Raw genomic sequence first — 54239 nt, forward strand, 5'->3', positions numbered from 1 at the left:
GCGGGGCGTAGGACGCTCCCGCGACTCTAGACCGCAGCCGCCGCCTCGGCTATGACCGTTGCGCGGTCGCCCCGGGGCACTTCGGCAAATAGCCCGGAAGCCCGCCGCAGAGCGCCGCGCGCCTTTCGTCGGAGACCTCAGTCGAGGAACAGGTCAGGCACCAGCGCGCCACCCTCCGGGTCGTAGCGGTACTGCTCGAAATCGCTCTGGCCGCGCTCGCGCAGCAATTCCTCGTCGACCAGCAGGCGCCCGCTGAGGCTGCGCCCCTCGCTGGTGAGAATGGCGTGCGCGGCGTCGGCCATGATCGCCGGGGTGCGCGCGCGGCGGAAGGCGTCACGGCTGCCCAGCTCGAACTCGATGGCGGCGGTGGCGATCATGGTCTTCGGCCACAGCGCGTTGACGCTGATGGCGTATTTCCCGAACTCCTCGTGCATCCCCAGGGTAAGCATGCTCATGCCGTACTTGGTGACCGTGTAGGGGCCGTGCTGGGCGAACCACCTGCCGGCCAGGTTGATCGGCGGCGACAGGCTGAGGATGTGGCCGTTGGCGCTCCTGCGCAGGTAGGGCAGGGCGGCCTGGCTGCAGACCAGCACCGCGCGGGTGTTGATCTGGTACATCAGGTCGAAGCGCTTGGGCTCCAGCTTCTCCACCCCGACCAGGCGGATCGCCCCGGCGTTGTTGACCAGCGCGTCGATCCCGCCGAAACGTTCGGCGGCGCGGGCCATGGCCGCCGCCACGGCCTGCTCGTCGCGCACGTCGAGTTGCAGCGGCAGGGCCTGGCCGCCGGCGGCCTCGACCTCGGCGGCGACGCTGAAGATGGTGCCTTCCAGCTTCGGATGCGGCTCGGCGCTCTTCGCCGCGATCACCAGGTTGGCGCCATCGCGCGCGGCGCGCAGGGCTATCTCCCGGCCGATGCCGCGGCTGGCGCCGGTGATGAACAGGGTCTTGCCGTGCAGTGACATGGGCGTCTCCGTTTTCTTGTCGTTGTCGTTGCGGATGAGCGGCGGGGTGTCTCAGGCGTCGGCTTCCACCTCGACCAGCACCTGCCGGTTGCGCACCTGCTCGCCACGGCCGACCTGGACGCGGCGGACCACGCCGTCGACTCCGGCCTTCAGCGGGTGTTCCATCTTCATTGCCTCCAGCACCAGCAGCAGTTGGCCCTTGCCGACCCGTTCGCCCTCGCCGACCAGCACCTCGACGATGGCGCCGTCCATCGGCGCCTTGAGCGTGCCGGAACTGGCGCCGACCTGGGCGCTGGCGCCGGCGTGGGTGACGTCGAGCAGTTCGAGGTTGCCGCCGTGGCCGTATAGCCAGAGGCGCCCGCCGTCCAGGTGGTAGGCGTGGCGGCGGCGAATGCCGTCGAGTTCGGCGCTGGCCCAGCGTCCGTCGCAGTCGAGCAGGCGCACGGCGATCTCGCGTCGCTCCAGGCGCGCCAGCAGTCGCGGCCGGCGACCGCTTTCGAGGACGTCCAGGCCGATCTCCAGGCGCTGTTCGGCGTGCTTCAGGACGATCTTCCACGGTGCCCCGGCGGCGCTGCGCCAGCCGGCCAGGCCGGGCTGGTGCGCACTGGCCTCGGCGCCGGCCTGGTAGAGCAGGGCGGCGGCCAGGGCCAGTTCCTCGGCGCCCGGCTGGCGCGGTTGCAGGCTGGGGTCTTCGGCGAAGCGTTCGCCGATGAAGGCGGTGGTCGCCTCGCCGGCGGCGAAGTCCGGATGCGCCAGGAGGTTGGCGAGGAACCGCTGGTTGCCGTCGACCCCCAGCAGCACGCAGCGCTCCAGCGCGCGGATCAGCTTGCGCCGGGCTTCGTCGCGGGTCGCCCCGTAGGCGATCAGCTTGGCCAGCATCGGGTCGTAGAAGGGCGTCACCGCCTGCCCCTCGACCAGGCCATGGTCGATGCGTACGCCGGGCAGCAGTTCCGGGTCCCAGCGCAGCACCGTGCCGGTCTGCGGCAGGAAGCCGCGACCGGCGTCCTCGGCGTAGAGGCGGACCTCGATGGCATGCCCGCGCAGTTCCACCTGTTCCTGCCGCAGCGGCAGCGGATGGCCCTCGGCGACGCGGATCTGCCAGGCCACCAGGTCCTGGCCGGTGACCAGTTCGGTGACCGGGTGTTCGACCTGCAGGCGGGTATTCATCTCCAGGAAGTAGAAGCGGCCATCCTCGCCGAGAAGAAACTCGACGGTGCCGGCGCCCACGTAGTTGACCGAAGCCGCGGCCTTCACCGCCGCCTCGCCCATGGCGCGACGCAGGTCGGCATCGAGCACCGGGCAGGGAGCTTCCTCGATGACCTTCTGGTGGCGGCGCTGCACCGAGCAGTCGCGTTCGCCGAGGTAGAGCAGGTTGCCGTGGCGGTCGCCGAACACCTGGATCTCCACATGGCGCGGGCGCAGCACGGCCTTCTCCAGGATCAGTTCGGCGCTGCCGAAGGCGCCCAGCGCTTCCGAGCGTGCGGTGCGCAACTGCTCCAGCAGTCGGTCGGGTTCCTCCACCAGGCGCATGCCGCGGCCGCCGCCGCCGGCGCTGGCCTTGATCATCAGTGGGTAGCCGATGCGTTCGGCCTCGCGCCGCAGGGTCGCGTCGTCCTGTTCGGCGCCTTCGTAGCCGGGGATGCACGGCACCCCGGCGGCGAGCATGGCGATCTTCGACAGGCGCTTGCTGCCCATCAGGTGGATGGCTTCCGCATCCGGGCCGATGAAGACGATCCCGGCGGCTTCGCAGGCACGGGCGAATTCGGCGTTCTCGGAGAGGAAGCCGTAGCCGGGGTGGATCGCCTCGGCGCCGCTGCGACGGGCGGCGTCGAGGATCGCCTCGATATTCAGGTAGGACTGCGCCACCGCTGCCGGGCCGATGCACACGGCCTCGTCGGCCAGTTGCACATGGCGGGCCTCGGCGTCCGCCTCGCTGTACACGGCAACGCTGCGGTAGCCCAGTTCATGGGCGGTGCGCAGCACCCGGCAGGCGATTTCACCGCGGTTGGCGACGAGGATCTTGTTGAAGCTGGGCATGTCGTTCGGCTCCTGGAGGCTGTTGCCCTGTTTCGCGGTCGTGGCTCACTGGGCCCAGACCGGCTTGCGTTTCTGTACGAAGGCCAGGGTGCCTTCACTGCCTTCGGCGCCGCCCACCGCTTCGGCGAACTGTCGCGCCGCATCGTCCAGCAGGGCGCCGAGTTCGCCGCTTTCGCTGGCCAGCAGCAGGGCCTTGGTGGCGGCGTTGGCGTTCGGCGCGCAGCGGCGCAGTTGCTCGAGGGTTTCCTCCAGGCGCTGTTCGAGGGCATCGGCGTCGGCCTCGCAGAAATGCACCAGGCCCAGGCGCAGCGCCTCGCGGCCGTCGAAGCGGGCGGCGGTGAGGGCCAGGCGGCGGGCCTGGGTCAGGCCGATGCGGCGGACCACGAAAGGCGCGATCTGCGCCGGGAGAATGCCGAGGCTGGTTTCCGGCAGGCCGAACTGCGCATCGGCGGCGGCGATCGCTACGTCCGACACGCAGGCCAGGCCGAAACCGCCGCCGAGCACCGCGCCTTCCACCAGCGCCACCAGCAGTTGCGGGGCGGCCTGGGCTTCCTCCAGCAGGCTGCCGAAGGCGCGGTTCAGCGTGCGGTAGGCTTCCGCCCCGGCGGCGCGGGCACCGGCCATGTCCTTGATGTCGCCGCCGGCGCAGAAGTGCCCGCCGGCGCCGCGCAGCACCAGCGCCCGCACGCTACGGTCGTCGCGCACGGCGGCGAGCACCGCGCGCAGTTCGCCGACCATCGCCAGGCTCATGGCGTTGCGGCTTTGCGGGCGGTTCAGGGTGATCCGCAGGACGCCCTCGATGGGTTCCAGCAGCAGGGTCTCGCAATGCGGCAGGCTCATGCCGGTTTCCTCCTGGAACGTCAGCCTTTCTTCTTGCCCGGCAGGATGCCCATCAGCTTGCAGATGATGCCGAGCATGATCTCGTCGGCACCGCCGCCGATGGATACCAGGCGGGTGTCGCGGTAGGCGCGGGAGACCGGGTTGTCCCACATGAAGCCCATGCCGCCCCAGTACTGCAGGCAGGCGTCGCTGACCTCGCGGCCGAGGCGGCCGGCCTTGAGCTTGGCCATGGAAGCCAGGCGCGTCACGTCCCTGCCTTTCACGTACAGCTCGGTGGCCTGGTAGACCAGGGCGCGCAGCGCCTCGACCTCGGTCATCATCTCGGCCATGCGGAAGTGGATGACCTGGTTGTCGATCAGCGGCTGGCCGAAGGTCCTGCGCTCCTTGCAATACTCGATGGTGACGTCGATGCAGTGCTCCAGGCCCTTGATCATGTTGGCCGCGCCGAACAGCCGTTCTTCCTGGAACTGCAGCATCTGCATCATGAAGCCGGCGCCTTCCGCGCCGATGCGGTTGCGCTGCGGTACGCGGACGTTATCGAAGAACACCTGGGCGGTCTCCGAACTGCGCATGCCGAGCTTGTCCAGGTGCGGGCTGAGGGTAATGCCCGGGGTCTTCATCGGGACCACGATCAGCGACTTGTTGACGTGCGGCTTGTCGTCGGAGGTATTGGCGAGCAGGCACATGAAGTCGGCCGACGGCGAGTTGGTGATCCACATCTTGCTGCCGTTGATCACATAGTCGTCGCCGTCCTTGCGCGCGGTGGTCTTCAGGCCGGCGACGTCGGAGCCGGCGCCGACCTCGGAGACGCCGATGCAGCCGACCATCTCGCCGGCGATGGCCGGGCGGAGGAACTCCTCGCGCAACTCGTCGGAACCGAAGCGGGCCAGGGCCGGGGTGCACATGTCGGTCTGCACGCCGATGGCCATCGGGATGCCGCCGCAGGTGATGCTGCCGAATTCCTCGGCGGCGACGATCGAGTAGCTGTAGTCCAGGCCCATGCCGCCGAACTTCTCCGGCTTGGAGATGCCCAGCAGGCCGAGTTCGCCGGCCTTGCGGAATATCTCGTGGATCGGGAAGCGGCCGTCCTTTTCCCACTGGTCGACGTTGGGGTTGATTTCCCGCTCGACGAAGCTGCGAACGGTGCGGCGGAGTTCCTCGTGTTCCTGGGTGAAGATCATGGGTTGTCTTTCCTCCTGGGCATCATTGTTTTCCGGCAGGATCCGCTTGCTCTCTCCCAACCCTCTTCCTTCAGGGAGAGCGGGGAGAGGGGCTGTCGCCGGCTCGCCTGTTGCAGTCAGAACCTCGCGACCCCGAAGCTGTTGCCCTTCAGCGGCCGCGCCTCGGCTTCCGCGCAGATATCCAGCAGGTAGCCGAGCAGCCTGCGGCTGTCGCGCGGGTCGACCAGGCCGTCGTCCCACAGGCTGGCGGTGCCGTAGAGCGCGGTGGACTGGCTGTCGAGCTTCTGCGCGGTGACGGTTTCCAGCATCTCGAGCATCTTCGGATCGGCTTCCTTGCCTTCCTTGGCGTGTTTCTCCTCGGTGACGATGCGCAGCACCTTGCCGGCCTGGGCACCGCCCATCACCGCGGTGCGACTGTTCGGCCAGGCGAAGATGAAGCGCGGGTCGAGGCCGCGTCCGCACATCGCGTAGTTGCCGGCGCCGTAGGAGCCGCCGACCACCAGGGTCAGCTTGGGCACGCGGGCGTTGGCCACCGCCTGGATCATCTTCGAGCCGTGCTTGATCACGCCCTGGCGCTCCGACTCGGTGCCGACCATGAAGCCGGTGGTGTTGTGCAGGAACAGCAGCGGCGTGTTGCTCTGTTCGCAGAGCTGGATGAACTGCGCCGCCTTGGCCGCGCCCTGCGGGGTGATCGGTCCGTTGTTGCCGATCAGGCCGCAGGCGTGGCCCTCGATGCGCAGGTGGCCGCAGACGGTCTGGCCGTCGAACTCGTTCTTGAAGTCGAGGAACTCGGAGCCGTCGGCGATGCGCGCGACGATCTCGCGGACGTCGTAGGGCTTCTTCGGGTCGGCCGGAACCACCCCGAGCAGCTCCTCCACCGGGTACAGCGGTTCACGCCAGGAACGCGCCGGGCGCGCCGGCAGTTGTGCGTTCCACGGCAACATGCCGACGATCTCGCGGGCCAGGCGCACGCCGTCGGCGTCGTTTTCCGCCAGGTATTCCGCGGTGCCGGCGACCTGCGCGTGCAGTTCGGCTCCGCCGAGCTCCTCGTCGCTGGCGATCTCGCCGGTGGCGGCCTTGAGCAACGGCGGCCCGGCGAGGAACATCTTGGCCTTGCCGCGCACCACCACCACGTAGTCCGACAGCCCCGGCTGGTAGGCACCGCCGGCGGTGCTGGAACCATGCACCACGGTGACCTGGGGAATGCCCATGGCGGAGATCCGCGCCTGGTTGGCGAAGCCGCGCGCACCTTCGACGAAGATCTCCGCCGCGTAGTTGAGGTTGGCGCCACCGCTTTCGGTGAGGGTCACCACCGGCAGCTTGTTCTCCATGGCGATCTGCTGCAGGCGCAGGGTCTTCTTCAGCCCGGTCGGGGAGATGGTGCCGCCCTTGATCGCGCTGTTGCTGGCACTGACCAGGCAGCGCACCCCGGCGATGTAGCCGATCCCGGCGATGATCCCGCCGCCGGCCTGGGTGCCGTCCTTGTCGTCGTGCAGCTTGTAGCCGGCCAGCGAGGACAGTTCGAGGAACGGCGCGCCCGGGTCGAGCAGCAGCGCCAGGCGTTCGCGCGGCAGCAGCTGGCCGCGTTTCTCGAACTTCGGCCTGGCCTCGGCGGCCTTGTCCAGGACCTTCTGCTCCAACTCGCGGAAGCCGGCCACGGCGGCGAGCATGGCCTCGCGGTTGCGGGCGAAGTCCTCGCCGTTGACGTCGAGTTCCGACTGGATCGCGGGCATGTCAGTCCTCCTGGTCCTTCAGTACGTCGGGCAGGTAGGCGCGGTGGAAGCCGTTGTACGCGCGGCTCTGTTCCGGCTTGCCCTTGAATAGCGGGAAGGCGCGGCTGCCCTGGCTGGCGGCGCCGTCGATGCGGATCGTGTTGCCGCTGACGAAGGCGGCGCCGGGGGAGAGCAGGAAGACGATGGCGGCGGCGACTTCCGACTCGCTGCCGATGCGCTTGAGCGGCACGTGCTCGCGCAGGGTCGGGATCACCGCCTTGAACGCGCCTTCGTAGGTATCCATGCCGCTGGACGCGATCCAGCCCGGCGCCACCGCGTTGACCCGCACGCCGGCATGGCCCCACTCGACGGCGGCGGTCCTGGTGAAATTCTCCATGCCCGAGCGTGCGGCGCCGGAGTGACCCATGCCGGGCATGCCGCCCCACATGTCGGCGAGCATGTTGACGATGCTGCCGCCGGTCTTGCTCATCGACTGGTTGAACACTTCGCGGGCGACCAGGAAGCCGCCGACCAGGTTGGTGCGGAGCACGGTCTCGAAGCCCTTCTGGCTGATCGAGGCGAGGGGCGAGGGATACTGGCCGCCGGCGTTGTTGACGAGGTGATGGATGGTCCCGCGTTCGGCCAGGATATTCGCCACCAGCGTCTTCACCGCTTCCTCCTCGCGGATGTCGCAGGCGTGCCAGCTGACGCTGCCGCCGTCCTCGACGATCTCGCCGGCGGTCTTCTCCAGCTTTTCCGCCTTGCGTCCGACCAGCACCACGTGGGCGCCGAGGGCCGCCAGCTCGTGGGCGGTGCAGCGGCCGATGCCGCTGCCGCCGCCGGTGACGATGATGGTCTGGCCGTCGAACAGACCAAGTCGGAAGATCGAGTCGTAGCTCATTGTTCTGGTGACTCCGATGAATCCCGTAGAGGGGCAGCGGAACGCCGCATTCGCCGTTCCTGGTTGTGGTTATCTGCCTTGCGTTTCCAGCGCGTCGGCGAGCGCCTGCGGCACTGCCACCGGAAACTCCAGCAACTGCTGGGCAAAGGCCTTGCCCTGCGGGTCGATGCGCAGGCTGGCGACGCCGCCGCCGCCGAGGGCGTTCTCCAGCAGGAAGTTCAGGCTGTGGCTGCCCGGCAGGTACCAGCGGCCGACCCGGCCGGTCTGCGGGTCGAGCACATGCTGCATCCAGTCCACCACGGCGCCTTCCTCCAGCGCCTCGGCGATCCACGGCAGGTACTCCGGGCGCCGCGCCATGACCCCGATGTTGCTGTGGTTGCCTTTGTCGCCGGAGCGCGCCACCGCCAGCTTCACCAGCGGCACGCTGGCGCTGGCGGGCTGCTCCGGGCGTGGCGGCTGGTGCGCCTCGGCCAATCGTGCCGGGTCGAAGGCTTCGAGGACGGGCAGTTCCAGCGGATGGCGCTGGCCGTCGATCTCCACGCTCAACGCGCATTGCGCCTTGTCGATCAGGAAAGAGAACAGGCGGATCACCGGATACACCGTCGGCCGGCCGCCGACGATGCCGGTCAGGCCGGGCGCCATCCCGGTGGCGGCCTGGGCGATCTCGCGGGAGAACAGCACCAGGGCTTCCTTGCGCGGATGCCGGACGGCCAGCTTGACCACCACTTCGCGGCTGTCCTGCCGTCGCCCATGGGGACCATAGGTGGCTTCGCTGCCGAGCAGTTCGACATTGACCTCGCGGTAGGGCTCCCAGCCGCGCTCGGCGAAGATTTCCTCGGTCCTGGCGATGATCGCCTGGCTGACCCGCTCGGCCTTCTTCAGCGCATCGATGCCGGCGATCAGGCAACTGGCGGTGCAGCGGAAACCGTCCGGATAGGTGGCGCTGACCTTGTACCGGTCGGTGGGCGGCAGGCCGCGCGCGCCTTCCACCGCGACCCGGTCGGGACCGGCCTGGCGCAGGCGCACCTCGGTGAAGTCGCAGACCACGTCGGGCAGCAGGTAGGCGCGTGGGTCGCCGATCTCGTAGAGCATCTGTTCGCCGACGCTCAGTTCGCTGACCAGGCCACCGGTGCCGGGCGCCTTGGTCACCACGAAGCGCCCGTCGGCCTCGACCTCGACGATGGGGAAACCGATGTGCTCATAGTCCGGCACCTGCTCCCAGTCGGTGAAATTGCCGCCGGTGCATTGCGCGCCGCATTCGACGATGTGCCCGGCGAGGGCTGCCTGGGCCAGTCGGTCGTAGTCGTCCCAGGCCCAGCCGAACTCGTGCACCAGGGCGGCGCTGACCACCGCGCTGTCGACCACCCGGCCGGTGATCACGATATCCGCGCCCAGGCGCAGGGCCTCGACGATGCCCGGCGCGCCGAGGTAGGCGTTGAGCGAGACGCACATCGGCGGGAAAGGCGCGTCGCTGAACATCTCGCGGATGCCGGCCTTGGCCAGTTCGGCCTGGCGCGCTTGCAGGTTGTCGCCATGGAGCACGGCGATCTTCAGCTGCACCCCGGCCTTCTCGCAGGCCGCGGCGAGGGCGGCGGCACAGGCCTGCGGATTGATCCCGCCAGCGTTGCTGATGACGCGGATCTTCTTCTCGGCGATCTCGCCCAGCAGTGGTGCGAGGACCTCGACGAAGTCGGTGGCGTAGCCGGCGTCCGGCTGTTTCAGGCGGGCGCCGGCCATGATCGACATGGTGATCTCGGCCAGGTAGTCGAACACCAGGTAGTCCAGCGGCGCGCCGCGCACCAACTGGGCGGCCGCGGTGCAGGTGTCGCCCCAGAAGGCCGAGGCGCAGCCGATGCGTACGGTCTTTTGCATTGTTCTTGACCCGTGACGGCGGAAGTGTGGGGCGACATTACCAAGCAAGCGCTTGGTTGAGAAGGGGGCAGAAACAAATCCGTTCTCGGCTGTTACCCAAGCGCTTGCTCGGTCGTCTTCGCAGGCATACATTTCATGAATGCCGACAAGCACTTGCGGGGCAATCCCGAGGCCGGTCGGCAAATACGGAGCGGCCGGGCGCGCGGATGAGCGGCACCGAGCCGCCGACGATCCGGAAAAGGGGTACTCAGCGTTGGACGATCAGAAAGCCCGGGAAGTGATGCTGGAGCTGGTGGCTACCGGACAGCTCACCGATCCGGAAAGCGCCCGCGGCAAGCTGCTGCAGACCGCCGCCCACCTGTTCCGCAGCAAAGGCTACGAACGCACCACGGTGCGCGACCTGGCCAGCGCGGTGGGCATCCAGTCGGGCAGCATCTTCCATCACTTCAAGAGCAAGGATGAGATCCTGCGCTCGGTGATGGAAGAGACCATCCTCTACAACACCGCCCTGATGCGCGCCGCCCTGGCCGACGCCGAGGACCTGCGCGAGCGGGTGCTGGGACTGATCCGCTGCGAGCTGCAATCGATCATGGGCGGTACCGGCGAGGCGATGGCGGTGCTGGTCTACGAGTGGCGCTCGCTGTCCGCCGAAGGCCAGGCGTACATCCTCGGCCTGCGCGACATCTACGAGCAGATGTGGCTCGACGTGCTGGGGGAGGCGCGGCTGGCCGGCTACTGCCAGGGCGATCCGTTCATCCTGCGGCGCTTCCTCACCGGCGCGCTGTCCTGGACCACCACCTGGTTCCGTCCGGAAGGACCGATGAGTCTCGATCAGCTCGCCGAGGAGGCCCTGGCGCTGGTGATCAAGGACGCCTGATCACTCGGAGATCAGGCGGAACGGGTAGCTCAGCAGGAGGAAGTGCAGGGTGTTGATCGAGGCGTGCAGCAGCACCGCCAGGGACAGCCGCCCGCTGAAGTGCAGGACCATGCCGTAGCCCAGCCCGGCGATCCCGGCCAGCAGCGCGTACACCGGGTTCACCAGCAGGTGCAGCGCGGCGTAGGCGAGGGTCGCGACGATGATTCCCGGCCAGGCGCCGAACCAGCGGATCAACTGGCTTTGCAGCAGGCCGCGGAAGAACGCCTCCTCGGCCAGCGAGACCACCCCGACGTTCAGTACCAGCCACCACCAGAAGGCATCCGGCCACTTCGGCTGCCAGCTCGCGGCATTGGTCATGATCGACAGCAGCGGCACCACGAAGAAGGTCAGGCAGAAGGCCAGCGCGGTGATATCCAGCGACACCAGCGGCTGCTTCGGCCGGCGTAGCCACCAGGCGAGCAGGGTAAGGGCGACCAGGGCCTTGTCCCAGGGCAGCCAGATCATCTGGATCGGCGGGCTGGCGCTGGCAAGGTCCCAGGGGAACAGGCGCAGGGGAATGAAGCCGGGCAGGTAGTGGATGGCGATCAGGGCGCTGGCGGCGAGGCTCACCGGCCACCAGAGCAGGGTCGGCAGCCAGCGCTCGGCGTAGGTCACCCAGATGATGTAGAGCAGGACGATGACCGCCGTCAGCAGCGCGATGTGCCCGGTGAAGAAGCCCCCGAGCAGGAACAGAATGGGTAGAAGCGGTATCAGACGCCCGAGCATGCAGCCTCCCGTTTAAAGGAGGGATTCTAAAGGCATTTCGACCCGCGGATGGGAAAAGCGCAAGGAACGAACCTTCTGCCAGAGGGAAACATACGGGGAACGAACCCCAGGTTGCGCAGGAAAAACCACGCGCGGCCCGCATGACTCCGCCCGCGAGCCTTCGCCTCGCCGGTTTTTCGCCCGCCGGGGTTTTCCTACGAGACCTAGTGACCCGCCGGCAGGCCAATAGGTTCAGCGGTCCTTCGCCTCCTGCGCGTCCAGCTCGGCGTTGCGTTCATGGATGCGTTTGAGCTGTTCCTCGCTCAACGGCAGCTTCTTCGCCGAGTCGCGCAGCAGCAGGAGTCCGCCGACGATGGAGCCCAGGGCGAGGACGATGATCAACCAGGCGTACCAGGGCATGTTGTTCTCCCTCATCGATATGAATGTTCACCATACGCCGGGTTTGCCTTTCTGTCAGACAACGCTCCGGCGCGAGGCCCTGTGGTTGAGACTCCCGGCGGCGCTCGGAAGTTGCGGGCGGAGAAAACGCTGAGCCTGGCCGGCGTGATGCCTGTCACATGTTGGCAATCTGACATTGCTTAACTGGCGGGTATCCCTTCATTGCCCCGTCCGGGCCTGCCAGCGAGAGGTTGCCGATGTCTCCGAGCGCGTTGTCCCGTCTGTTGCGCCCGGTGGAACCCCTGACTCCGGCGATGAGCATCAGCGACGTCGCCGACCGCCTGCTGATGCCGGAGCACCGTGCCTTCCTCTCGCTGCCGGTGGTCGACGACGAGCGCCGGGTCCTCGGCCTGGTCAGCCGCTACACCCTCCAGGACATCTTCATGCAGCGTTTCGGCCGCGACCTCTGGGGCCGCCATCCGGTGCGCGACGTCATGAACCGGGCGCCCCTCAGCGTCTCCCTCGGCGCCAGCCTGGAAGAGGCGGCGCAGCAGGTCACCGGTCGCCTGCAGTATCCGATCACCGAGGACTTCGCCCTGGTCGACGAAGAGGGCCGCTACCGTGGCCTGGGCACCGTGCTCGACCTGCTGAAGGCCATGGAGGCGCGCATCGCCCAGCGCAACCGGGTGCTGCGCAAGGCGCTGGTGGACCTCAAGGAGTCCCAGGCGCAACTGGTGCAGTCGGAAAAGATGGCTTCGCTCGGGCAGATGGTGGCCGGGGTCGCACACGAGCTGAACACGCCGCTCGGCTACGTCGGCAACAACCTGGCGCTGCTGGAGGAGCTGAGCGATCCCTTGTTGCGCCTGGCCGATGCCCAGGCGGCGCTGGTCGACTGCCTGGGCGACCCGCAGTGCGACGAAGCGCGCCTGGCGCAGGCGCTGCAGGCGGCCGACGCGGTGCGCCGCGAAGCCGCCGTCGAACAGTTGCGCGAGGACCTGCGGCAATTGTTCGTCGATACCCGCTACGGCCTCGGCCAGATCGGCGAGCTGGTTTCCGGGCTCAAGGACTTCGCCCGCCTGGACCGCGCCTTCAGCGAGGAGGTCGACCTCAACGACTGCGTGCGCAACGCCGTGCTGATCGCCCGCACCGCCATCAAGGACAAGGCCGAGATCAGCAGCCAGCTCGGCGAGCTGCCGCTTATCGCCTGCGCGCCGTCGCAGATCAACCAGGTGCTGCTGAACCTGCTGACCAACGCCGCGCAGGCCATGGAGCGTTTCGGCCGCATCCTGCTGAAGAGCTGGGCCGACGAGCGCCAGGTGTTCCTCTCCGTGCAGGACAACGGCAAGGGCATGCCCGCCGAGGTCCTCGGCCGGATCTTCGACCCGTTCTTCACCACCAAGCCGGTGGGGCAGGGCACCGGGCTCGGCCTGTCGATCAGCTACAAGATCATCCAGCAACATGGCGGGACCATCCGCGTGGCCTCCGAACCGGGCCGCGGAACCCGCTTCCTCATCAGCCTGCCGCGAGAGCAGGCCCGCGAACTGAAACGGAGCGCCTGACATGAGCCCATCTCCCGTCCGCATTCTCTTCGTCGATGACGAGGAGCGCATCCTGCGCAGCCTGGCCATGCAGTTCCGCCGCCATTACGAGGTGCTCACCGAGAGCGACCCGCGGCGCGCCCTGGAGCGCCTGAAGACGGAACGGATACAGGTGCTGGTCAGCGACCAGCGCATGCCGCAGATGAGCGGCGCCGAACTGCTGGCGCAGGCTCGCGAGCGCTATCCGGAGACCCTGCGGATTCTCCTCACCGGCTATTCCGACCTCGATGCCGCCGTCGACGCGCTCAACGACGGTGGCATCTTCCGCTACCTGACCAAGCCCTGGAATCCCCAGGAAATGGCCTTCACCCTGCGCCAGGCGGCGGAGATCGCCAGCCGCCAGGGCCTGCCGGCGCCGCCCGCGGCCACGCTGGCGGCGCCGCTGAGCGTGCTGCTGCTCGACGACGACCCGGAAACCCTGGACTGCGTCGGGGCCTTCTGCCATGCCGGCGGGCATCGCCTGCTGCGCGCGCGCAACCTGGCCGAGGCGCTGGTGTGGCTGAACACCGAACCGGTGGAGGTGCTGGTCAGCGACCTGAAGCTGGCCGGGGAGCATACCGCGCCGCTGCTGAAATCCCTGGCCCAGGCCCATCCGCGCCTGCTCAGCCTGGTGGTTACGCCGTTCCGCGACACCCAGGCCCTGCTCGAACTGATCAACCAGGCGCAGATATTCCGCTACCTGCCCAAGCCGATCCGCAGGGGATTGTTCGAGAAAGGCCTGAAGGCGGCCGCCGAGCAGGCCTTGCTGTGGCGCGGGCGAAGCCTGCCGGAGGTCGACCGGCTGGCCGAGGTGCCGCGCGACGAGCGCGAGAAGGAACGGGTCGGCAGCCTGCTCGGCATGCTCGGCCGCCTGCGCGAGCGGCTGACGGCCTGAACGCCGGCCTAGCCGGCGTCGCAACCGGCGGCCTTGGCCTGGCGGCTTTCCACCAGGCGTGCGCGGAGGACGTCGTAGCTCCAGTTGAAGGCCATGGTGTAGGGCAGGAAGAACAGGATCAGGCCCATGTCGAGGAGGAACGCCTCGACCAGTCCGATCGACAGCCACCAGGCGGCCAGCGGTACCAGCACCACGATCAGGCCCAGCTCGAAGAGCATCGCATGCAGCACCCGGACCTGCAGGGTGCGCTGGAAGCCCATGCGCCGCTGGGCGCGGTCGAAGAGGCTGTTGAAGAGCATGTTCCAGAGCATCGCCACGGTGGAGAACATCAGCGTCAGCGCACCCATGTGCGCCAGGGGCTTGTTCATCACCAGCGACAGCACCGGCGCGGTGAGGAGGACGGCCAGGCCCTCGAAGGCCAGGGCGTGGAAGATCCGCTCCTTGAGAGTCTTGTCGAGGGCGGTGTGGGTGTGGGTCATGGCGAACGCTCCCGGTTCGTCGTTGAAGTCGGGCTGTATTGTCATCGGTCTTTGGGATAGGGTTAAGTTGGATACCATCGGAAAAACCGATATGCATTTGTCGCCCGAATCCCTCGAGGCCTTCGTCCAGGCCGTTTCCCTCGGCTCCTTCAGCGCCGCCGCGCGCAAGCTGGGCAAGAGCCAGTCGACCGTCAGCGAGGCCATTGCCCGGCTGGAGATCGACCTCGGCCTGGAACTCTTCGATCGCAGTGGCCGCCAGCCGCAACTGACCGAGGCCGGGCGCACCCTGCTGGGACGGGTCGAGGAGGTCCTCGGCGCATCCGACCGCCTGCGCCGGGTCGCCGCGCTGCTCGCCGGCGGCTCGGAACCACGGGTGACCCTGGCGCTATCCGACACCTACCATTCGGCGCGCTACGAGGCGCGCCTGGCCGAACTGGACGAGCGTTACCCTGAGCTGGAGTTCGAATGCCTGATCGCCGAGGACCAGGACGTGATCGCCCAGGTCAGCCGCGGCCGCGCCACCCTCGGCCTGCTCGCCGCGCAGCCGCACTACCCGCCGGAGCTGGGCGTGGCGGCGGTCGCCGAGCGTGCCGAGTTCGGCCTGTTCGCCGCCGTCGACCATCCGCTGGCGGGCCTGGAGCGGGTCAGCGAGCGTGACCTTTCCGAATGGCGTCTGCTGCGCCTGAACACCTATAGCGAGACCGGCGCGGCGATCAACGACGGCCTGCCGTCCAGCGGCGGGCGCTGCTGGTCGGCGCCCAACTACCTGTTGCTGCTGGAAATGGCCACCCACGGCTTCGGTTGGGCCGAGCTGCCGCGCTGGCTGGTCAGCGGCTACGCCAACGGACGGCTGAAGGAGTTGCCGGTGTCCGGCTGGCCGCGCAGCCAGGCGGTGGACGTGGTCTGGTCGCGGCAGCGGCCGTTGGGACCGGCGGCCAACTGGTTGCTGGACCGCTTGCTGGATCGCGACCTGCCTATCTAGGGAGGGCCGGCTGAGCCCCGGTTCAGCCGGCGAAGCCGCCGGCGGCGAGGAAGGCGAGTTCCTCGGCGCTGGACGGGCGACCGAGGATCGGATTGCGATGGGGAAAGCGCCCGAAGCGGCGGATGATCTCGCGATGCTCACGAGCGTGGGCGAGGAAGGGCTGGCCGAGTCCGTGGTTCAGCGCTACCGAGCGATCCTGGTCGGCAAGGTTCTCGGCATGGGCGAACGGCAGGTAGAAGAACAGCCGCAGCGCGTCCCCGACCTGGCGGTCGAGGCCTTGTCCCAGAGCCCGCTCCGCCCAGCGCCGCGCTTGGGCGTCGCTGGCGTACATGCGCGGGGTTCCACGGAAGGCGTTGCGCGGGTACTGGTCGAGCAGCAACAGCAGGCCGAGATGGTCCTCGGCTTCATCGGCAGCCGGGCGCAGCGCGTCGGCGCAGGCAAGCTCGTAGAGGTGGGCGAAGCGCTCGCGGAAGCGCCGGTCGAAATCGGCGTTCCTGGCGAACCAGAGGGTAGGGCCGGCATCGCGCCAGAAACCGACCACTTCCGGCAGCGGGGACGCGTTGGGAGGAAGCAAAAGCGCTGCATGGGGCATCTGCGGATCCAGGAAGTAGAGTAGGGACTCCAGGCTATTGGTCCGGGTTCTTTGGATAAACGTAGGTGGCATGGATAGACTGTCCAGCCATCCCGAATAGAGAGAAGGGGCCTGCCCATGGATCGTCTGGACAGCATGCGCGTGTTCCTGCGCGTTGCCGAAACCGGCAGCTTCACCAAGGCCGCGGACCTGCTGGACATGCCGCGGGCGACGGTCTCGGCGGCGGTCCAGCAGCTCGAAGCGCAACTCGGCAGCCGGCTGCTGCATCGCACCACCCGGCAGGTCCAGCTGACCCACGACGGCAGCGTGGTGCTGGAGCGTTGCCGCCACCTGCTGGAAGACATGGAGGAGCTGGAGAGCCTGTTCCACGACGGCAGCCGCGCCAGCGGCCGGCTCAAGGTCGACGTGCCGAGCCGGGTGGCGCGACTGCTGATCGCCCCGGCGCTGCCGGAATTCTTCCGCCAGCATCCGGACATCGAACTGGAGCTGGGCTCCAGCGACCGTTCGGTGGACCTGGTGCAGGAGGGCGTCGACTGCGTCCTGCGGGTCGGCCAGTTGGGCAACAGCAGCCTGGTGGCGCGACGCCTCGGCGAGATGCAACTGATCAATTGCGCCAGTCCCGCCTACCTGGAAGAGCATGGCGAGCCACGGACGCCAGCCGACCTCGACCGGCACTGGGCGGTCAACTATGCCTCGCCCAGCAGCGGCCGGGTGTTGCCCTGGGAGTATCGCGAGGATGGGCGCACCCTGACCCGCGCGTTGCGCAGCCGGGTCACGGTGAACAACGCGGAAAGCTACATCGCCTGCTGCCTGTCCGGACTGGGCCTGATCCAGATCCCTGCCTACGACGTGCGCGAGCACCTCCAACGCGGCGAGCTGCGCGAGGTGCTGCCGCAGTGGCGGGCCGAAGCGATGCCGGCGTACGCCCTGTATCCGCACCGGCGGCATCTGTCGCGGCGGGTCAGGGCATTCGTCGACTGGCTGGAGCAACTGCTCCGCGCCCGCCTCTAGTCCACGACGTTCATCTCCCCGGCGCGTTCCGGGCTACGGCAAACGGCCGGATTCTGCGACAATGCGCGCCGTTTTCGATTCGCCGCGAGAGAGCCCATGTCCGCCTGCCAGTCCCCCATCATCGTCGCCCTGGATTTCCCCACCCGTGAGGCCGCCCTGGCGCTGGCCGATCAGCTGGACCCGAAACTGTGCCGGGTGAAGGTCGGCAAGGAACTCTTCACCAGTTGTGCCGCGGGTATAGTCGAGACCTTGCGTGGCAAGGGCTTCGAGGTGTTCCTCGACCTGAAATTCCACGACATCCCGAACACCACGGCGATGGCGGTGAAGGCCGCCGCCGAGATGGGCGTGTGGATGGTCAACGTGCACTGCTCCGGCGGCCTGCGCATGATGGCCGCCTGCCGCGAGACGCTGGAGGCCTTCAGCGGGCCCAGGCCGTTGCTCATCGGCGTGACCGTGCTGACCAGCATGGAGCGCGAGGACCTGGCGGGCATCGGCCTCGACATCGAGCCCCAGGAGCAGGTGTTGCGCCTCGCCGCCCTGGCGCAGAAGGCCGGCATGGACGGCCTGGTCTGCTCGGCCCAGGAAGCGCCGGCGCTGAAGGCCGCCCATCCGGGCCTGCAACTGGTCACGCCGGGCATCCGCCCGGCCGGCAGCGCCCAGGACGACCAGCGGCGCATCCTCACCCCGCGCCAGGCCCTGGACGCCGGCTCCGATTACCTGGTGATCGGCCGGCCGATCAGCCAGGCCGCCGACCCGGCCAAGGCGCTGGCGGCGATCGTCGCCGAACTGGGCTGAGGCGGCTTCCCCCACGCCTGCCGTCGGCGACCGTCGCGCGCCGTGTCGAGCCGGACTGGCGCAGGCATCATCCGCGCCTGTCCCTCCCCAGCGTCTAGGCTTGTAGCGGGCACTCCGGCAAGTACCGGTGGCAACGGTTTCACAGTTTCGTGAGGAAAAATTGCAAGTGCCTTGCCGGCTGGCCCCAGGCCAGTAGGATCGCTGTTTTCCCCGGAAACGCGAGGTCGGGATGCTGAACACCCTGGAAGCCTGCCTGAAGGCGGTCGATGAGATTCTCCTGGGCAAGGACCGCCAGGTGCGCCTGGCCCTGGCCTGCCTGCTGGCCCGTGGGCACCTGTTGATCGAAGACCTGCCGGGGATGGGCAAGACCACCCTCAGCCATGCCCTGGCGCGGGTGCTCGGGCTCAGTTTCCAGCGCATCCAGTTCACCTCGGACCTGCTGCCGGGCGATATCCTCGGTACCTCGGTGTTCGACAAGGACAGCGGGCAATTCGTCTTCCATCCCGGGCCGATCTTCGCCGAACTGGTGCTTGCCGACGAGATCAATCGCGCCACGCCGAAAAGCCAGAGCGCCTTGCTCGAGGCGATGGAAGAAGGCCAGGTGACCATCGAGGGCGCCACCCGGCCCTTGCCGGAACCGTTCTTCGTCATCGCCACGCAGAACCCGGCCAGCCAGGGCGGCACCTTCTCCCTGCCGGAATCGCAGCTGGATCGCTTCCTGATGCGCCTGTCGCTGGGCTACCCCGGACGCGCGGCGGAACGCTCGCTGTTGCTCGGCGAAGCTCGGCGCGATCTGCTGCCGCGCCTGGAACCCTTGCTCGACCACGCGGCGCTGGCCGCTTTCCAGGCCGAAGTGCCGAAGGTCCGCGCCAGCGATGCGCTGGTGGACTACGTGCTGCGCCTGGTCGAAGCGACCCGCACGCAGCCGGCCTTCGCCCTCGGCCTGTCGCCGCGCGGTAGCCTGGCGTTGCTCGCCGCGGCGCGTGCCTGGGCGCTGCTGGCGGGACGCGACTATGTGATTCCGGAAGACGTCCAGGCGGTGTTGCCGGCGGTCGCCGGGCATCGCCTGCGCGACCAGGCGGACCCCACCGGGCACGGTGGCGGCGCGCTGGTGCAATGGCTGCTGCGCGAAGTCCCGGCGCTCTGATGCGCCTGCGCAACTGGCCGCGCTGGCAGCGCTGGCTGAACCGACGGATACCGCCGGCGAGCAGCGTCGAGCTGAACCAGCGCCGCGTATTCATCCTGCCGACCCGCCAGGGCGGCGCTTTCGGCCTGGCGCTGCTGGTGATGCTGCTGGCGGCGATCAACTACCAGAACAGCCTGGCCTACGGGTTGACCTTCCTGCTGCTGTCCCTGGGCGTGGTGACCATCCTCCATACCTATCGCAACCTTGCCGGCCTGCGCCTCACCGCGTTGGGAGCGGACCCGGTGTTCGCCGGCGAGCGCGCCGGTTTCCGGGTGCGCCTGGAAAGCCCGCGGCGGGCGCGCCAGGCCATCGCCGTCGGCTGGCCGGAGCGGCCGCTGGAATACGCCGACCTGGCAGGCGACGCGGCTGCCGAGGTGCTGCTGTTCCACCCGACCGAGCGACGCGGCTGGCTGCGGCCGGGGCGCCTGCGGGTGGAGAGTCGCTTTCCCCTCGGCCTGCTGGTGGCCTGGAGCTGGGTCGACCTGCGCCAGCAGGCGCTGGTCTACCCTCGGCCGCAGGCCGGCGAGCCGTTCCTCGCGCCGGGCGCGGAGGATGCCGAGGACCAGGGGCGCGCGCTGGCGAGCGCGGGCGTCGACGACTACCAGGGACTGCGCGCCTACCAGCCGGGCGACTCGCGGCGGCGCCTGCACTGGAAGGCGTTTTCCCGTGGCCAGGGGCTGCTGGTGAAGGACTTCGCCGCGCTCGGCGGGGAAGACCTGTGGCTGGAATTCGAGCGCCTCGGCGGGGATCTCGAAAGTCGCCTGGGCCGCTTGTGTCATGCAGTCCTGGAACTCTCCTCGCGGCAGCAGCCCTATGGCCTGGCGCTGCCCGGCACACGCCTGCAACCGGCCAGCGGCGAGGCCCAGCGCGAGGCCTGCCTGCGTGCGCTGGCGTTGTTCGGAGCGGCGCGATGAACGCGATTCCGCGGGTCGCGCTGGTCTGGCTGCTGGTGGCGCAGGTACTGGTGATCCTGCCGCACCTGGCCTACATGCCGCTGTGGATCGCGGCCATGTGGCTCGGTTGCGCGGCCTGGCGGGTGCAGGTCTTCCGCATGCGTGCCGGCTATCCGCGCGCCTGGGTCAAGCTGGCCCTGGCGCTGCTCGCCGGGGCCGGGGTCTGGTTGTCGCGCGGCAGCCTGGTGGGCCTGGACGCGGGGGCGGTGCTGCTGATCGCCGCGTTCATCCTCAAGCTGGTGGAAATGAAGACCCGCCGCGATGCGCTGGTACTGGTGTTCCTCGGTTTCTTCGCAGTGGTGGTGGGCTACCTGTTCGACGACGGTTTCCTCGCCGCGCTGTACAGCCTGCTGCCGGTGACCGCGTTGCTGGCGGCGCTGATCGGCTTGCAGCAGAGCGCTTTCGCCAGCCGGCCCTGGCCGACCCTGCGGCTGGCCGGCGGGCTGTTGCTGCAGGCGCTGCCGCTGATGCTCCTGCTGTTCCTGTTCTTCCCCCGCCTGGGGCCGCTGTGGTCGTTGCCGATGCCCGGCAACAAGGGGGTCACCGGACTCTCGGAGAGCATGGCGCCAGGGGATATCGCCGAGCTTGGGCGCTCCGCCGAACTGGCGTTCCGGGTCCGCTTCGAGGGCGCACCGCCGCCGCGCGAGCAGCTCTACTGGCGCGCCTTGACCATGGAGCGTTTCGACGGACGACGTTGGGCTCAGGTGCCGCAATGGTCGGGCGAGGATGCTATGCACTGGCAGAAGCGTGGCCCCGAGCTGCGCTACGACGTGATCATGCAGCCCAGTTCGCAGTCCTGGCTGTTCGCCCTCGACGTGGCGCAGACCGACCAGACCGACACGCGCCTGATGAGCGATTTCCACCTGCAGCGACGGCAGCCGGTCGAGCAACGTCTGTTCTACCGAGTCAGTTCCTGGCCACAGGCGCTGCGCGAGTCCAGCATCGATCCGCGCATGCGCTGGCGCAACCTGCAGTTGCCGATGCACGGCAATCCGCGCGCGCGCGCCCTGGCCGAGCAACTGCGCCAGGCCCATGCGCAACCGCAGGCACTGGTCGCGGCCCTGTTGCAGCGCTTCAACCGCGAGCCCTTCGCCTACACCCTGAAACCGCCAGCGACCGGTGCCGACGGGGTGGACGATTTCCTGTTCGACACGCGCAGCGGCTTCTGCGCGCATTACGCCGGGGCGATGGCTTTCGTCCTGCGCGCCGCGGGCATTCCTGCGCGAGTGGTGGCCGGCTACCAGGGCGGCGAGCTGAATCCGGCGGGCAACTACCTGCTGGTGCATCAGTTCGACGCCCACGCCTGGGTCGAATACTGGCAGCCGGAGCAGGGCTGGCTGAGCGTCGACCCGACCTACCAGGTGGCGCCCGAACGGATCGAACAGGGGCTGGAGCAGGCCCTGGCCGGGGACAGCGAGTACCTCGCCGACGCGCCGCTGTCGCCGTTGCGCTACCGTGGCCTGCCCTGGCTCAACGACATGCGTCTGGCCTGGGACAGCCTGAACTACGGCTGGCAACGCTGGGTCCTGGCCTACCAGGGTGAGCAGCAGGGCGCCTTCCTGCAGCGCTGGTTCGGCGGGCTCGATCCGACCCGACTGGGCCTGTTGCTCGGTGCCGCGGCGATATTGTCGGTCGGTCTGCTCGCGCTGTTCCTGCTCAAGCCCTGGCAAGGCCGTGACGATCTGCGCAGCCGCCAACTGCGCCGCTTCGAACGCCTGCTGGAGATGCATGGCCTGCGCCGTTCCCCCGGCGAAGGGCTACGCTCCTACGGCGAGCGCGCCGCCCGCGTCCTGCCGGCGCAGGCGCCAGCCATCGCGGCCTTCGTCGGCGCGTTCGAAGCGCAACGCTATGGACACGGCGGTGCCGATGATCCAGGGTTGCGTCTGCGCGCATTGCGCCGGGCGCTGCCCTGGCGCCTGGTGCGCACGCCCACGCGGGATGGCCGGGGAGAGGAGCAGGCATGACGGGGTTCATCGATGAACTGCTGGCCGAGGTGATCGGCCAGCAGGTGGCGTTGATGTCGGCGGTCGCCCGCCTGGAGGCGCGCACGGATGACGAGGCACTGCACGACCTGCGCATCGCCCTGCGCCGTCTGCGCAGCCTGCTGCGGCCGATCCGCGGAGTCCCCGGCGTCGAGGAGCTGGAGCATGCCGCCGCCGAGGTCGGGCGGCTCAGCGGGCCGATCCGCGACCTGGAGGTGCTGCTGCCGGCGCTCGCCGCCGAAGGGCTGCGGGATGCGCTGGCGGTGCGCCGGCCGGTGCTGGAGTCCGGCTACGTGGCGGTTCTCGCCAGCCAGCCGCTGCACCGCCTGCAGCTTTGCCTGGACGTCTGGCCGGCCCTGTTGCGTACGGCCCAGCGGCATGCCGTGCTGGATGGCCTGCACGGCCGGGTGCGCAAGCGCCTGCGCCGGCAATGGAAGACCCTGCGCGCCGAGCTGGCGGACACCACCTACGAGCACTGGCACCCGCTACGGCTGCGGATCAAGCGCGTGCGCTACGGGCTGGAGGCCTATCCGCACGATTGCAGCATTCCCGGCTCGCTGCTGGCGCCGCTCAAGGCGGCCCAGTCGGCGCTGGGCGATTGGCACGACCTCGAACAGTGGCTGTTGCGATGCCAGCGCGAGCCGGACCTGGCGCCCGTGCGCGAGGTCTGGACGGCACGCTTCGAACTGGCCCGGGAGCGTGCCGGACGGGCCCTGTCGACATTGCAGCAGGCGCTTGCCGGGCACTGAGGCCGCCGGTATTCCGATCGGCTTTTTCCCAAGGATCGCCTCGCCTAAGATGGGCCCTCGAATCCCCTCGCGAGGCACACATGAATTTTTCCGAATTGATCCAGGCGGTCCGCCGCGACACTTCCTCGGTGGTAGTACCGGCCAGTTGGGGCCAGGGCCGCGCCACCTTCGGTGGCCTGGTGGTGGCGTTGGCCTACGAGGCCATGCTTGCGGTGGTCGAGGCGGGGCGTCCGTTGCGCTCCATTGGCGTCAGCTTCGTCGGACCGCTGGCCCCCGAGCAGCCGGCGAGCTTCAGCGCCCGGTTGTTGCGCGAGGGCAAGGCGGTGAGCCAGGTACAGGTCGAGGTCCGTCAGGGCGAGCAGGTGGTGACGCTGGTCCAGGCCAGTTTCGGCGTCGCCCGCGCGTCGGCGGTGGCGGTGGAAGCGTTGCCGGCGGCCGGGATGAAGGGCCCCGAAGAGAGCCAGGAGCTGCCCTATATCCGTAACGTGACCCCGGAGTTCACTCGCTACATCGCCATGCGCTGGGCAGTGGGCGGCCTGCCGTTCTCTTCGAACAAGTCGCGCCAGATGGGCGGCTGGATGCGTTTCCGCGACGAACCCGAGGGAGAGCCCATGGAGGTTTCCCACCTGCTGGCGCTGCTCGACTCCTGGCCGCCGGCGCTGTTGCCGCACCTGGGCACCCCGGCGATGGCCAGCTCGCTGACCTGGACCGCCGAGTTCCTCCAGCCGCTGCCGCAGCAGGGCAGCGGCGACTGGTGCCGTTACCTGGCGGAGATCGAGGAGGCGCGCGACGGCTACGGTCACGTGGCGGCGCGGATGTGGAGCGCCGACGGCCAGTTGCTGGCGATCAGCCGGCAGATGGTCACGGTGTTCGGCTGAGGCGCATGTCAGGCGGGCGCGTACTCGGTGCGGTTGCGCCCGCCGCTCTTGGCCTGGTAGAGCGCGCTGTCGGCGCGCACCAGCAGGCTTTCCAGGTCGTCCCCGGCGTCCCTGCGCAGGGCGACGCCGATGCTCACGGTCATCCGCAGCGGTTCGCCGTCGGGATTGCTCACCCGTAGCGCCTCGACGCCGGCGCGCAGCCGTTCGGCGACGTCCAGCGCCTGGTCCAGGCTGACCTCTGGAAGCAGCGCGGCGAATTCCTCGCCGCCCAGGCGACCGAGCAGGTCCACCTCGCGCAGGCCCTGGCGCAGGGTCTCGGCGACACGTTGCAGGGCGCGGTCGCCGGTCAGGTGGCCGTGGCTGTCGTTGATGTTCTTGAAGTGGTCGATGTCCAGCATCAGCGCCACGCAGGGGTGGCGGAAGCGTTCGGCGGCCTTGAGCATGAGTTCCGCCTGGTGCAGGAACGAGTGGCGGTTGTGCAGGCCGGTCAGGGTATCGGTGCTGGCCAGCAGGCGCAGTTCCTGCTCCATGGCCTTGCGCCGGCTGATGTCGTAGCACCAGATCAGGGTCGCCGGCTCGCCGTCGATTTCCAGGTGGCGCGCGCAGATCACCGCCCAGCAAGGCGTTTCCCCGCATAGCTGGGCTTCCCAGCCATCCACCTGGCCGCGCGCCTCCAGGGCGTTCTGCAGGCGGCTGTATTCGCTGGTGCTGGCGAACAGCCGGGGCAGGTTGAAGTCGTCCTGGGCCTGGCAACCCAGGCGCTTGAGCAGGCGTGGGCTGACGTAATGGATGCTGGCGCCGCAGGCGCTGAGCAGGACCACGTCGCTCGGGCTGGCCTCGAGGATGAAATGCAGCAGCGCCTTGCCTTCGCTGAGCTGGCGGGTGCGCTCGCCGACGCGTTTCTCCAGGGTGGCGTTAAGCTCGATCAGATGCCCGGCCAGTTGCTGGGCGCGTTTGAAGTCGGTGACCAGGCGCAGCACCAGCAGGGCACCGCCGGCACCGATCCCGAGCAGCGCCCAGAACAACGCGTAGAACGCCCGGTGCAGGCGCTTGCGGTCGACGTCCAACTGGTTGGTCAGGGCGATGTTGCTGGCGACGACGATCTGGTGGGTCGGTTCGAGCAAGGGCGGAACCTGCTGGACGATCTCCGCGGCCAGGCGGCGCGCGGCGACGGGATCGCCCCAGGGGGCCTGGTTCGACCAGCGATCGCTGAGCTCGATCAGGCGTTGCAGGGTGGCCTGTACCTCCGGACGCGGTTCGGCGAGATGCCTGAACAACGACTGGCGGCGCAGCGGCGCGATCAGGCTGGCGAGGACTTCGAGACGGATCGCCAGGTCGTCGGCTTGGCCTTCGCCGCTCTCGGTGTGCCGCGCGGCGTCCAGCGTGCGATCCAGTTCGGCGCGCAGCGAGTAGGTCTGCCACAGCTCGTTGTGCAGGTTCGGCTGGGCCAGTTGCTGGGCCTGGCGCACCGCCAGCCACAGCGCAGCCCCGGCGATCAGCGCCATGAGCAGCACCAGGCCGAGCAACAGCCCCATGATCTGGCGTTGCCGGCGCAGCTTTGTCGGATCGAGCAGCGGCACAGTCATGTCCGTTACTTACTCAAGAGTGATGGAGCTGACCTGCCAGACGGTACGGTTGTAGTAGACCTGGTTTCTCAACTCAGGATAGCGGGCCATCGGGTAGATGATGAAAAGCGGTCCGCGTTCGCGGATCGCCATGTAGGCGCCGTTGCGGCGATAGGCGAGGATGGGCTGGTAGCTGTCGAGGTCGCTGTACGGGATGATCGCCGAGTAGTCGTTCAGCGCCAGCACGCGCAGGCGCGTGGGCGGCGCCAGGTCCAGGTGGCGCAGCAACAGGCTGAGGCGCACGCCTTGCCAGCGGGCGTTGGCCTCGCCGGGGAGCTGGGCTTCCAGGGTCTCGCTGGGCAGGGCTTCGAGGTCGGACAGGGTCAGCCGTACGGGAGCGTCGCCGGACCGCTGCAGGGTGACGATCGGACGTCCGCCCAGCGGCACGGGCTCCGCGGCCTGGGCAAGAGGCAGCCCCAGGCAACAGAGAAAGACGATTAATTGACGCATTGACGGCATGTTGTCGGTCCACGACAGGATTCCGTCGATTATATCGGCAGCGTCGCGCTAAAACTGAAGGGCTGTGCAAAATCCCGGACGAACTGTCACTTATGCCGTTCGCGCCAAGCCCGCCACCAGGCGCCGCTGAGGACGAAGCGGGGGAAGGTGACGAACTGCTCGACGAGCAGGCGACTGACAGCGTCGCGCCGATCGCTGAATGGCTCGGGTGCCTGTTTCTCCAGCGCGTGTCCCTTGGCCTGGATCGCCAGGCCGGCGCCGATGCCGATGACACCGAGCACCACCTGCAGCAGGTCCAGGCCGAACAGGCCGCCGAGCAGCAGGATCGCAGCGACGATGAACAGCGGCACGGCGATCAGGTGCAGGACCAGGTTGGTCGGGTTGCGGTGGTTGGCGGCATAGCCGCGCCATTGCCAGGCGAGCAGGTTGGGATGACGTTTGCCCATGTTCTCGGTACTCCGTGACGGCGACCCGCGGGGCGGGTCGTTGCATGTCGTCGAGTCTAGGCGGGGTGCGGCAGCGCGGCGAATGATTCCTGCCTATCCGGGCGATAGGCAGGTGCGCCTGCGGATCAGAGGCGTAGCTGGCCGATGGCGCGGGTCAGATCGCCCGCCAGGTCGACCAGTTGCTGACTGGTGGCCGCCGACTCGACGGTCTGCTGCACGGTGAGTTCGGTGACGTCGCGGATGCCCACCACCGAACGGGTCATCTCTTCCGCGACCTGGCTCTGCTGTTCCGCGGCGACGGCGATCTGCGTGTTGCTTTCACGCATCTGCGCCACCGCGTTGGCGATCGCAGCCAGCGCCTCGCCGGCGTCGCCGGCCTGGCTGACGCAACCGTCTGCCTTGAGCGAGCTTTCCTGCATGAACTCCACGGCGTCGCGGGTACCCGACTGCAGGGCGAGGATCATCTGGGTGATCTCGTCGGTGGAGTCCTGCACGCGACGGGCGAGGTTGCGCACCTCATCGGCCACCACGGCGAAGCCGCGGCCCATTTCCCCGGCCCGCGCGGCCTCGATGGCGGCGTTGAGGGCAAGCAGGTTGGTCTGTTCGGCGATGCCGTGGATCACGTTGACCACGCCGCTGATCTTCTGGCTGTCCTCGGCCAGCTTCTGGATCATCTCGGCGGTGTCCTGGACGCCCTGGGACAACCCGGCGATCGACGCGCTGACCCGGCTCACCGCCTGCTGGCCGGCGCCGGCCAGGCGGTCGGCTTCCTGCGACTGGTCACGGGTGTCGGCGGCGTGCTGGGCGATATGGAAGACCGTGGTGGACATCTCGTTGATCGCGGTGGCGGTCTGGTCGGTCTCGCTCTGCTGGCCGAGCATGCCCTGGCGTACCTGGCCCATGCTGCGGGCCAGCGCCTGGGCGCCTTCGTCGAGCTTGGTAGCGGCCGCGGCGACGGTGCCGACGATGCGCTGGTAGCCGGCCTGCATGGCGTTGAAGGCACTGGCCATCTGGCCGACTTCGTCGCGTCCCTGCAGCGGTACGCGAGCGGACAGGTCGCCGCTCTTCTCGACGTGCAGCATCACGTCCTTGAGGGTATGCAGGTGGGTGAGGATGAAGCGGATCAGCAGTTGCGAGGCCGCCAGCAGCGCCAGCATCAGCACCAGCACGGCGACGGCGTAGGCGCCGGCCCGGTCGGCGAAGACCTGCCACAGGTCGCTGGCCGGGGCGAGCACGGCGAAGCGCTGGCCGGAGCCGGTCTGGCCGACCCAGGCGCCGAGCAGCGGGGTATCGCCCTGGCGCGCGCCGGACAACTCGATCCAACCCTGCCCCTTGCCCAGCGCCTGGGCAGCGGTGCCGCCCAGGCTCGCGGCCTGTTCCAGCGGCAGCAGGTTGCTGCGGGCGGGCAGGGCGCTGCCGGCTGGCCAGCTCTGAACCAGCTCGCCCTCGGCGGCGGCGGCGCGCTGGGCGGAAGCGTTGCGCCCGGCGGCTTCCTGCTGCATGGCGAACAACACCAGCAGCAGGGTGGTGAAGAAGGCCACCGCGTTGACGGCCCAGAACTTGTATTTCAGTGGAATGTCGCTGATCCAGGTGCCCATAGGGGGATTTCTTCTTATCGGCAAGCTAATGGCAAGGCGCCATTATCTTGAAAGCTGAGTAAGGGGCAATCGTTGATGCGGGTCAACGAGACCGTTCGTCAGCTTAGCGGCCGATCCGCCGGGAGCTTGAGGGCGATCTCAGTCGATCGTCGGCAGGCCGAAGAACGCCCGCGCCGCGGCGCTGGTGTGAGCGGCCAGGCGCTCTGCGCTCTCGCCGCGATGGCGGGCCACGCAGTCGAGCACCTCGACCAGGTAGGCCGGCTCGTTGCGCCCGTTCTTCGGCTTCGGTCGCAGGCTGCGCGGCAGCAGGTAGGGCGCGTCGCTTTCCAGCATGAGACGGCCGACCGGGATCTCGCCTACCAGATCATGCAGGTGGGTGCCGCGGCGCTCGTCGTTGATCCAGCCGGTGATGCCGATGTGCAGGTCGAGGTCGAGGTAGCCATACAGCGCCCGGCGCTCGCCGGTGAAACAATGTACGACGGCGGCCGGCAGGCGATCGCGGAAGTCGCGCAGGATCGCCAGCAGGCGCTCGCTGGCGTCGCGTTCGTGGAGGAACACCGGACGCTGTAGCTCGACGGCCAGTGCCAGTTGTTCCTCGAGGGCCTTTTCCTGGGCCGGACGGGGAGAGAAGTCGCGATTGAAGTCGAGGCCGCATTCGCCCACCGCGCGTACCCGCGGGTCGTCGAACAGGGCGCGCAGGCCGCGAGCGGTGTCGGCGTTCCAGTGGCTGGCCTCGTGGGGGTGGACGCCGGCGGTGGTAAACAGCCGGCCGCCCTCGTCGAGTTCGCCGCAGAGCTGCAGCGCCTGTTCGCTGTCGGCCAGGCTGGTGCCGGTGATGACCATTTGTACCACCCCGGCGGCGCGCGCGCGGGCGAGCAGTGCTTCACGTTCCGGGGCGAAGCTGGCGTGGGTCAGATTGACGCCGATATCGATGAGTTGCATGGTGCCTTCCTGGAATTCGCAGCGAGGCGGCGCCCCCTCGATCGCGCCGGACCCGCCGGGAGATGGGTGGCAAACCGCTTGTAGAACAATCCGTTATAATCGCAGATCGGGTTCTTCGGCGCCCGGATTATCTACCCAATGCCTCCGTTTGCAGCCGCTGTCGGAGAGGAACTTGCCAAGACTGCCATGCTCTGATTGATCCGGTCCCCCGGAGAGGGACATCGAGCCTGGCCTCTGGAGACCTGGATGACGCGTCTGTTGCTGCTTTCGCTTTGCCTGCTGGTGCTCGCACCCTTGCCGGCGGCTGCGCGCATCACCGGCCAGCCGGACAACTGGCACAGGGAACAGCCGGAGACCCGCGACCTGGCGAGCATCCGCCGCGCTGGCGTGCTCAAGGTGCTGGTCAACCAGAGCCGCAACAGCTCGGGCGAGGTGAAGGGCGAGCCGATCGGCGTCGAGTACCGTCGCCTGCGCGCCTTCGAGCAATACCTCAACAGCCGTTCGCCGTCCGCGCGGAACCTCACCCTCAAGCTCATACCCAAGCCCAAGGACCAGTTGCTTGCCGCCCTGCAGCGTGGCGAAGGCGACCTGGTCGCCCCCGGCGAACTGCTGCCGGCGCACGACGGCCTGCAGGTCAGCCCGAGCGCGCCGGTGCGCGCCGATGTGCCGCTGGTGCTGGTGGCGCGCAAGGGCAACCGGCGCTACACGCGCCTGGAGCAGTTGTCCGGGCGGACCATCCCGCTGCCGGCCGGCAGCGCCGCCGAGGGCGCCATCGAACTGGTCAACCAGCGCCTGGCGCAACGCCGCATGGCACCGATCCGGATCGAAAAGCTGGACGCTTCCCTGGCCGTCGAGGATGTGATGGAAATGGTCCAGGCAGGCATCCTCGGCTTCACCGTGGTCGAGCAGCCCATCGCCGAACGCTGGGCCAAGGTGCTGCCGAAGCTGCGCGTCGACCGCCACCTGGTGCTGGACAATCGCGCCGACATGGCCTGGTACGTGCGCCGCGATGCCAGCACCCTGCGCGCGACCATCGACCGCTTCCTCGCCGACTACCGCGCGCCGGCCGACCAGGACGTGGCTTTCCAGCGCGTCTACCGGCGCGCCTACAAGGTCCGCAACCCCCTCGGCGCGGCGGACCGCAAGCGCCTGGAAGCGGTCCGTCCACTGCTGCAGCGCTACGCGCGGCAGAGCAGCATGGACTGGCTGGCGCTGGCGGCGGTGGCCTACAAGGAGTCGCATCTGAACCCGAAGGCGCGCGGTTCCGGCGGCGCCAGCGGGCTGATGCAGATCACCCCGGCGGCGGCGCGCAGCGTCGGGGTCGGCAATGTGCACGACAAGGACAGCAACGTGCTGGCCGCCAGTCGCTACCTGACCAAGATCCGCAAGCAGTTCTTCTCCAGCAAGCACCTCGACGAACGCGAGCGCCTGGCGTTCACCCTGGCGGCCTACAACATGGGGCCGGAGCGGGTACAGAACCTGCGCACCCAGGCGCGTCGCCGGGGGCTCGATCCGAATCGCTGGTTCTTCCAGGTCGAGCGGGTGGCTGCGGAAGAGATAGGCATGGGTGTGGTGAGTTATGTCAGCAGCGTCAACAAGTACTACCTTGCATATGAACGCGAACGGGTTCGCCTGGAGCCCGGGGTGCGTGCGAAGACGGCGACGGCTCAAAAATAATCTATAAATTCGATATTGATAACGCGTTTTTTACGGTTTTAATATCGAATTATCTTGCCTATAGTGTGCCCATCTTATCCCACACCTGAGGACGCACCATGAATCCACTGATCAAGACCATCCTGTCGACCAACGCCGGTGCCGGCCTGGCCATCCTGCGTATCGTCACCGGTCTTACCCTGATGTCCCACGGTTCGCAAAAGCTCTTCGGCATGTTCGGCGGCGCCGGCCTGAACGGCATGGCGCAGTGGTTCGAATCCATCGGCCTGACCCCTGGCTACCTGCTGGCGACCCTGGCCGGCAGCGCCGAGTTCTTCGGCGGCCTGGCGCTGGTGATCGGCCTGCTGGTGCGTCCGGCGTCGGTGGTGGTGGGCTTCACCATGATCGTGGCGATCTTCAGCGTGCACATCGGCAATGGCTTCTTCATCACCGACAACGGCTATGAATATGCCCTGACCCTGCTGATGATCAGCGTGGCGCTGCTGATCGATGGCGCCGGCAAGTTCTCGCTGGACGGCAAGCTGTCCCGCTGAACCGGGCTGGCGACGAAAAAGGGCGGACACCTTCGGGTGGCCGCCCTTTTTCGTTGCGGCGCGCAGCACAAGGTTTCCGCCTCGCCGGCCACGCCAGGGCTGCACCCCTGAGGGTAGCGTTATCCGCCGAAGCGCCCTTCGCCGCGTTCTTGGCGTTTCCGTGTCGGTCAGCGCTGCTCGGCCTGGCGCATCTGTTCCAGCGCGCCCAGGCGCAAGCGTTCCTGTTCGCTGAAGCGCTCCTCGGCCAGGCGTTCGACCGCCGCGCGGCGGTCGGCTTCGCTCAGCCCGGTATTGCCTTCGATCCGGCTCTTCTCGGCGAAATAGTCGTCCAGCCGGCCCTTCCAGGCCGAGCGTTGCCGATCGAGTTGCTCCAGGCGGGTGGTGGCTTCGGCGCCCACCAGTTGCTGACGCATCTGGCGGATGGCTTCCGGGCCGGCGCCAGCGGCCTGGAGGGCGGCGGTCTGCTGCTGCAGTTCGCTTTGCAGTTGCGGCAGCACGCTTTCCTGCTGGTCTTCCGGCAGGCTGGCGCGCAGGCGGTCGATGGCGGCGGCCTTTTCCTCGGCGCTGAGCTTGCCGTCCTGGCGGATCGCCAGGCGCTCCAGGGTGAACTGGTTGTAGGTTTCCTCGTCGGCGAAGAACGCCACGTGCGCTTCGTTGCTGAAGATCCGCGCGCGCAGGGCTTTCACCGCGGCTTCCCGCTGGCGCAGGGCGTCGAGGTCGGCCAGGCGCGGCAGGTCGCGTTCGAGCAGCACCAGTTCCTTCTTGTAGTCGATGTATTGCTGCATCAGCGCCAACGCCTGGCCGCGCGCCGGCTCCTGGAGTTCGGCGGCGATGTAGGCGCGCAGGCGGTCCAGGCTTTGCTGCAGGGGCTCTTCGCCGACGGCGCTGAGGAAGTAGTCGAACAGGTTGCGGATGTCGCGGGTGATCAGCAGGTTGCCGCTGGCGTCGACACTGAAACTGCCATCGACGCTGGTGCCCCTGAAGGAGGTTGGCAGCGGCGCGACCTTGGCCGGCATGACCTGGGGGGCCGGCACCGCTTCTCCCGCGGAGGCTGCTGGCGGGGCGTGGACTGCGCCCGCCTGCGCGCTGGCCGGGGGCGCCGTCTCGGGTGCGGGGGAAGGTTCCAGCCAGACGAACCAGGCCAGGCTGGCGGCGAACGCCAGTGGAATCAGCAGGAGGATTTTCTTCACGCGAGGGGGCTTCCGGGAAAGGGCCGGGGCCGAGGCCCCGGCCGGGGTCCTACAGGCTGGCGTTCTTCAGGCGGTTGGCGTGCTGGCGGTAGACGCTGACCGGGCTGGTCTCGAACAGGCTGGTGAGGCCGAAGACCTGGTTCACCTCGTCCAGGTGGTTCATCCGGTAGTTGTCGCGGATCACCATGCCCAGGTGCGAACTGCAGGTGCCGACCAGGCCGTCGTTGGCGGTGCCGTTCTTGAAGGTCAGCGACGAGGCGCCGAGGAAGGCGTCGCTCGGATCGAGGAAGTTGGTCAGCGGCGAGGAACCGCTCCAGGAGTAATAGCTCACGCCGTTGACCTTGTAGGCGCCTTCGCCGCAGGCCGAGGTGGGGATGCCCTGCGGGTACTTGGCGTTGAAGCGCGCGGCACCCTCGCTGTTCAGCGACTCCAGCGAGCCCAGTGAATTCTGCGTACCGGTGCTGCCGCTGGAAAGGAAGCTGATCAGCGCGCCGAGGCTGTTGACCAGCCCGGAGAGGACTGCCTCGCCGGCCGAACCCGGTGGGATCTGGCGCAGGAAGTCGGCGGTGTCCGAACCCTTGTGCGGGGCGCCGACGCTGGTGGCGGAAGCGATCAGGTCGGGACGTACGGCGGCGACGTAGCGGATGGTCGGCCCGCCGTGGCTGTGGCCGATCAGGTTGACCTTGGGCTGGCCGCTGAGGGCGACGATTTCCTCCACCTGTTGCAGCAACTGCTCGCCGCGGACTTCCGAGGTGTCCAACTGGCTGACTTCGGTGACGTAGACCTGGGCACCGTCACGGCGCAAGGCGCTGGGAATGCCGAACCAGTAGTCGACCCCGAGGATGTTGTCGAAGCCGAGCATGCCGTGGGCCAGCACGATGGGGTATTTGGTCTGGGTGTAGGTGCTGGCCTGGATCAGAGGACTGGCAGCGAGAGAGGCGAGACCGATGGCCAGGCCGAGGGGGAGCAGAGACTTCTTCTTCATGTTGTTCTCATCTCAGGTTGATGGGGCCGAGGGGCGCGTCCTGCCAGCCATCGCCCGAATCCTTCCGGGAAAACCGCTTCGCTGTCCCTTGCGCAGGAACCGTGCCAGCTTCGGCTTTTTTCCTCCAGGCCAGGAAATCCGCGGCTTCCTGGCGGCCGGTCATAACCTGCGTGGCAGAGCGGAAGAGGCGGGTTGTTACGGCGCGAAACGCTCGTTTGAATCTTCCCCGCACAACGCCCAGCGACCGAGTGTGCGGTAGCGCACGCCCGCGGCGTCGTTTTGCGAGCAAAACAGGCTGAAATGGTCGACCTGCCATACGAAGGTTGGGGGTAGCGGGGCGTCCTCCAGCGGCGCGGCATCGCGAGCCAGGGTCAGATGGGCGCTGAATGAGCGGGTTTCCACGGGCAGCTCCAGTTCGGCAAGGCCGGAGCGCAGGGCGCGGCGCAGGCGCAGGAGGGCGCCGGGCGGTTGGCTGGGGGCCAGCAGCAGGATGCCGTTTCTCCAGCGCAGCAGGCGGTCGAGACACAGGTCGAAGGGCGCGGCCTCGATGGCCGCGGTCATGTCCAGCAGGGCCTCGAGCCGAGCGGACGGGACCTGCCCGAGGAAGGCCAGGGTCAGGTGCAGGTTCGCCGTCGCCACCTGGCGTCCGGGCAGTGGCCGGCCATCGCGCCACCGGCCGATCCGCTCGGCGAGGGGAGGTGGACAGGGCAGGGCGAAGAACAGGCGAAGAGAGCGATCGGGCATGGGCGCCTCCGCGTGTTTCTTGACAGTCTCCATGCGGCTTTTCTAGGATGCGCGTGCGCCGATTTAAACAGCAACTTGCGGGGCGCCCGGCAGCAGCCGAAATACCGCTAAAGCGCTGGCTCGGTGTTGCCTCTCACCGCTGTCCAGCGGGACCGAAGAGGCGGAGACATGACGTCATGACCTGTCCCAGCACGCAATTGCGCCTGGCACCCATCACCACCGGCCTGGTCCGGCGGAACCCGAGGATTCTCCTCAGCGGCCCGCACCAGCCGACCCTCGTCCGTTACCTCGAAGGCTGGCCGAAGCGCTGGAACGGTTCGCGTACCTTCCTTATCCAGTTCGCCCAGGACGGCAAGGACCTGGCGCGCTTCCCCAGCGACGCGTTCGACTTCGCCGTGGTCCAGGCCCCCGAGGCGGAAGACCTGGACCTGGTGGTCCGGCAACTGATCCGGGTCGCCCGCCAGGGCCTGATCACCCGCCGTATCCTGCGCTGAGCGCGTGACCCCTCAGGGCGCCGGCGGATACTCGATCTCGACGACGAACCAGAGCTTTTCCCCGGCCGGGGTGCGCACCAGCACCTCGGCGTCCAGCTCCTTGCCGACCAGTGCGCGGGCGAGCGGCGAGTCGATGCTGATCTGGTTGTTGCGCAGGTCCAGTTCGTCGGGGCCGACGATGCGATAGCGGGCCTGCTCGCCGTCTTCGTCTTCCAGGGTCACCCAGGCGCCGAAGTACACCCGGTTCGGATCCGCCGGCCGCTCGCCGACCACTTTCAGGTTCTCCAGGCGCTTGCGCAGGAAGCGCACGCGACTGTCGATCTCGCGCAGCATCTTCTTGCCGTAGATGTATTCGGCGTTTTCCGAGCGATCGCCGAGGGCGGCGGCTTCGCTGACCGCCTGGGTCACCTGGGGACGGCGCACGTGCCAGAGTTCATGCAGCTCTGCGCGTAACCGCGCGGCGCCCTCCGGAGTGATCAGCGGGGTGCCGGCGGTGCGCGGTGGACGATAGCGACTCATGGTTCGGGTGGTTCCACAAATGAACGGATGAAAGCCTGCCAGTGTATCCGATCAGCCCTCGCGCAGGACCCGCAGCGGGCTGCTGTTGAGGGCGCGACGGGTGCCCAGCAGGCCGGCGCCGCCTACCAGCACGGCGCCCACCAGAGGCAGCGCGAGCAACCAGGGATGCGCTTGCCACGGCAGGTCGAAGACCAGTCGGTAGAGCAGCAGGCTGACCGCCTCGCAGCCGAGCGCCGCGAGCAGGCCGCTGACTGCGCCGAGCAGGGCGAACTCGACCCGCCGGGTACGTTGCAGCAACTCGCGCTCGGCACCCAGCGCGCGCAGCAGGGCACCCTGGCGCACGCGCTCGTCGAGGGTCGCCTGGAGACCGGCGAAGAGCACCACGAAGCCCGCCGCGAGAACGAACACCAGCACGTACTCCACGGCCAGGGTGACCTGGTCGAGGATGCTCCGCAGCTGGCTCAGCAGGGCGTCTACCGGCAGCAGGGTGACGGTGGGGAAGGCGCGGGCCAGTTCGATCAGGTCGCGTTCCTGGCTGGCCGGCAGGTAGAAGCTGGTCAGGTAGGTCACCGGCAGGTCGGTCAGGGTGCCGGGCTGGAAGACCATGAAGAAGTTCGGCTGGAAATTGTCCCACTTCACCTTGCGCAGGCTCTGGACCTGGACCTCGCGATTCTGCCCGGCGACGCTGAAGGTGAGCCGGTCGCCGACCTGGATACGCAGGTTGGCGGCCAGCTTCTCTTCCACCGACACGCCCGGCAGGGCCCCCGGCTGCGGCGCGCTCCACCAGCGTCCGGCGGTGAGCTGGTTGCCGGAGGGCAGTCGCTCTGACCAGGTCAGGCCGAGGTCGCGCTGCAGGGCACGCTCGCTGCGCACGTCTTCGTCGAGCGCCTGGACCGGCTTGCCGTTCACCGCTACCAGGCGCCCGGGAACCATGGGGAACAGCGGCTCGGCGCCGGGGGAGAGCTTTTGCACGCGACGTTCGAAGGCGTCCTTTTCCGTCGGCAGGATGTTCAGGGCGAAATGGTTGGGGGCGTCCGGCGGCAACTGGGCCTGCCAGGTATCCAGCAGTTCGCCGCGAAGCAGGGCGATCAGGGCCATAGCCAGCAGGATCAGGCCGAAGGCCAGGCTCTGTCCGGCGGCGGCCAGCGGGTGCCGCAACAACTGGCCGAGTCCCAGCCGCCATGGCAGGCTGGCACGCGCCAGTGCCCGGCGCAGGCCGTTCAGGCCGAGCAGCAGGAGGGCGCCGAGCACCAGCGTGGCGACCAGGCCGCCGCCGAGCAGGGCGAGGGTCAGCTTCAGGTCGAGACTCAACCGCCACATGATCAGGCCCAGGGCGAGCAGGGCGCAGGCGTAGGCCATCCAGGTGCGCATCGGCACCGGCAGCAGGTCGCTGCGCAGGACCCGCAACGGCGGTACCCGGCCCAGGGCTGCCAGCGGCGGGAGGGCGAAGCCGGCCAGCGCTACCAGGCCGGTGGCGACCCCGGCGAAGGCGGGGAACAGGCCGCCGGCTGGTACGTCCGGCGGCAGCAGCGTGGCGAGCAGGCGGAACAGGCCGAGCTGTGCCAACCAGCCGAGCAGGGCGCCGATGGCGCTGGCGAGCAGGCCCAGCAGCAACAGTTGCAGCGCGTAGAGGAGCAGGGTTTCGCTGCGCGACAGACCGAGGCAGCGCAGCAGCGCGCTGGCGTCGTAGCGCCGTGCAGCGAAACGGGCGGCGGACAGGGCCACGGCGACGCCGGCGAGCAGCACCGCGGCCAGGCTGGCCAGGTTCAGGTAGCGCTCGGCACGGCCGAGGGCATCGCCCACCTGGCGGTTGCCGTCGCGGGCATCCTGCAGGCGCTGGTTGGCGGCGAGGCTGCCCTTGACCTGCTGGCGATAGGCCTGGAGGGCTTCCGGCGGGCCTTCCCACAGATCGCGGTAGCGCACCCGGCTGCCCGGCTGGACCACCCCGGTGGCATCGAGGTCGGCCAGGCTCATCATGGCGCGGGGCGTCAGGCTGTAGAAGTCGCCGGCGCGGTCCGGCTCGTAGGTAAGGATGCGCGCGATGCGCAGCGGCTTGCGGCCGATCTCGATGCTGTCGCCGACCTTCAGGTCGAGGCTGACCAGCAAGCGCGATTCGACCCATACCTCGCCCGCCTGCGGACGACCGCCGGCCTGCTCGGCGGCGAACGGCGCGGCAGCGCTCTTGAGCTGGCCGCGCAGGGGGTAGCGGTCGCCGACCGCCTTGATGCTGCTGAGCTGGATGCCCTGGTCGGTGGCGATCACGCTGGAAAACTCGACGCTGTCGGCGTGGCGCAGGCCCAGACGGGTGCCGCGTTCGATCTGTTCGGCGCTTGCCGGCTGGGTACCGTTGAGCACCAGGTCGGCGCCGAGGAACTCGGCGGCGCGGGCGAGCATGGCGCCGTTCAGGCGGGCGCTGAAATAGCCGATGGCGGTGCTCGAGGCGACCGCGATCAGCAGGGCGAAGAACAGCACGCGCAGCTCGCCGCTGCGCGACTCGCGGAACAATTGGCGACCGGCGAGGCTCAGCAGGCGGGAGAGGGGCACCGGCTTCATCAGGGTTCGACCCGGTCGATCAGGCGACCGCTTTCCAGACGGATCAGGCGCCGGCAGCGATGCGCCAGACGCTCGTCGTGGGTAACCAGGACCAGGGTGGTACCGCGTTCGCGGTTGAGTTCGAAGAGCAGGTCGCTGATCCGCTCGCCGGTGGCGCTGTCGAGGTTGCCGGTGGGTTCGTCGGCGAACAGCACGTCCGGCTGCGCCGCGAAGGCACGGGCAATGGCGACCCGTTGCTGCTCGCCGCCGGAGAGCTGGCGCGGATAGTGGCCCAGGCGTTGGCCGAGGCCGACTCGCTCAAGCAGTTCTCTGGCGCGCTGGCGAGCGTCGGCGCGGCCTTCCAGTTCCAGGGGCAGCATCACGTTCTCCAGCGCATCGAGGCTGTCGAGCAACTGGAACGACTGGAACACGAAGCCTACATGGGCCGCGCGGACGCGCGCCCGCTGGTCCTCGTCGAGGTCGCCGAGGGCGTGCCCGGCGAGACGGACCTCGCCGCCGCTGGGCTGGTCGAGCCCGGCGAGCAGGCCGAGCAGGGTCGACTTGCCGGAGCCGGAGCTGCCGACGATCGCCAGGCTGTCGCCGCGGGCGAGGTCGAGGGAGAGGTCGTGGAGGATGGTCAACTTGCCTTCCGCGCTACCGACAACCTTGCTAAGGTTCTGCGCGTTGAGAATGCTGGCGCTCATGGAGGTTCCGATGCGTGCATTGCTGTTGAGCGGCTGCCTGGCCCTGGTCCTGCTGACCCAGCAGGCCGCGGCGCAGACGCTGTTGGTCGTGGGCGATAGTATCAGCGCCGCTTTGGGACTGGATACCAGCCAGGGCTGGGTCGCCCTGTTGCAGAAGCGCCTCGCCGACGAAGGTTACGACTACCGGGTGGTGAACGCCTCGATCAGCGGCGACACCTCCGCGGGTGGCCTGGCGCGCCTGCCGGCGCTGCTTGCCGAGGAGAAGCCGGCGCTGGTGGTGATCGAGCTGGGAGGCAACGACGGGCTGCGCGGAATGGCGCCGGCGCAATTGCAACAGAATCTTGCCAGCATGGCGCAAAAGGCCCGGGCGGAAGGGGCGAAGGTGCTGCTGCTGGGTATCCAGTTGCCGCCGAACTACGGCCCGCGCTACATCGAGGCCTTTTCCAAGGTCTACGGCGCGGTCGCGGCGCAGGAAAAGACCGCCCTGGTGCCGTTTTTCCTCGAAGGGGTCGGCGGGGTCCAGGGGATGATGCAGGCGGATGGCATCCATCCGGCGCTCGCCGCCCAGCCGAGGCTCCTGGAAAATGTCTGGCCGACGCTGAAACCGCTGCTTTGAGACTTCCCCGGGAAACCGCTTTCGGCTAAGGTTGCGCACCCCTCAGGAGCCCCCCATGCCGCGTCCCGCCTGGACCCTCTACGCCTATCAACTGATCGAGCCCGACGATCAGCTGGACCTGTTCGCCTGTCGCGAGGTCCGGGTGCATGTGGTGGCGCGTCAGCTGGAGCTGGATACCCCGGCGGACCGCACGCTTTGTGGCAAGCTGCTGCCGGCCCAGCCGCGCTGGCAGCCGCTGGAACGGGCGCGTCTGCGCGACCGGCTGCTGTGTCCCGATTGCCGGAAACAACTGGAGGCGGAAAAGCGCGGGGAGCGCCTGTCCTGGTTGGTCTGAGCCCTCCCGGTGAAACCTGGCGGGGTGTTACACTGTCTTTCCTACTCCTTCATCGCACTCGCCAAGGATTCTCCGGAATGTTGTCGCGCGTACCCGTTGTCTCACTGTCTTTCGCCGCGCTGCTTTCGGCCGGCTCCGCATCGGCCCTGGAACTGCAGCTCCCGCCTCCGGGCGAGGACGTCGTCGGCCAGGTCCAGGTGATCAAGGCCAAGTACGAGGACACTTTCGCCGACCTCGGCGAGCAGTACAACCTGGGCTACAGCGAAATGGTCGCCGCCAACCCCGGCGTCGATCCCTGGTTGCCGGGCGTCGGCACCGAGGTGATCATCCCGACCCGCTTCGTGCTGCCGCCTGGCCCGCGCGAAGGCGTGGTGATCAACCTGGCCGAGTACCGCCTGTACTACTACCCGAAAGGGCAGAACGTGGTGCACACCTATCCGCTGGGCATCGGCCGCGAGGGCTGGGGTTCGCCGATCGCGAACACCCGCATCACCGCCAAGACCAAGGACCCGGCCTGGTATCCGCCGGCCTCGATCCGCGCCGAGCACGCCGCCGATGGCGATCCGCTGCCGACCGTGGTGCCGCCGGGCCCGGACAATCCGCTGGGACCGTACAAGCTGACCCTGGGTGTGCCGGGCTACCTGATCCATGGTTCGAACAAGAAGTTCGGCATCGGCACCCGCACCAGCCATGGCTGCTTCCGCATGTACAACGCCGACGTGACCCACCTGTTCTCGATGATCAGCGTCGGCACCAGCGTGCGTATCATCAACGAGCCCTACAAGTTCGGCGTGAGCAACGGCAAGGTCTACCTGGAGGCGCATACGCCGCTGAACGACCATGGCGACCCGTCGGTGGTGGACAAGCACACCGCGGTGATCAACACCCTGCTCAAGCGCGACGACCTGGCCAAGCGTATCCAGTTGAACTGGGACGTGGTCCGCGAAGTGGTGGCCTCGGAGGATGGCGTGCCGGTGGAAATCGCCCAGGAATCGGCGCCGGCGATGACCGCGACGGTGGATAGCGATCCTACCCAGCTTACGCCCTGACGGAGAGCGTCGAGGCAGAGGCCCGCGTACCCGCAAGGGACGCGGGTTTTTTCATGCCCGGCGAAACGCAGGCATAAAAAAACCGGCCCCGAGGGACCGGTTTTCAACAGGTCGTGAGACCTATTACTTGCGGCTGGCTTTTTCCAGCATGCGCAGGGCACGCTCGTTAGCCTCGTCAGCGGTCTGCTGAGCTTTCTGAGCAGCGCCCAGAGCTTCGTCAGCCTTGCGATAGGCTTCGTCAGCGCGAGCCTGAGCACGAGCAGCTGCGTCTTCGGTAGCGGTCAGACGAGCTTCGGTTTCTTTGGAGTGGCTGCTGCAACCGGTGGCCAGAACAGCAGCCAGAGCCAGAGCAGAGAATTTCAGAACGTTGTTCATCGTGTTCCCCTTAAGGTGGACATTTCCATAACAGCAATCTCCCCAGCCGGGGAAATTAGCCGGCTACATACTACCCATTACTTGTAGTAAGTAAACTGACCAAGCGCAAGCCGAGCAACTTTTTTTTTAGTCCCCCCGACTTTAGCAGTAGTTGGAGTGTCGTTTGTTCAAAAAATATCCAGCGTGCGGTGCAAGTAAGCAATTTCCCGGACCTTGGGTAGAGTTGCTGCAAGAGGCGGGGGATGAGGGCTGCCGGGTTGTCGAGAATGTTCCGCCGGAGTGGCTGGCGCTTATCGACTTGGCGGGGAGTGGCAAGTAACAACTAAGTTGCCAGCATGTTGCCGGAAATGCCGTAAGTATTGGTGCGGAAATGAAAAAGGCCCGGCTAACTTGATTAGCCGGGCCTTCTTGCGATCTGGCGGTGAGGGAGGGATTCGAACCCTCGATACGGTTTCCCGTATACACACTTTCCAGGCGTGCTCCTTCAACCACTCGGACACCTCACCAGGTTCTCGACAGCGCCGTGTCTGTCGAGGCGCGCAATTTACTCGAACATTTCCCGCTTGGCAAATATTTTTTTAACTTTTTCATCGGCTTAGGTCGTCGGAGGAAAGTCCGCGGGGTGCCTTGGTAGACTGCCGGGCACGAAGAGGAGAGGCGGATGGCGAGCTGGGAGATTTTCTGTAGCGTGGTCGACAACTATGGCGACATCGGCGTCACCTGGCGCCTGGCTCGCCAACTGGCCGCCGAGCACGGTCAGGCCGTGCGCCTGTGGGTGGACGAGCCGCAGGCCTTCGCCCGGATCTGTCCGCGGGCGGACCCGGCGGCGCACGTGCAGTGCCTGGATGGGGTCGAAGTGCGTGCCTGGGGCCGACCGTGGGCACCGGTGGCGGCCGCCGATGTGGTGATAGAGGCCTTCGCCTGCGAACTGCCGGAGGCGCACCGGCAGGCCATGCGCGAGCGCAAGCGGCCGTCCCTGTGGCTGAACCTGGAGTACCTGAGTGCCGAGGAATGGATCGGCAGTTGCCACGCATTGCCGTCGCTGCAGGCGTGCGGGCTTTCCAAGTACTTCTTCTTTCCCGGGTTCCGCGAGCCCAGTGGCGGCCTGTTGCGCGAGGCCGGCCTGCTGGAACGTCGGCGCCGTTTCCAGGCCTCCGTCTCGGAGCAGGATGAGTTTCTCGCCTCCCTCGGCGTGCGGCGGAAGGTTGGCGAGCGACTGATTTCGCTGTTTGCCTACGAAAACCCGGCGCTGCCTGGCTGGCTGGAACAACTGCGCGACGCCCGCCAGCCGAGCCTGCTGCTGGTGCCGGAAGGGCGGGTGCTGGCGGATGTCGCCGATTGGCTGCGGGTGGCTACCCTGGCCGTCGGGGACGTCCACGTGCGCGACGCGTTGCGGGTCCAGGTGCTGCCGTTCATGGCGCAGGACGACTACGATCGCCTGTTGTGGTGCTGCGACCTGAACGCGGTGCGCGGCGAGGATTCCTTCGTTCGCGCGCAGTGGGCGGGACGGCCGCTGCTCTGGCACATCTATAGACAGGAAGAGGAGGCGCACCTGGCGAAGCTCGAGGCATTCCTCGAACTCTATTGCGCCGGCCTGCCCGCCGACCTGGCGGAAAACCTGCGCACCTTCTGGCTGGCGTGGAACGCCGGCGGTGGACTTGCCGGGGCCTGGGAGGGGCTGGAGAGGCAACTGCCCGAGTGGCGTCGGGAAGCGCAGCGCTGGGCCGACGAACAGGGCATGCGTCCGGATCTTGCGGCAAGGCTGGTGCAATTTTACGCAGATTGGCTATGATACGCGGCCTGATTTTTTGTCTTTCATCCATCGGATATTCGTATGAAAACCGCTCAAGAGTTCCGCGCCGGCCAGGTTGCCAACATCAATGGCGCTCCCTGGGTCATCCAGAAGGCCGAGTTCAACAAGTCCGGCCGTAACGCTGCCGTCGTCAAGATGAAGCTGAAGAACCTGCTGACCGGCGCCGGTACCGAGACCGTGTTCAAGGCCGACGACAAGCTGGAGCCGATCATCCTCGATCGCAAGGAAGTGACCTACTCCTACTTCGCCGACCCGCTGTACGTCTTCATGGACAGCGAGTTCAACCAGTACGAGATCGAGAAAGACGATCTGGAAGGCGTGCTGACCTTCATCGAAGACGGCATGACCGACATCTGCGAAGCCGTGTTCTACAACGACAAGGTGATCTCGGTAGAGCTGCCGACCACCATCGTTCGCCAGATCGCCTACACCGAGCCGGCCGTCCGCGGCGACACCTCGGGCAAGGTGATGAAGACCGCGCGCCTGAACAACGGCGCCGAGCTGCAGGTTTCCGCGTTCTGCGAAATCGGCGACTCGATCGAGATCGATACCCGCACCGGCGAGTACAAGTCCCGCGTCAAGGCCTGATCCTTTCGTGCGACGAGAAAAAGCCCGGCATTCGCCGGGCTTTTTCGTTTCCGCTGTCCGCCGCCGCGGCGCGGAGAGTCGGAAGCTTCAGACCGACACGTTCAGGCGTACGTCGATATTGCCGCGGGTAGCGTTGGAGTAGGGGCAGACCTGGTGGGCGGCGGCTACCAGCGCTTCGGCGGCTTCGCGCTCCAGGCCCGGCAGGTTGATGTGCAGTTCGACCTCCAGGCCGAAGCCGCCGGGAATCTGGCCGATGCCGACCTTGCCGGTTATCGAGGCGTCGGCGGGAAGGGTCTGCTTGCGCTGGCCGGCAACGAACTTCAGGGCTCCGATGAAGCAGGCGGAGTAGCCGGCGGCGAACAGTTGTTCCGGGTTGGTGGCCGCGCCGCCCTGGCCGCCCAGTTCGCGCGGAGTGCTGAGTTTCACGTCGAGCACGCCGTCCGAGGATACCGCACGGCCGTCACGGCCTCCGGTGGCGGTTGCGGTTGCGGTGTAGAGAGCCTTGATGGTTTGCATGAGAGTCACCTGTCTGATTTGTACGTTAAGTTCTTGCGCGCTAAGTAAGTGCGTGAAATGAAATTTATCGTCATGTTATTTTGTGCGCAAGATAAATCGTTGGAAGATTTGGCGATAAAAACCAGACAGGTAGGTATAAGCCCCTCAATCCGGTGCTTGCAGGTTGCCGCGCAGGGCCAGCAGCTCATCCTTTAGGGCGACCAGTTGTGGCAAGTCGAGGCCGGTACTCTCCAGGATGCAGGCGGGAATGCTCTCGGCCTGTCGCTGCAGGGCGCGGCCCTTGTCGGTCAGGCGCAGCAGGACTACCCGCTCGTCTTCGCTGCTGCGAGTGCGGGTAATCAGACCTTCGCCCTCCAGGCGCTTGAGCAGAGGCGTGAGCGATCCCGGGTCGGTAAGCATGCGTGCGCTGATTTCGCCCACGGTCAGGCCGTCGCGTTCCCACAGCACCAGCATGGCGATGTACTGCGGATAGGTGAGGCCGAGCGCTTGCAGCAGGGGCTTGTAGACCTTGGTCATCTGCAGCGAGGTGGAATACAGGGCGAAGCACAGCTGGTTGTCCAGCTTGAGCTGCTCGCAAGGGGTGGTGGGCAGTCGGGACATGGCTGTCTTCCAAGTAAGTAGGGCACTGTGCATGAATTTAGCGTAGTGGCTATTGGCTTTCCAGGTTTCCCGCCGGGTGGTGTCCTCAGCGCTCGCCGAGACGCTGCTGCAGGGCCTGGTCCCAGGGCGGCGGAAAGCCGAAGCGCTCGCGGAGGAAAGCCAGCAGCAGACGGGTTCGCGAACTGGCTTCGCGTTCCAGGCGCAGGGCATAGATGCAGGTGGGCTCGGCGGCGGGCAAGCCGTCGTCGCAGAACAGCGCCTGCAGTTCGCCGCGCAGCAAGTACTCGCTGCATAGCCAGGTCGGCAGGTGGGCGATGCCGAGGCCGGCCAGCGCCGCGTCGACCATCGCTTCGGCGTTATTGGTGGCCAGCCGCGTCCGTTTCGGCCGCAGGTGCTGGAGCTTGCCGTCGTGCTGGAAGCGCCAGGCATAGGGTGGCGACAGGTTGTCCCAATCGATGCCGGCATGCTCCGGCAGTTCGCCGGGGGATGCGGGAACGCCATGTTCGCGCAGGTACTCCGGGCTGGCGCAGACCACCCGCACCATCGGCGCCAGCGAAGTGGCCACCAGGCGGCTGTCGGGCAGCGGGCCGGCGCGCAACACCAGGTCGACCTCGCCGAGATGTTCGCCCTGCAGGTCGATGAAGCTGCCGATCAGGCGCAATTGCACGTCGAGGCCGGGGTTGGCCTTGAGGAAGTCGGCGACCGCCGGGGCCAGGTGGCGGCGGCCGAAGGGCACCGGCGCATCGATACGGATCAGGCCCTGCGGCGCGGTGCTCAGGGACACCGCTTCGGCACGGGCCAGGCGCAGTTCGGTGACGATCCGCCGGGCGCGGTCGGCGAAGGCCAGGCCGGCCGGAGTAGCGCGCACCGCATGGGTGGTGCGCACCAGCAGAGTGCTGCCGACGGCGCGTTCCAGGGCGTCCATCCGGCGCGCCACGGCGGACGGGGTGAGCGGGTGCTTGCGCGCAGCGGCGGAGAAGCTGCCGCCATCGAGGACATCGAGGTAGAGAACGAACTGTTCGCTGAGGGTATCGGGCAACATGCTCATGCCTTTGCGTAATTGGCATAGCCATTGTGCTTTCTTGTGCGTTTCCCATCCAGCCACGCTTGCCTAGCATGGAGGTGTCGAAAGAGGGGCTGACATGCTGGATGTATTTCTCGATTTCCTGCTGGGGATGGTGCTCGGTTGCCTGGGCGGTCTGTTCGGGATAGGCGGCGGCTTGCTGGCGATCCCGGCGCTGGGGGTGATCTTCGGCCTCGACCAGCAATTGGCGCAGGGTACCGCGCTGGTGATGGTGGTACCGAACGTGGTGCTGGCGTTGTGGCGCTACCACCAGCGCAACCGCATCGATCCGCGCCAGGCCGGAATCCTTGCCCTGACCGGCCTGCTTTGCGCGTTCCTGGCGTCCAGCGTGGCCGCGCGGATCGATGCGGCGCGGATGCGCGAAGCGTTCGTGATCTTCCTCCTGGCGCTGGCCGGCTACATGTTCTGGCGCCTGTTCCGGCGCCCGCCGCAGGGCGGCGCGACGCCGCGCTACGGTTTGCCCTGGATGGGCGTGCTGGGCCTTGGCGCAGGTTCGCTCGGCGGGCTTTTCGGGGTGGGCGGCGGGGTGCTGGCGACACCGGTGCTGACTTCGGTGTTCGGCCTCGCCCAGGTCGTCGCCCAGGGCCTCGCGCTGGCCCTGGCCGCGCCGAGCACGGCGGTGGCGCTGGGGACCTACGCCATGCATGGTCATGTCGACTGGCGGATGGGGATCCCCCTGGCGCTGGGCGGCCTGCTGAGCATTTCCTGGGGCGTGAGGTTGGCCCACGCCTTGCCCGAGCGCAGCCTGCGCATGGCCTTCTGCGCCTTCCTCGCATTGTGCGCGGTGCTCCTGCTGGTGCGCGGTTGAGTCAGAGACGGAAGCCCTCGCCGATGTATTCGGCGAGCTTCTCGGTGACCGGTGACTGGCTGTGCGGGTTGCGCATCAGCATGATGCTGGCCGAGGGCAGGGCGGGCAGGCCCTCGCTCTCGTCGAGGATGCGCAGGTTGCCGGTGAGCAGGCTGCGCAGTTGCACGGTCACGGCGAGGCCGGCGCTGACCACCGCGAACAGCGCCGACAGGCTGGGGCTGCTGTAGGCGATGCGGTAGTCCAGTTCCGCCGCCTCCAGGGCGTTGCAGGCCCAGGCCCGGCAAAAGCAGGTGGTGTTGAACATGGCCAGCGGGATCGGCCGCTGGTCGTGGGGGCAGAAGCCCTCGGCGGCCATCCAGACGAAGGGCTCCTGGCGCAGCAACTGGCCGATCTCGGTGCCCGGCTCGCGGGTGACGATGGACAGGTCGAGGTCGTTGCGCGCCAGCAGGTTGAGCGAGGTGTCGCAATGCACCTCGACCTGCACCAGCGGATAGGCTTCGGCGAAGCGCGACAGGATCGCCGGGAGGAAGCGCATCACGTAGTCGTCCGGGGTGCCGATGCGCACCGAACCGACCATGTGCGGGCGGCGCAGGGTGTTGAACACCTCGCCGTGCAGCTTGAGGATCCGCCGGGCATAGCCGAGCAGCACCTGGCCTTCGGCGGTGAGGCGGGTCTGCCTTCCGTCGCGCTCGAACAGCGAGCGCTGCAGGACGTCCTCCTCGAGCCGCTTCATCTGCATGCTGACCGCCGACTGGGTGCGATTCACCGCCTCCGCGGCGCGGGTGAAACCACCGTGCTCGGCGATGGCGACGAAGGTGCGGAGCAATTCCGTATCGATGCCGGGCTGGTAGCTCATTCATCAATCTCCAAGATGCATTGCATAAGAATGATTCGTTGGATTGATCCTATGCCTGGCGGGACACTGTGCCTATCCCGAACGGAGGGCAAGACGATGAAAGGTCAACAGGATTATTTCGGCAATCACTGCCACGCTGTGCCCCATCCCGCCTCGACCGCTGCGCCGTCGTTGTGGCGTCGCTGGCGGCGCTGGTTGCAGTTGGCCCGCGAGCGCCGGGAACTGCTGAGGATGAGCGACGAAGCGCTGAAGGACCTCGGCCTGAGTCGGGCGGATATCTTCCAGGAGGGCGAGCGGCATTTCTGGGACGACCCGCTGCGTCGGCATTGAGCGAACCGCAGCGGCGCGCCAGGCTGGCACGGCGGCGGAGGCGCGATAGACTCGCAGTCTCCTTCATCGACTGGGGCGCTCCATGAGTCTTTCGCTTTCCCTCGCCGAAGCCCGCCGCCTGGCTCTGGCCGCGCAGGGCTTCGACGGCCGGCGGACGCGCCGCAGCGTGCAGCGGCGGCATCTGCGCGAAATGCTCGCGCGCCTTGGCCTGTTGCAGATCGATTCGGTGAATGCGCTGGTGCGCTCGCACTACCTGCCGCTGTTTTCCCGTCTCGGTCCCTACTCCATGACGCTGCTCGACGAGGCGGCCTGGAGTGTCGGCCGTCACCGCCAGTTGTTCGAATACTGGGGGCACGAGGCCTCGCTGCTGCCGCTGGAACACTACCCGTTGATGCGCTGGCGGATGCGCCAGGCCGCCGACGGCCAGGGCATCTACCAGCAACTGGCACGTTTCGGCCGGGAACAGCAGCCACTGATCCGCCAGGTGTTGCAGGCGGTGCGCGAGCAAGGTGCGCTAGGTGCCGGCAGCCTGAGCACGCGGCAGGAGCGGGCCGGTCCCTGGTGGGACTGGAGCGCGGAAAAGCATGCGCTGGAATGGCTGTTCGCCGCCGGCGAGCTGACGGTGGCCGGACGGCGCGGCTTCGAGCGGCTCTATGACCTGCCGGAGCGGGTGTTTCCCGCGGAATTGCTGGCGCGCCCCGAGCTTTCGGAGGCACAGGCCCAGCGCGAGCTGTTGCGGATGGCGGCGAGCGCCCTGGGCGTGGCCACCGAAAAGGACCTGCGCGACTACTATCGGCTGAGCCCGGCGCAGAGCCGCGCGCGCCTCGCCGAACTGGTGGAGGCTGGCGAGCTGCTGCCGGTCCGGGTCGAGGGCTGGAGCCAGCCGGCCTACTGCCCCGGCGAACCGCAGGTGCCGCGGCGGCTAGGCGCCAGTGCCTTGCTCTCGCCCTTCGACTCGTTGGTCTGGGAGCGGGCGCGGGCCGAGCGCCTGTTCGATTTCCGCTATCGCCTGGAGATCTACACGCCGAAGGAAAAACGCGTGTACGGCTACTACGTGCTGCCATTCCTGTACAACGGCCGTCTGGTCGGCCGCGTCGACCTCCGCGCCGAGCGGGCGCGCGAGCGCCTGGCGGTGCATGCGTTGCATGCCGAGGCGAACGGCATGGACGATGCCGCCCTGCACGAGCTGGCCGAGCAACTGCGCAGCATGGCCGCCTGGCTGGGCCTGGCGACGGTGGCGATCGAGGGGCGCGGGGAGTTGGCGGTACGCTTGCGCGGGGTGCTGCTCTAGCGAGCGCTCCCGCCGGGCGGCGGGAGCGGCCGCGGCGCGCTCAGCGGCGCACCTGCTTCAGGGTTTCGGCGATCAGGAAGGCCAGCTCCAGCGACTGGTCGGCGTTCAGCCGCGGGTCGCAGTGGGTGTGGTAGCGGTCGCTGAGGCCGTCTTCGGTGATCGGTCGCGAACCGCCGATGCACTCGGTGACGTTCTGCCCGGTCATCTCGATGTGGATGCCGCCGGCGTAGCTGCCTTCGGCCTGGTGCACCTCGAAGAACTGGCGGACTTCGGCGAGCACGCGGGCGAAGTCGCGGGTTTTGTAGCCGCTGGAGGCCTTGATGGTATTGCCGTGCATAGGATCGGAACTCCACAGCACCTGGCGGCCCTCGCGCTGGATGGCCTGGATCAGGCGCGGCAGGTGGTCGCCGACCTTGTCGGCACCCATCCGCACGATCAGGTTGAGGCGGCCCGGATCGTTGTCCGGGTTGAGAATATCGATCAGGCGGATCAGCTCCTCGCTGTCCATGCTCGGCCCGACCTTGACCCCGATCGGATTGCCCACGCCGCGCAGCATCTCGACATGAGCGCCGTCGATCTGGCGGGTGCGGTCGCCGATCCAGAGCATGTGCGCCGAGCAGTCGTACCACTCGCCGGTCAGGCTGTCGCGGCGGGTCAGGGCTTCCTCGTAGTTCAGCAGGAGCGCTTCGTGGGCGGTGAAGAAGCTTGTTTCGCGGAGCTGCGGCGCGCTGTCCAGGCCGCAGGCGCGCATGAAGGCGAGGGTCTCGTCGATGCGGTCGGCGAGTTGCTGGTAGCGCTCGGCCAGCGCCGAGTTGGCGATGAAATCGAGGTTCCAGCGGTGCACCTGGTGCAGGTCGGCGAAGCCGCCCTGGGCGAAGGCGCGCAACAGGTTGAGGCTGGCGGTGGACTGGTGGTAGGCCTGCAACAGGCGCTCCGGGTCCGGCACGCGGCTCTTCTCGTCGAAGCCGATGCCGTTGACGATGTCGCCGCGATAGGCGGGCAGGGTCACGCCGTTCTGCGTTTCGTCGCCGGAGGAGCGCGGCTTGGCGAACTGGCCGGCCATGCGCCCGACCTTCACTACCGGGCAGCCGGCGGCGAAGGTCATTACCACCGCCATCTGCAAAAGTACCTTGAAGGTATCGCGGATCTTCGCCGCGGAAAATTCGGCGAAGCTTTCCGCGCAATCCCCGCCCTGGAGCAAGAAGGCGCGTCCGGCGGTGACTTCGGCGAACTGCCGGCGCAGCTCGCGAGCCTCGCCGGCGAAGACCAGCGGCGGGTATCCGGCGAGGGTCTGCTCGACCCTGGCCAGGTGCGCGGCATCGGGGTACTCGGGTTGTTGCTGGATCGGCTTGGCCCTCCAGCTCTCGGGGCTCCAGGACTGGCTCATCTACGACTCTTGGCAATGCTCGGGAAAGCGGATTGCGGCATGGTAGAGCAGCTCGCCGCAGCGCCGCCAGCGATCGTTGCAATAGCGGAAATCCATCGTCGGGCCGGCTTTGCTATGCTGTGGTGCTTTTGCCGGAGCGCCTGGCGATAGCCGGCGAAGCGGCGGGGGAGGTGAGTGGTGAGCGAAGAACGTCTGCTGGTCGAGGAGCGCGACGAATACGGGGTCATCCGGGTCATCGAGTCCGGCGACTATCGCTTCCTGGAGTTCGGCGACGGTGTCGAGCAGAGCTGCGTGTTCATGCCCGATCCAGCCTGGCTGGAATACGACTACACCCGCGCCATGCTGCTCGGCGGGCTCTGCCATTCGCAACCGCGTCGCGCGTTGTTCCTCGGTTTCGGTGCCGGCAGCCTGACCCAGGCCTGCCTGCGCCACCTGCCGCTGGAGGAGGCCGAGGCCATCGAGCTGCGCCCGGCGATTCCGCGCCTGGCCCGCGAGCATCTGGGGCTGCGCGACGACCCGCGCCTGCGATTGCGCATCGGCGACGCACTGGAGAGCCTGGGCGAATGCGCGGAGGCCGACCTGATCTTCCTCGACCTCTATACCGATACCGGCCCGTCGGCCGCGCACCTGGCCTGGAATTTCCTCGGTGCCTGCCAGGAGCGCCTCGCCGAGGATGGCTGGCTGGTGATCAACCAGTGGAGCGGCACCGATGGCAAGCCGCTGGGCGCGCCGCTGCTGCGCGGGCGCTATCACCATCATTACTGGGAGTGTCCGGTGGCCGAGGGCAACGTGGTGATGCTGGTGCCAGCGAACCTGGCCCTCGAACTCAACCAGGAAGCCCTGCGGACGCGTGCCGCGGCGCTGGAGCCGCAACTCGGCTATTCGTTGCAGGGCTATATCGACAGCCTGCGCCCGGCCCAGTAGCCAGGGCGCGCGGACAAGGGCCCGGCTAGCGTCCTTCGAAGCGTCCCGGGCGGCGTTCCTGGAGAGCGCGCAGGCCTTCCTTGGCGTCCTCGCTGTCGAGCAGGCGCCTGGCGGCTTCCGGCAACGCAGCGGCGGCGACCGCTTCGCCTTCCAGCAGGGCCTGGCGCGCCGAGCCGAGGGTGGCGCGCACGCCCAGCGGCGCCTGGGCCGCGACCCGTTCGGCGAGGGCGATGGCGTGGTCGAGGAGGTCCTCCGGGGCGGTGACTTCCTGCACCAGGCCGAGACGATAGGCTTCGTGGGCGTCGAATTCGTCGCCGGTGAGCAGCCAGCGCATGGCGTTGCCCCAGCCGGCGACCTGGTGCATGCGCAGTGTCGCGCCACCGAACGGGAGGATTCCGCGCTGCACTTCGAGCTGGGCGAAGCGCGCGTTGCTGGCGCAGAGGTTGATGTCGGCCGCCAGCATCAGTTCGATGCCGATGGTGTAGCAGTAGCCTTGCACGGCCACCACCAGCGGCTTGCTTGGACGCCGGCCGCCGAAGGTGCCCCAGGGATCGACGGCGCCTTCGGGGAGTTTCCAGCCCTGGCGGAAGGTCTCGCCGACATTGGCCAGGTCCAGCCCGGCGGTGAAATGCTCGCCGTGGGCGAAGAGCAGGGCACAGCGCAACTGGTCGTCGGCCTCGTATTCGCCGAGCGCGGCGACCAGGTCGTCGAGCATCGGCAGGTCGAAGGCGTTGCGCTTGGCCACGCGGTCGAGGCCGAGCAGCAGCAGGTGGCCGCGCCGTTCGCGGCTGATGCGTCCTGGGAGGGTGTCGTTCATGCGGCGGTTTCCTGGCGGGGGGCGGGCAACGTCGGTATAGACGTCTGGAATCGGGATGTCCATTGTCAGTCTCTCCGATGACGCATGTCGGAAAAAACGCACACAAACGTCAAAATTCCGGTATGATGCGCGCCGGTCAAAACTGACCCCGTTCAGGACCTGCATTTTTCGGAGCGCTGTGCTCTGGCTGTGTATCCGCTCTGCGGATTTCCTTTACGTAATCTTCTAATTCAAAAGCAATCTCGCAAATCCCCGCCCCAGCTGCCTGGGTGGCCGTTTCGGCCGTACAGGGCATGAGCAGCCATGGGTCATGGGTCTTTGCGGATGTATACGAGGCAAACCCATGACTCAGGAAACCGTCGGCTTCGCCGCGCTCGGTATTCACCCCAATGTGCTCGCGGCAATCGTCGCCGTAGGCTACGAAGAGCCTTCGCCTATCCAGGCTCAATCGATTCCGCTGATCCTCGAAGGCCACGACATGATCGGCCAGGCGCAGACCGGTACCGGCAAGACCGCCGCGTTCGCCCTGCCGCTGCTGTCGCGCATCGACCCGAGCCGCCGCGAGCCGCAGATGCTGGTGCTGGTGCCGACCCGCGAGCTGGCCCTGCAGGTCGCCACCGCCTGCGAAACCTATTCCAAGCAATTGCCGGGCGTCGGCGTGGTCGCCGTCTACGGCGGCGCGCCCATGGGGCCGCAGCTGAAGGCCCTGCGCCAGGGCGCACAGATCCTCGTCGCTACCCCCGGCCGCCTGTGCGACCACCTGCGCCGCGACGAGAAGCTGCTGGCCACCGTCCAGCGCCTGGTGCTCGACGAAGCCGACGAGATGCTCAAGCTCGGCTTCATGGACGACCTGGAAGTGATCTTCGAGGCGCTTCCCGAATCGCGCCAGACCGTGCTCTTCTCGGCGACCCTGCCGGCGTCCATCCGTGGCATCGCCGAGCGCCACCTGAAGCAGCCCAAGCACGTCAAGATCGCCGCCAAGACCCAGACCGTGGCGCGCATCGAGCAGGTCCACCTGATGGTCCATGCCGACCAGAAGGCCGGTTCGATCCAGCGTCTGCTGGAAGTCGAGCAGTTCGACGCGCTGATCGCCTTCGTCCGCACCAAGCAGGCCACCCTCGACTACGCCGAATTGCTCGAGCGCCAGGGCTACCGCGCCGCCGCGCTCAACGGCGACATGCCGCAGGCCCAGCGCGAGCGGGTCATCGAGTCGCTGAAGGACGGTTCGCTGGACATCGTCATCGCCACCGACGTTGCCGCCCGGGGCCTGGACGTACCGCGCATCACCCACGTGCTGAACATCGACATGCCCTACGACCCCGAGTCCTACGTGCACCGCATCGGCCGTACCGGCCGTGCCGGCCGGGAAGGGCGCGCGCTGTTGCTGGTGACTCCGCGCGAGCGGCGCATGCTGCAGGTGATCGAGCGGGTCACCGGGCAGAAGGTCGGCGAAGTCCGCCTGCCGGATGCCGAGACCGTGCTGGAGGCCCGCCTGGCGCGCCTGGCCGCGAGCCTGACGCCCTTGCTCGACAGCGCCGTCGAGCAGCGCGGCGCGGTGCGCGACGAGCTGTGCCGTCGCCTCGGCTGCGATGCCGAGACCCTGGCCGCCGCATTGCTGGCACGCCTGACCGCCGGCAAGGCGCTGGACCTGGAGTCGGTGCGCCGCGAACAGCCGCTGACCCCATCGGCACCGCGCGAGCGTGCCGACCGTGGCGAACGCGGCGAGCGTCCGGAGCGCAGCGGCGAGCGTCGTCCGATGGCGCCGCCGAGCGAAGGCCGTGCCCGCTGCCGCACTGCCCTCGGCGCGCGCGACGGGGTTGCGGCGAAGAACCTGCTGGGCGCGATCCTCAACGAGGGCGGCCTGTCCCGCGAGGACATCGGTCGCATCCAGATTCGCGATACCTTCAGCCTGATCGAACTGCCCGAGGCCAACCTCGAGCGCCTGCTGACCAAGCTCAAGGACACCCGCGTCGCCGGCAAGGCCCTGCGCCTGCGCCGCTATCGCGAGGACTGAGGTCCAGCGCGATGAACAAAAGCCCCGCTTCGGCGGGGCTTTTTCATGGGCTTGATGTTTGCTGGCCGGGCTGTTTTTCGCGCCTGCCCCGGCTTCTCGTTTCGTCACCCCGGGCGAGCCCCTCTGGCAAGCGTCTAAAGGAAACAAAAGACTCGCCCAGCCGCCAGGGCAGGCACCACGTCGTGCATGCCAGACCTGCACATACCGAAGCCCTGATCTGCCGCCTATCCATGACATCGCGGATAACGCCTATGGCGTTATCCGCGCTACAGGACTATATCGCTCGCGATTTCCTGGCTGCCAGCCGAGTCCACCCAGCTTGCGGCGGGAAGCCAATGCTCTCCGCCAGTCCCACGAGAAACCCTGTCAATCGAAGCGATAGATATCCATCCCCAACGAGCCCAGGGTAAAGCCGCTGTGCTCGACGCGCATCCCGCCGCCGCCCGCGCCGCGGGCGAAGAACAGCGGCAGCAGGTGCTCGTCGCTGGGGTGGTTGCGCGCCGCCCAGGGCGCCTGCCGGCGGTAGTCGTGAAGCGCGGCCTCGTCGTCGGCCTGGAGCTTTTCCACCATCCAGTCACGGAACTCCCGCGCCCAGGGCGCGATGGCTTCCGGTCCGGCGTGCCAGTCCAGTTCGCCCAGGTTGTGGGTGATGCTGCCGGAACCGATCAGCAGCACGCCTTCCCCGCGCAGTTGGCGCAGGGCCTGGCCGACGCGGCTCTGCAGGGCCGGACCGAGGCGGCTCGGCAGGGACAGCTGGAGCACCGGGATGTCCGCCTGCGGGTACA

General features: G+C 67.9%; 54 protein-coding genes and 1 tRNA gene (1 of these 55 cut by a window edge). 24 read left to right on the forward strand and 31 right to left on the reverse strand.

Features of this window, described 5'->3' with window-relative positions:
- Positions 1 to 137: 137 nt before the first annotated feature.
- The 7 genes from ACM0M4_RS11515 to ACM0M4_RS11545 all read right to left on the reverse strand — a co-directional run bounded on the left by ACM0M4_RS11515 (position 138) and on the right by ACM0M4_RS11545 (position 9505).
- A complete protein-coding gene (locus ACM0M4_RS11515) occupies positions 138 to 962 on the reverse strand; it encodes an SDR family oxidoreductase (protein ID WP_003101741.1) in 825 nt (274 codons plus the stop codon).
- Between the two features lie 51 nt (positions 963 to 1013).
- Positions 1014 to 2999 (reverse strand): geranyl-CoA carboxylase subunit apha, encoded by a 1986-nt coding sequence (gene atuF / locus ACM0M4_RS11520; RefSeq protein WP_054375727.1) that lies wholly within the window; start codon positions 2997 to 2999, stop codon positions 1014 to 1016.
- Positions 3000 to 3044: 45 nt separating this feature from the next.
- The gene (gene atuE, locus ACM0M4_RS11525; RefSeq protein ID WP_003143706.1) at positions 3045 to 3839 is read right to left on the reverse strand and encodes an isohexenylglutaconyl-CoA hydratase; all 795 of its coding nucleotides are present in this window, start codon (positions 3837 to 3839) and stop codon (positions 3045 to 3047) included.
- A 20-nt stretch (positions 3840 to 3859) separates the two neighbouring features.
- Positions 3860 to 5020 (reverse strand): citronellyl-CoA dehydrogenase, encoded by a 1161-nt coding sequence (atuD, locus tag ACM0M4_RS11530; RefSeq protein ID WP_003101733.1) that lies wholly within the window; start codon positions 5018 to 5020, stop codon positions 3860 to 3862.
- 116 nt (positions 5021 to 5136) lie between these two features.
- The gene (gene atuC / locus ACM0M4_RS11535) at positions 5137 to 6753 is read right to left on the reverse strand and encodes a geranyl-CoA carboxylase subunit beta (protein ID WP_003114738.1); all 1617 of its coding nucleotides are present in this window, start codon (positions 6751 to 6753) and stop codon (positions 5137 to 5139) included.
- A 1-nt stretch (position 6754) separates the two neighbouring features.
- Positions 6755 to 7633 carry an SDR family oxidoreductase gene (locus tag ACM0M4_RS11540; RefSeq protein ID WP_054375726.1) on the reverse strand — a complete coding sequence of 293 codons (879 nt, stop codon included), beginning with the start codon at positions 7631 to 7633 and terminating at the stop codon, positions 6755 to 6757.
- A 69-nt stretch (positions 7634 to 7702) separates the two neighbouring features.
- A complete protein-coding gene (locus ACM0M4_RS11545) occupies positions 7703 to 9505 on the reverse strand; it encodes an acyclic terpene utilization AtuA family protein (protein WP_016253215.1) in 1803 nt (600 codons plus the stop codon).
- A 253-nt stretch (positions 9506 to 9758) separates the two neighbouring features.
- Here ACM0M4_RS11545 and atuR point away from each other — a divergent pair, with 253 nt between their 5' ends.
- The gene (gene atuR / locus ACM0M4_RS11550) at positions 9759 to 10382 is read left to right on the forward strand and encodes an atu genes transcriptional repressor AtuR (RefSeq protein ID WP_003117641.1); all 624 of its coding nucleotides are present in this window, start codon (positions 9759 to 9761) and stop codon (positions 10380 to 10382) included.
- Here atuR and ACM0M4_RS11555 read toward each other — a convergent pair whose 3' ends face one another.
- Both ACM0M4_RS11555 and ACM0M4_RS11560 read right to left on the reverse strand, forming a co-directional pair.
- Positions 10383 to 11147 (reverse strand): CPBP family intramembrane glutamic endopeptidase, encoded by a 765-nt coding sequence (locus ACM0M4_RS11555; protein ID WP_003090986.1) that lies wholly within the window; start codon positions 11145 to 11147, stop codon positions 10383 to 10385.
- A gap of 231 nt (positions 11148 to 11378) precedes the next feature.
- Positions 11379 to 11546 carry a DUF2897 family protein gene (locus tag ACM0M4_RS11560; RefSeq protein ID WP_003090984.1) on the reverse strand — a complete coding sequence of 56 codons (168 nt, stop codon included), beginning with the start codon at positions 11544 to 11546 and terminating at the stop codon, positions 11379 to 11381.
- A gap of 236 nt (positions 11547 to 11782) precedes the next feature.
- Between ACM0M4_RS11560 and ACM0M4_RS11565 the strand changes: the two genes are divergently transcribed.
- Together ACM0M4_RS11565 and ACM0M4_RS11570 are read left to right on the forward strand one after the other, a co-directional pair.
- Positions 11783 to 13084, forward strand: a complete 1302-nt coding sequence (locus ACM0M4_RS11565; RefSeq protein WP_003160587.1) for a sensor histidine kinase — start codon at positions 11783 to 11785, stop codon at positions 13082 to 13084.
- A 1-nt stretch (position 13085) separates the two neighbouring features.
- Entirely contained in the window at positions 13086 to 13997 is a 912-nt protein-coding gene (locus ACM0M4_RS11570; RefSeq protein ID WP_003090981.1) for a response regulator, read from the forward strand.
- A gap of 8 nt (positions 13998 to 14005) precedes the next feature.
- Here ACM0M4_RS11570 and ACM0M4_RS11575 read toward each other — a convergent pair whose 3' ends face one another.
- Positions 14006 to 14476, reverse strand: a complete 471-nt coding sequence (locus ACM0M4_RS11575) for a multidrug/biocide efflux PACE transporter (protein WP_003101714.1) — start codon at positions 14474 to 14476, stop codon at positions 14006 to 14008.
- 91 nt (positions 14477 to 14567) lie between these two features.
- On the opposite strand from ACM0M4_RS11575, the gene ACM0M4_RS11580 reads away from it, so the two are divergent.
- Complete coding sequence (locus ACM0M4_RS11580) at positions 14568 to 15458, forward strand: LysR family transcriptional regulator (protein WP_003090978.1); 891 nt, start codon at positions 14568 to 14570, stop codon at positions 15456 to 15458.
- Positions 15459 to 15480: 22 nt separating this feature from the next.
- Here the strand turns inward: ACM0M4_RS11580 and ACM0M4_RS11585 are convergent, their stop codons facing one another.
- Positions 15481 to 16122 carry a DUF924 family protein gene (locus ACM0M4_RS11585; RefSeq protein ID WP_012613919.1) on the reverse strand — a complete coding sequence of 214 codons (642 nt, stop codon included), beginning with the start codon at positions 16120 to 16122 and terminating at the stop codon, positions 15481 to 15483.
- Between the two features lie 45 nt (positions 16123 to 16167).
- On the opposite strand from ACM0M4_RS11585, the gene ACM0M4_RS11590 reads away from it, so the two are divergent.
- The 7 genes from ACM0M4_RS11590 (at position 16168) to ACM0M4_RS11620 (ending at position 23604) form a co-directional block, all read left to right on the forward strand.
- On the forward strand, positions 16168 to 17061 hold the full coding sequence (locus tag ACM0M4_RS11590; RefSeq protein WP_003101696.1) for a LysR family transcriptional regulator: 894 nt from the start codon (positions 16168 to 16170) through the stop codon (positions 17059 to 17061).
- Positions 17062 to 17157: 96 nt separating this feature from the next.
- Positions 17158 to 17856 (forward strand): orotidine-5'-phosphate decarboxylase, encoded by a 699-nt coding sequence (gene pyrF, locus ACM0M4_RS11595; RefSeq protein WP_003090975.1) that lies wholly within the window; start codon positions 17158 to 17160, stop codon positions 17854 to 17856.
- A 229-nt stretch (positions 17857 to 18085) separates the two neighbouring features.
- Positions 18086 to 19003 (forward strand): AAA family ATPase, encoded by a 918-nt coding sequence (locus ACM0M4_RS11600; protein ID WP_003090974.1) that lies wholly within the window; start codon positions 18086 to 18088, stop codon positions 19001 to 19003.
- The gene (locus ACM0M4_RS11605) at positions 19003 to 19956 is read left to right on the forward strand and encodes a DUF58 domain-containing protein (RefSeq protein WP_014602736.1); all 954 of its coding nucleotides are present in this window, start codon (positions 19003 to 19005) and stop codon (positions 19954 to 19956) included. The genes ACM0M4_RS11600 and ACM0M4_RS11605 overlap by 1 nt, the downstream gene beginning before the upstream one ends.
- Positions 19953 to 21959, forward strand: a complete 2007-nt coding sequence (gene tgpA, locus ACM0M4_RS11610; RefSeq protein ID WP_014602737.1) for a protein-glutamine gamma-glutamyltransferase TgpA — start codon at positions 19953 to 19955, stop codon at positions 21957 to 21959. The genes ACM0M4_RS11605 and tgpA overlap by 4 nt, the downstream gene beginning before the upstream one ends.
- Entirely contained in the window at positions 21956 to 22726 is a 771-nt protein-coding gene (locus tag ACM0M4_RS11615) for a CHAD domain-containing protein (protein ID WP_054375725.1), read from the forward strand. Before tgpA ends, ACM0M4_RS11615 begins: the two co-directional genes overlap by 4 nt.
- An 80-nt stretch (positions 22727 to 22806) precedes the next feature.
- Positions 22807 to 23604 (forward strand): acyl-CoA thioesterase, encoded by a 798-nt coding sequence (locus ACM0M4_RS11620; RefSeq protein WP_434324244.1) that lies wholly within the window; start codon positions 22807 to 22809, stop codon positions 23602 to 23604.
- A gap of 8 nt (positions 23605 to 23612) precedes the next feature.
- Here the strand turns inward: ACM0M4_RS11620 and ACM0M4_RS11625 are convergent, their stop codons facing one another.
- From ACM0M4_RS11625 to ACM0M4_RS11645, 5 genes are all read right to left on the reverse strand, one after another.
- Positions 23613 to 25190 (reverse strand): GGDEF domain-containing protein, encoded by a 1578-nt coding sequence (locus ACM0M4_RS11625; RefSeq protein ID WP_003101679.1) that lies wholly within the window; start codon positions 25188 to 25190, stop codon positions 23613 to 23615.
- Positions 25191 to 25199: 9 nt separating this feature from the next.
- The gene (locus ACM0M4_RS11630) at positions 25200 to 25688 is read right to left on the reverse strand and encodes a hypothetical protein (protein WP_023084131.1); all 489 of its coding nucleotides are present in this window, start codon (positions 25686 to 25688) and stop codon (positions 25200 to 25202) included.
- A gap of 86 nt (positions 25689 to 25774) precedes the next feature.
- Complete coding sequence (locus ACM0M4_RS11635) at positions 25775 to 26134, reverse strand: Mpo1-like protein (protein ID WP_003110282.1); 360 nt, start codon at positions 26132 to 26134, stop codon at positions 25775 to 25777.
- A gap of 125 nt (positions 26135 to 26259) precedes the next feature.
- Entirely contained in the window at positions 26260 to 27732 is a 1473-nt protein-coding gene (locus ACM0M4_RS11640) for a methyl-accepting chemotaxis protein (RefSeq protein ID WP_003110283.1), read from the reverse strand.
- Positions 27733 to 27870: 138 nt separating this feature from the next.
- Positions 27871 to 28674: a TatD family hydrolase gene (locus ACM0M4_RS11645; RefSeq protein ID WP_003101675.1), complete on the reverse strand. Its 804-nt coding sequence runs from the start codon at positions 28672 to 28674 to the stop codon at positions 27871 to 27873.
- A gap of 246 nt (positions 28675 to 28920) precedes the next feature.
- On the opposite strand from ACM0M4_RS11645, the gene ACM0M4_RS11650 reads away from it, so the two are divergent.
- Positions 28921 to 30351 (forward strand): transglycosylase SLT domain-containing protein, encoded by a 1431-nt coding sequence (locus tag ACM0M4_RS11650; protein WP_003114749.1) that lies wholly within the window; start codon positions 28921 to 28923, stop codon positions 30349 to 30351.
- Between the two features lie 98 nt (positions 30352 to 30449).
- Positions 30450 to 30884 (forward strand): DoxX family protein, encoded by a 435-nt coding sequence (locus ACM0M4_RS11655; protein WP_003090958.1) that lies wholly within the window; start codon positions 30450 to 30452, stop codon positions 30882 to 30884.
- 167 nt (positions 30885 to 31051) lie between these two features.
- Here the strand turns inward: ACM0M4_RS11655 and ACM0M4_RS11660 are convergent, their stop codons facing one another.
- The 3 genes from ACM0M4_RS11660 to thpR all read right to left on the reverse strand — a co-directional run bounded on the left by ACM0M4_RS11660 (position 31052) and on the right by thpR (position 33803).
- A complete protein-coding gene (locus tag ACM0M4_RS11660) occupies positions 31052 to 32074 on the reverse strand; it encodes a lipase secretion chaperone (protein WP_003160579.1) in 1023 nt (340 codons plus the stop codon).
- A gap of 49 nt (positions 32075 to 32123) precedes the next feature.
- The gene (gene lipA / locus ACM0M4_RS11665; RefSeq protein WP_003090955.1) at positions 32124 to 33059 is read right to left on the reverse strand and encodes a triacylglycerol lipase; all 936 of its coding nucleotides are present in this window, start codon (positions 33057 to 33059) and stop codon (positions 32124 to 32126) included.
- A gap of 195 nt (positions 33060 to 33254) precedes the next feature.
- Positions 33255 to 33803 (reverse strand): RNA 2',3'-cyclic phosphodiesterase, encoded by a 549-nt coding sequence (gene thpR / locus ACM0M4_RS11670; RefSeq protein ID WP_003143714.1) that lies wholly within the window; start codon positions 33801 to 33803, stop codon positions 33255 to 33257.
- Positions 33804 to 33979: 176 nt separating this feature from the next.
- Between thpR and ACM0M4_RS11675 the strand changes: the two genes are divergently transcribed.
- The gene (locus ACM0M4_RS11675; protein ID WP_003104187.1) at positions 33980 to 34297 is read left to right on the forward strand and encodes a hypothetical protein; all 318 of its coding nucleotides are present in this window, start codon (positions 33980 to 33982) and stop codon (positions 34295 to 34297) included.
- Between the two features lie 12 nt (positions 34298 to 34309).
- Here ACM0M4_RS11675 and greB read toward each other — a convergent pair whose 3' ends face one another.
- The 3 genes from greB to ACM0M4_RS11690 are packed head-to-tail and all read right to left on the reverse strand — an operon-like array spanning position 34310 to position 38052.
- Complete coding sequence (greB, locus tag ACM0M4_RS11680; protein WP_003090951.1) at positions 34310 to 34816, reverse strand: transcription elongation factor GreB; 507 nt, start codon at positions 34814 to 34816, stop codon at positions 34310 to 34312.
- 51 nt (positions 34817 to 34867) lie between these two features.
- Entirely contained in the window at positions 34868 to 37360 is a 2493-nt protein-coding gene (locus ACM0M4_RS11685) for an ABC transporter permease (protein WP_003119865.1), read from the reverse strand.
- A gap of 8 nt (positions 37361 to 37368) precedes the next feature.
- Complete coding sequence (locus ACM0M4_RS11690; protein ID WP_003119866.1) at positions 37369 to 38052, reverse strand: ABC transporter ATP-binding protein; 684 nt, start codon at positions 38050 to 38052, stop codon at positions 37369 to 37371.
- 10 nt (positions 38053 to 38062) lie between these two features.
- Here ACM0M4_RS11690 and tesA point away from each other — a divergent pair, with 10 nt between their 5' ends.
- The 3 genes from tesA to ACM0M4_RS11705 all read left to right on the forward strand — a co-directional run bounded on the left by tesA (position 38063) and on the right by ACM0M4_RS11705 (position 40051).
- Complete coding sequence (gene tesA / locus ACM0M4_RS11695; RefSeq protein WP_003119867.1) at positions 38063 to 38668, forward strand: esterase TesA; 606 nt, start codon at positions 38063 to 38065, stop codon at positions 38666 to 38668.
- 55 nt (positions 38669 to 38723) lie between these two features.
- Positions 38724 to 39002 (forward strand): hypothetical protein, encoded by a 279-nt coding sequence (locus tag ACM0M4_RS11700; RefSeq protein WP_003090947.1) that lies wholly within the window; start codon positions 38724 to 38726, stop codon positions 39000 to 39002.
- Positions 39003 to 39079: 77 nt separating this feature from the next.
- Positions 39080 to 40051, forward strand: coding sequence for a L,D-transpeptidase family protein (locus ACM0M4_RS11705; protein ID WP_003090946.1), 972 nt, complete (start codon positions 39080 to 39082; stop codon positions 40049 to 40051).
- A 123-nt stretch (positions 40052 to 40174) separates the two neighbouring features.
- On the opposite strand, the gene oprI is transcribed toward ACM0M4_RS11705, so the two are convergent.
- Both oprI and ACM0M4_RS11715 read right to left on the reverse strand, forming a co-directional pair.
- Positions 40175 to 40426, reverse strand: a complete 252-nt coding sequence (gene oprI / locus ACM0M4_RS11710) for an outer membrane lipoprotei OprI (RefSeq protein WP_003090944.1) — start codon at positions 40424 to 40426, stop codon at positions 40175 to 40177.
- 416 nt (positions 40427 to 40842) lie between these two features.
- Positions 40843 to 40932, reverse strand: a tRNA-Ser gene (locus tag ACM0M4_RS11715).
- A gap of 155 nt (positions 40933 to 41087) precedes the next feature.
- On the opposite strand from ACM0M4_RS11715, the gene earP reads away from it, so the two are divergent.
- Together earP and efp are read left to right on the forward strand one after the other, a co-directional pair.
- Complete coding sequence (gene earP, locus ACM0M4_RS11720; protein ID WP_003452377.1) at positions 41088 to 42218, forward strand: elongation factor P maturation arginine rhamnosyltransferase EarP; 1131 nt, start codon at positions 41088 to 41090, stop codon at positions 42216 to 42218.
- Between the two features lie 42 nt (positions 42219 to 42260).
- On the forward strand, positions 42261 to 42827 hold the full coding sequence (efp, locus tag ACM0M4_RS11725) for an elongation factor P (protein ID WP_003090942.1): 567 nt from the start codon (positions 42261 to 42263) through the stop codon (positions 42825 to 42827).
- Between the two features lie 87 nt (positions 42828 to 42914).
- On the opposite strand, the gene ohrR (ACM0M4_RS11730) is transcribed toward efp, so the two are convergent.
- From ohrR (ACM0M4_RS11730) to ACM0M4_RS11740, 3 genes are all read right to left on the reverse strand, one after another.
- Positions 42915 to 43343, reverse strand: a complete 429-nt coding sequence (gene ohrR / locus ACM0M4_RS11730) for an organic hydroperoxide resistance protein OhrR (protein WP_003104171.1) — start codon at positions 43341 to 43343, stop codon at positions 42915 to 42917.
- A 144-nt stretch (positions 43344 to 43487) separates the two neighbouring features.
- Positions 43488 to 43943, reverse strand: coding sequence for a hydroperoxide stress response transcriptional regulator OhrR (ohrR, locus tag ACM0M4_RS11735; RefSeq protein WP_003090940.1), 456 nt, complete (start codon positions 43941 to 43943; stop codon positions 43488 to 43490).
- An 85-nt stretch (positions 43944 to 44028) separates the two neighbouring features.
- Positions 44029 to 44985 carry a LysR family transcriptional regulator gene (locus tag ACM0M4_RS11740; RefSeq protein WP_023101830.1) on the reverse strand — a complete coding sequence of 319 codons (957 nt, stop codon included), beginning with the start codon at positions 44983 to 44985 and terminating at the stop codon, positions 44029 to 44031.
- A 100-nt stretch (positions 44986 to 45085) separates the two neighbouring features.
- Between ACM0M4_RS11740 and ACM0M4_RS11745 the strand changes: the two genes are divergently transcribed.
- Positions 45086 to 45835, forward strand: coding sequence for a sulfite exporter TauE/SafE family protein (locus tag ACM0M4_RS11745; protein WP_003143723.1), 750 nt, complete (start codon positions 45086 to 45088; stop codon positions 45833 to 45835).
- A gap of 1 nt (position 45836) precedes the next feature.
- Here ACM0M4_RS11745 and ACM0M4_RS11750 read toward each other — a convergent pair whose 3' ends face one another.
- A complete protein-coding gene (locus ACM0M4_RS11750; protein WP_003090936.1) occupies positions 45837 to 46691 on the reverse strand; it encodes a LysR substrate-binding domain-containing protein in 855 nt (284 codons plus the stop codon).
- Positions 46692 to 46787: 96 nt separating this feature from the next.
- On the opposite strand from ACM0M4_RS11750, the gene ACM0M4_RS11755 reads away from it, so the two are divergent.
- The gene (locus ACM0M4_RS11755) at positions 46788 to 47021 is read left to right on the forward strand and encodes a DUF1127 domain-containing protein (protein WP_003110987.1); all 234 of its coding nucleotides are present in this window, start codon (positions 46788 to 46790) and stop codon (positions 47019 to 47021) included.
- Between the two features lie 82 nt (positions 47022 to 47103).
- Positions 47104 to 48312 carry a winged helix-turn-helix domain-containing protein gene (locus ACM0M4_RS11760; RefSeq protein ID WP_003110986.1) on the forward strand — a complete coding sequence of 403 codons (1209 nt, stop codon included), beginning with the start codon at positions 47104 to 47106 and terminating at the stop codon, positions 48310 to 48312.
- Positions 48313 to 48352: 40 nt separating this feature from the next.
- On the opposite strand, the gene ACM0M4_RS11765 is transcribed toward ACM0M4_RS11760, so the two are convergent.
- Positions 48353 to 49699, reverse strand: coding sequence for a class II 3-deoxy-7-phosphoheptulonate synthase (locus tag ACM0M4_RS11765; RefSeq protein ID WP_003104160.1), 1347 nt, complete (start codon positions 49697 to 49699; stop codon positions 48353 to 48355).
- A gap of 174 nt (positions 49700 to 49873) precedes the next feature.
- On the opposite strand from ACM0M4_RS11765, the gene ACM0M4_RS11770 reads away from it, so the two are divergent.
- Positions 49874 to 50623: a spermidine synthase gene (locus ACM0M4_RS11770; RefSeq protein ID WP_012613926.1), complete on the forward strand. Its 750-nt coding sequence runs from the start codon at positions 49874 to 49876 to the stop codon at positions 50621 to 50623.
- 25 nt (positions 50624 to 50648) lie between these two features.
- Here the strand turns inward: ACM0M4_RS11770 and ACM0M4_RS11775 are convergent, their stop codons facing one another.
- Entirely contained in the window at positions 50649 to 51440 is a 792-nt protein-coding gene (locus ACM0M4_RS11775; RefSeq protein ID WP_003104155.1) for a crotonase/enoyl-CoA hydratase family protein, read from the reverse strand.
- Positions 51441 to 51750: 310 nt separating this feature from the next.
- Here ACM0M4_RS11775 and ACM0M4_RS11780 point away from each other — a divergent pair, with 310 nt between their 5' ends.
- Complete coding sequence (locus tag ACM0M4_RS11780) at positions 51751 to 53454, forward strand: DEAD/DEAH box helicase (protein ID WP_003119873.1); 1704 nt, start codon at positions 51751 to 51753, stop codon at positions 53452 to 53454.
- A gap of 366 nt (positions 53455 to 53820) precedes the next feature.
- Here ACM0M4_RS11780 and ACM0M4_RS11785 read toward each other — a convergent pair whose 3' ends face one another.
- Positions 53821 to 54239, reverse strand: partial view of a DODA-type extradiol aromatic ring-opening family dioxygenase gene (locus ACM0M4_RS11785; RefSeq protein WP_054375724.1) — the 3' portion only. Its footprint extends 352 nt past the window's final position; the window shows 419 of its 771 coding nt (coding positions 353-771); the start codon falls outside the window, past its right edge; it ends in the stop codon at positions 53821 to 53823.

Source organism: Pseudomonas sp. 18-147, from assembly GCF_051048045.1.
GTDB lineage: Bacteria > Pseudomonadota > Gammaproteobacteria > Pseudomonadales > Pseudomonadaceae > Pseudomonas > Pseudomonas aeruginosa.

Coding starts and splice junctions, on each gene's coding strand:
- ACM0M4_RS11560 (WP_003090984.1), bottom strand. CDS start 11,546: ATGCCCTGGTACGCCTGGTTGATCATCGTCCTCGCCCTGGGCTCCATC.
- ACM0M4_RS11755 (WP_003110987.1), top strand. CDS start 46,788: ATGAAAGGTCAACAGGATTATTTCGGCAATCACTGCCACGCTGTGCCC.
- atuE (WP_003143706.1), bottom strand. CDS start 3,839: ATGAGCCTGCCGCATTGCGAGACCCTGCTGCTGGAACCCATCGAGGGC.
- ACM0M4_RS11570 (WP_003090981.1), top strand. CDS start 13,086: ATGAGCCCATCTCCCGTCCGCATTCTCTTCGTCGATGACGAGGAGCGC.
- greB (WP_003090951.1), bottom strand. CDS start 34,816: ATGAGTCGCTATCGTCCACCGCGCACCGCCGGCACCCCGCTGATCACT.
- ACM0M4_RS11540 (WP_054375726.1), bottom strand. CDS start 7,633: ATGAGCTACGACTCGATCTTCCGACTTGGTCTGTTCGACGGCCAGACC.
- ACM0M4_RS11605 (WP_014602736.1), top strand. CDS start 19,003: ATGCGCCTGCGCAACTGGCCGCGCTGGCAGCGCTGGCTGAACCGACGG.
- ACM0M4_RS11615 (WP_054375725.1), top strand. CDS start 21,956: ATGACGGGGTTCATCGATGAACTGCTGGCCGAGGTGATCGGCCAGCAG.
- ACM0M4_RS11575 (WP_003101714.1), bottom strand. CDS start 14,476: ATGACCCACACCCACACCGCCCTCGACAAGACTCTCAAGGAGCGGATC.
- ACM0M4_RS11655 (WP_003090958.1), top strand. CDS start 30,450: ATGAATCCACTGATCAAGACCATCCTGTCGACCAACGCCGGTGCCGGC.
- pyrF (WP_003090975.1), top strand. CDS start 17,158: ATGTCCGCCTGCCAGTCCCCCATCATCGTCGCCCTGGATTTCCCCACC.
- ACM0M4_RS11630 (WP_023084131.1), bottom strand. CDS start 25,688: ATGCCGTCAATGCGTCAATTAATCGTCTTTCTCTGTTGCCTGGGGCTG.
- ACM0M4_RS11545 (WP_016253215.1), bottom strand. CDS start 9,505: ATGCAAAAGACCGTACGCATCGGCTGCGCCTCGGCCTTCTGGGGCGAC.
- ACM0M4_RS11590 (WP_003101696.1), top strand. CDS start 16,168: ATGGATCGTCTGGACAGCATGCGCGTGTTCCTGCGCGTTGCCGAAACC.
- ACM0M4_RS11675 (WP_003104187.1), top strand. CDS start 33,980: ATGACCTGTCCCAGCACGCAATTGCGCCTGGCACCCATCACCACCGGC.
- ACM0M4_RS11745 (WP_003143723.1), top strand. CDS start 45,086: ATGCTGGATGTATTTCTCGATTTCCTGCTGGGGATGGTGCTCGGTTGC.
- ACM0M4_RS11780 (WP_003119873.1), top strand. CDS start 51,751: ATGGGTCTTTGCGGATGTATACGAGGCAAACCCATGACTCAGGAAACC.
- ACM0M4_RS11555 (WP_003090986.1), bottom strand. CDS start 11,147: ATGCTCGGGCGTCTGATACCGCTTCTACCCATTCTGTTCCTGCTCGGG.
- tgpA (WP_014602737.1), top strand. CDS start 19,953: ATGAACGCGATTCCGCGGGTCGCGCTGGTCTGGCTGCTGGTGGCGCAG.
- atuF (WP_054375727.1), bottom strand. CDS start 2,999: ATGCCCAGCTTCAACAAGATCCTCGTCGCCAACCGCGGTGAAATCGCC.
- ACM0M4_RS11705 (WP_003090946.1), top strand. CDS start 39,080: ATGTTGTCGCGCGTACCCGTTGTCTCACTGTCTTTCGCCGCGCTGCTT.
- atuD (WP_003101733.1), bottom strand. CDS start 5,020: ATGATCTTCACCCAGGAACACGAGGAACTCCGCCGCACCGTTCGCAGC.
- ACM0M4_RS11625 (WP_003101679.1), bottom strand. CDS start 25,190: ATGACTGTGCCGCTGCTCGATCCGACAAAGCTGCGCCGGCAACGCCAG.
- earP (WP_003452377.1), top strand. CDS start 41,088: ATGGCGAGCTGGGAGATTTTCTGTAGCGTGGTCGACAACTATGGCGAC.
- ACM0M4_RS11740 (WP_023101830.1), bottom strand. CDS start 44,985: ATGTTGCCCGATACCCTCAGCGAACAGTTCGTTCTCTACCTCGATGTC.
- ACM0M4_RS11765 (WP_003104160.1), bottom strand. CDS start 49,699: ATGAGCCAGTCCTGGAGCCCCGAGAGCTGGAGGGCCAAGCCGATCCAG.
- oprI (WP_003090944.1), bottom strand. CDS start 40,426: ATGAACAACGTTCTGAAATTCTCTGCTCTGGCTCTGGCTGCTGTTCTG.
- thpR (WP_003143714.1), bottom strand. CDS start 33,803: ATGCCCGATCGCTCTCTTCGCCTGTTCTTCGCCCTGCCCTGTCCACCT.
- ACM0M4_RS11645 (WP_003101675.1), bottom strand. CDS start 28,674: ATGCAACTCATCGATATCGGCGTCAATCTGACCCACGCCAGCTTCGCC.
- ACM0M4_RS11760 (WP_003110986.1), top strand. CDS start 47,104: ATGAGTCTTTCGCTTTCCCTCGCCGAAGCCCGCCGCCTGGCTCTGGCC.
- ACM0M4_RS11515 (WP_003101741.1), bottom strand. CDS start 962: ATGTCACTGCACGGCAAGACCCTGTTCATCACCGGCGCCAGCCGCGGC.
- ACM0M4_RS11600 (WP_003090974.1), top strand. CDS start 18,086: ATGCTGAACACCCTGGAAGCCTGCCTGAAGGCGGTCGATGAGATTCTC.
- efp (WP_003090942.1), top strand. CDS start 42,261: ATGAAAACCGCTCAAGAGTTCCGCGCCGGCCAGGTTGCCAACATCAAT.
- ACM0M4_RS11565 (WP_003160587.1), top strand. CDS start 11,783: ATGTCTCCGAGCGCGTTGTCCCGTCTGTTGCGCCCGGTGGAACCCCTG.
- ACM0M4_RS11700 (WP_003090947.1), top strand. CDS start 38,724: ATGCCGCGTCCCGCCTGGACCCTCTACGCCTATCAACTGATCGAGCCC.
- ACM0M4_RS11635 (WP_003110282.1), bottom strand. CDS start 26,134: ATGGGCAAACGTCATCCCAACCTGCTCGCCTGGCAATGGCGCGGCTAT.
- atuC (WP_003114738.1), bottom strand. CDS start 6,753: ATGCCCGCGATCCAGTCGGAACTCGACGTCAACGGCGAGGACTTCGCC.
- ohrR (WP_003104171.1), bottom strand. CDS start 43,343: ATGCAAACCATCAAGGCTCTCTACACCGCAACCGCAACCGCCACCGGA.
- tesA (WP_003119867.1), top strand. CDS start 38,063: ATGCGTGCATTGCTGTTGAGCGGCTGCCTGGCCCTGGTCCTGCTGACC.
- ACM0M4_RS11650 (WP_003114749.1), top strand. CDS start 28,921: ATGACGCGTCTGTTGCTGCTTTCGCTTTGCCTGCTGGTGCTCGCACCC.
- ACM0M4_RS11750 (WP_003090936.1), bottom strand. CDS start 46,691: ATGAGCTACCAGCCCGGCATCGATACGGAATTGCTCCGCACCTTCGTC.
- ACM0M4_RS11640 (WP_003110283.1), bottom strand. CDS start 27,732: ATGGGCACCTGGATCAGCGACATTCCACTGAAATACAAGTTCTGGGCC.
- ACM0M4_RS11580 (WP_003090978.1), top strand. CDS start 14,568: ATGCATTTGTCGCCCGAATCCCTCGAGGCCTTCGTCCAGGCCGTTTCC.
- ACM0M4_RS11690 (WP_003119866.1), bottom strand. CDS start 38,052: ATGAGCGCCAGCATTCTCAACGCGCAGAACCTTAGCAAGGTTGTCGGT.
- ohrR (WP_003090940.1), bottom strand. CDS start 43,943: ATGTCCCGACTGCCCACCACCCCTTGCGAGCAGCTCAAGCTGGACAAC.
- ACM0M4_RS11620 (WP_434324244.1), top strand. CDS start 22,807: ATGAATTTTTCCGAATTGATCCAGGCGGTCCGCCGCGACACTTCCTCG.
- ACM0M4_RS11775 (WP_003104155.1), bottom strand. CDS start 51,440: ATGAACGACACCCTCCCAGGACGCATCAGCCGCGAACGGCGCGGCCAC.
- ACM0M4_RS11585 (WP_012613919.1), bottom strand. CDS start 16,122: ATGCCACCTACGTTTATCCAAAGAACCCGGACCAATAGCCTGGAGTCC.
- lipA (WP_003090955.1), bottom strand. CDS start 33,059: ATGAAGAAGAAGTCTCTGCTCCCCCTCGGCCTGGCCATCGGTCTCGCC.